The organism is Gordonia sp. SMJS1, assembly GCF_029866425.1.
Lineage (GTDB): Bacteria > Actinomycetota > Actinomycetes > Mycobacteriales > Mycobacteriaceae > Gordonia > Gordonia hongkongensis.
Map to the genome: position 1 here is coordinate 3,624,659 of NZ_CP123381.1, position 57,023 is coordinate 3,681,681.

General features: G+C 69.1%; 53 protein-coding genes and 3 pseudogenes (2 of these 56 running past the window's edge). 23 read left to right on the forward strand and 33 right to left on the reverse strand.

Annotated features, from left to right (window positions below; translation table 11 throughout):
• Window positions 1–319, reverse strand: the start of a protein-coding gene (gene glgC, locus QAD21_RS16570; RefSeq protein WP_165629808.1) for a glucose-1-phosphate adenylyltransferase. Its footprint begins 896 nt before the window's first position; the window shows 319 of its 1,215 coding nt (coding positions 1–319); it begins with the start codon at window positions 317–319; its stop codon lies off the left edge, out of view.
• 129 nt (window positions 320–448) lie between these two features.
• On the opposite strand from glgC, the gene glgA reads away from it, so the two are divergent.
• Entirely contained in the window at window positions 449–1,615 is a 1,167-nt protein-coding gene (gene glgA / locus QAD21_RS16575) for a glycogen synthase (RefSeq protein WP_197282777.1), read from the forward strand.
• On the opposite strand, the gene QAD21_RS16580 is transcribed toward glgA, so the two are convergent.
• The 10 genes and pseudogenes from QAD21_RS16580 to QAD21_RS16625 all read right to left on the reverse strand — a co-directional run bounded on the left by QAD21_RS16580 (window position 1,594) and on the right by QAD21_RS16625 (window position 10,203).
• Window positions 1,594–2,565 carry a putative RNA methyltransferase gene (locus tag QAD21_RS16580; RefSeq protein ID WP_083229464.1) on the reverse strand — a complete coding sequence of 324 codons (972 nt, stop codon included), beginning with the start codon at window positions 2,563–2,565 and terminating at the stop codon, window positions 1,594–1,596. The genes glgA and QAD21_RS16580 overlap by 22 nt on opposite strands.
• Before the next feature lie 2 nt (window positions 2,566–2,567).
• Window positions 2,568–2,734 (reverse strand): annotated as a pseudogene (locus QAD21_RS16585) (DUF3117 domain-containing protein).
• Between the two features lie 105 nt (window positions 2,735–2,839).
• Window positions 2,840–3,238, reverse strand: coding sequence for a DivIVA domain-containing protein (locus tag QAD21_RS16590; RefSeq protein ID WP_055475940.1), 399 nt, complete (start codon window positions 3,236–3,238; stop codon window positions 2,840–2,842).
• A 138-nt stretch (window positions 3,239–3,376) separates the two neighbouring features.
• Complete coding sequence (locus QAD21_RS16595) at window positions 3,377–4,405, reverse strand: glucosyl-3-phosphoglycerate synthase (protein ID WP_055475896.1); 1,029 nt, start codon at window positions 4,403–4,405, stop codon at window positions 3,377–3,379.
• Window positions 4,402–5,226, reverse strand: coding sequence for a dihydropteroate synthase (gene folP / locus QAD21_RS16600; protein WP_091344402.1), 825 nt, complete (start codon window positions 5,224–5,226; stop codon window positions 4,402–4,404). Before folP ends, QAD21_RS16595 begins: the two co-directional genes overlap by 4 nt.
• Before the next feature lie 71 nt (window positions 5,227–5,297).
• Entirely contained in the window at window positions 5,298–7,103 is a 1,806-nt protein-coding gene (locus QAD21_RS16605) for a long-chain-acyl-CoA synthetase (protein WP_055475894.1), read from the reverse strand.
• A 55-nt stretch (window positions 7,104–7,158) separates the two neighbouring features.
• Window positions 7,159–7,716, reverse strand: coding sequence for a TIGR00730 family Rossman fold protein (locus tag QAD21_RS16610; RefSeq protein ID WP_055475893.1), 558 nt, complete (start codon window positions 7,714–7,716; stop codon window positions 7,159–7,161).
• 43 nt (window positions 7,717–7,759) lie between these two features.
• Entirely contained in the window at window positions 7,760–8,539 is a 780-nt protein-coding gene (locus QAD21_RS16615) for a TIGR00730 family Rossman fold protein (protein WP_058252572.1), read from the reverse strand.
• 46 nt (window positions 8,540–8,585) lie between these two features.
• A complete protein-coding gene (gene dapE, locus QAD21_RS16620; protein ID WP_068972061.1) occupies window positions 8,586–9,683 on the reverse strand; it encodes a succinyl-diaminopimelate desuccinylase in 1,098 nt (365 codons plus the stop codon).
• 4 nt (window positions 9,684–9,687) lie between these two features.
• Window positions 9,688–10,203 carry a DM13 domain-containing protein gene (locus QAD21_RS16625; RefSeq protein WP_068972060.1) on the reverse strand — a complete coding sequence of 172 codons (516 nt, stop codon included), beginning with the start codon at window positions 10,201–10,203 and terminating at the stop codon, window positions 9,688–9,690.
• 178 nt (window positions 10,204–10,381) lie between these two features.
• On the opposite strand from QAD21_RS16625, the gene dapD reads away from it, so the two are divergent.
• Window positions 10,382–11,347, forward strand: a complete 966-nt coding sequence (gene dapD, locus QAD21_RS16630; protein ID WP_083229463.1) for a 2,3,4,5-tetrahydropyridine-2,6-dicarboxylate N-succinyltransferase — start codon at window positions 10,382–10,384, stop codon at window positions 11,345–11,347.
• 48 nt (window positions 11,348–11,395) lie between these two features.
• Window positions 11,396–11,638 (forward strand): DUF3072 domain-containing protein, encoded by a 243-nt coding sequence (locus QAD21_RS16635; RefSeq protein ID WP_058252529.1) that lies wholly within the window; start codon window positions 11,396–11,398, stop codon window positions 11,636–11,638.
• Between the two features lie 12 nt (window positions 11,639–11,650).
• Here the strand turns inward: QAD21_RS16635 and dapC are convergent, their stop codons facing one another.
• Both dapC and fdxA read right to left on the reverse strand, forming a co-directional pair.
• The gene (gene dapC / locus QAD21_RS16640; protein ID WP_068972058.1) at window positions 11,651–12,793 is read right to left on the reverse strand and encodes a succinyldiaminopimelate transaminase; all 1,143 of its coding nucleotides are present in this window, start codon (window positions 12,791–12,793) and stop codon (window positions 11,651–11,653) included.
• A gap of 10 nt (window positions 12,794–12,803) precedes the next feature.
• Window positions 12,804–13,133, reverse strand: a complete 330-nt coding sequence (gene fdxA / locus QAD21_RS16645) for a ferredoxin (protein ID WP_058252527.1) — start codon at window positions 13,131–13,133, stop codon at window positions 12,804–12,806.
• 441 nt (window positions 13,134–13,574) lie between these two features.
• Between fdxA and QAD21_RS16650 the strand changes: the two genes are divergently transcribed.
• Both QAD21_RS16650 and QAD21_RS16655 read left to right on the forward strand, forming a co-directional pair.
• Complete coding sequence (locus tag QAD21_RS16650) at window positions 13,575–14,228, forward strand: cysteine dioxygenase family protein (protein WP_068972065.1); 654 nt, start codon at window positions 13,575–13,577, stop codon at window positions 14,226–14,228.
• Window positions 14,225–14,599 carry a rhodanese-like domain-containing protein gene (locus tag QAD21_RS16655; protein ID WP_068972057.1) on the forward strand — a complete coding sequence of 125 codons (375 nt, stop codon included), beginning with the start codon at window positions 14,225–14,227 and terminating at the stop codon, window positions 14,597–14,599. The genes QAD21_RS16650 and QAD21_RS16655 overlap by 4 nt, the downstream gene beginning before the upstream one ends.
• Window positions 14,600–14,845: 246 nt before the next feature.
• Here the strand turns inward: QAD21_RS16655 and cofG are convergent.
• From cofG to typA, 7 genes and pseudogenes are all read right to left on the reverse strand, one after another.
• Window positions 14,846–16,092: pseudogene (gene cofG / locus QAD21_RS16660) on the reverse strand (7,8-didemethyl-8-hydroxy-5-deazariboflavin synthase CofG).
• Window positions 16,089–17,591: an NAD(P)/FAD-dependent oxidoreductase gene (locus QAD21_RS16665; protein WP_139115481.1), complete on the reverse strand. Its 1,503-nt coding sequence runs from the start codon at window positions 17,589–17,591 to the stop codon at window positions 16,089–16,091. The pseudogene cofG and the gene QAD21_RS16665 overlap by 4 nt, the downstream one beginning before the upstream one ends.
• A 53-nt stretch (window positions 17,592–17,644) precedes the next feature.
• Window positions 17,645–18,784, reverse strand: a complete 1,140-nt coding sequence (locus QAD21_RS16670; RefSeq protein ID WP_068970766.1) for an FO synthase — start codon at window positions 18,782–18,784, stop codon at window positions 17,645–17,647.
• Between the two features lie 60 nt (window positions 18,785–18,844).
• Window positions 18,845–19,243, reverse strand: coding sequence for a facilitated glucose transporter (locus tag QAD21_RS16675; RefSeq protein ID WP_068970767.1), 399 nt, complete (start codon window positions 19,241–19,243; stop codon window positions 18,845–18,847).
• Between the two features lie 4 nt (window positions 19,244–19,247).
• Window positions 19,248–20,138, reverse strand: a complete 891-nt coding sequence (gene mshB / locus QAD21_RS16680) for an N-acetyl-1-D-myo-inositol-2-amino-2-deoxy-alpha-D-glucopyranoside deacetylase (protein ID WP_068970768.1) — start codon at window positions 20,136–20,138, stop codon at window positions 19,248–19,250.
• A complete protein-coding gene (locus QAD21_RS16685) occupies window positions 20,135–22,108 on the reverse strand; it encodes an ABC transporter family substrate-binding protein (RefSeq protein ID WP_068970772.1) in 1,974 nt (657 codons plus the stop codon). Before QAD21_RS16685 ends, mshB begins: the two co-directional genes overlap by 4 nt.
• Window positions 22,109–22,177: 69 nt before the next feature.
• The gene (typA, locus tag QAD21_RS16690) at window positions 22,178–24,088 is read right to left on the reverse strand and encodes a translational GTPase TypA (protein ID WP_058252521.1); all 1,911 of its coding nucleotides are present in this window, start codon (window positions 24,086–24,088) and stop codon (window positions 22,178–22,180) included.
• 209 nt (window positions 24,089–24,297) lie between these two features.
• Here typA and QAD21_RS16695 point away from each other — a divergent pair, with 209 nt between their 5' ends.
• On the forward strand, window positions 24,298–24,474 hold the full coding sequence (locus QAD21_RS16695) for a hypothetical protein (RefSeq protein ID WP_091344396.1): 177 nt from the start codon (window positions 24,298–24,300) through the stop codon (window positions 24,472–24,474).
• A 7-nt stretch (window positions 24,475–24,481) separates the two neighbouring features.
• On the opposite strand, the gene QAD21_RS16700 is transcribed toward QAD21_RS16695, so the two are convergent.
• The 4 genes from QAD21_RS16700 to QAD21_RS16715 all read right to left on the reverse strand — a co-directional run bounded on the left by QAD21_RS16700 (window position 24,482) and on the right by QAD21_RS16715 (window position 29,171).
• Window positions 24,482–25,330 carry an EamA family transporter gene (locus tag QAD21_RS16700; protein WP_068970773.1) on the reverse strand — a complete coding sequence of 283 codons (849 nt, stop codon included), beginning with the start codon at window positions 25,328–25,330 and terminating at the stop codon, window positions 24,482–24,484.
• A 70-nt stretch (window positions 25,331–25,400) separates the two neighbouring features.
• Window positions 25,401–26,444, reverse strand: a complete 1,044-nt coding sequence (locus QAD21_RS16705; RefSeq protein ID WP_068970769.1) for an ABC transporter ATP-binding protein — start codon at window positions 26,442–26,444, stop codon at window positions 25,401–25,403.
• Entirely contained in the window at window positions 26,441–28,096 is a 1,656-nt protein-coding gene (locus QAD21_RS16710) for an ABC transporter permease subunit (RefSeq protein ID WP_205334088.1), read from the reverse strand. Before QAD21_RS16710 ends, QAD21_RS16705 begins: the two co-directional genes overlap by 4 nt.
• A gap of 7 nt (window positions 28,097–28,103) precedes the next feature.
• Complete coding sequence (locus QAD21_RS16715) at window positions 28,104–29,171, reverse strand: thiamine ABC transporter substrate-binding protein (protein ID WP_280359871.1); 1,068 nt, start codon at window positions 29,169–29,171, stop codon at window positions 28,104–28,106.
• Window positions 29,172–29,470: 299 nt separating this feature from the next.
• Here QAD21_RS16715 and QAD21_RS16720 point away from each other — a divergent pair, with 299 nt between their 5' ends.
• The 5 genes from QAD21_RS16720 (at window position 29,471) to QAD21_RS16740 (ending at window position 34,330) form a co-directional block, all read left to right on the forward strand.
• A complete protein-coding gene (locus QAD21_RS16720; RefSeq protein WP_058252518.1) occupies window positions 29,471–30,301 on the forward strand; it encodes a hypothetical protein in 831 nt (276 codons plus the stop codon).
• A 240-nt stretch (window positions 30,302–30,541) separates the two neighbouring features.
• Window positions 30,542–31,198, forward strand: coding sequence for a GAP family protein (locus QAD21_RS16725; RefSeq protein ID WP_068971193.1), 657 nt, complete (start codon window positions 30,542–30,544; stop codon window positions 31,196–31,198).
• 234 nt (window positions 31,199–31,432) lie between these two features.
• A complete protein-coding gene (locus QAD21_RS16730) occupies window positions 31,433–32,335 on the forward strand; it encodes a hypothetical protein (RefSeq protein WP_068971190.1) in 903 nt (300 codons plus the stop codon).
• A gap of 52 nt (window positions 32,336–32,387) precedes the next feature.
• Window positions 32,388–33,671 (forward strand): lipase family protein, encoded by a 1,284-nt coding sequence (locus QAD21_RS16735; protein WP_159371192.1) that lies wholly within the window; start codon window positions 32,388–32,390, stop codon window positions 33,669–33,671.
• On the forward strand, window positions 33,668–34,330 hold the full coding sequence (locus tag QAD21_RS16740; RefSeq protein ID WP_280359872.1) for a lysoplasmalogenase family protein: 663 nt from the start codon (window positions 33,668–33,670) through the stop codon (window positions 34,328–34,330). Before QAD21_RS16735 ends, QAD21_RS16740 begins: the two co-directional genes overlap by 4 nt.
• Before the next feature lies 1 nt (window position 34,331).
• On the opposite strand, the gene QAD21_RS16745 is transcribed toward QAD21_RS16740, so the two are convergent.
• A complete protein-coding gene (locus QAD21_RS16745) occupies window positions 34,332–34,877 on the reverse strand; it encodes a hypothetical protein (protein WP_280359873.1) in 546 nt (181 codons plus the stop codon).
• A gap of 49 nt (window positions 34,878–34,926) precedes the next feature.
• Between QAD21_RS16745 and QAD21_RS16750 the strand changes: the two genes are divergently transcribed.
• Together QAD21_RS16750 and QAD21_RS16755 are read left to right on the forward strand one after the other, a co-directional pair.
• Window positions 34,927–35,514 (forward strand): HhH-GPD-type base excision DNA repair protein, encoded by a 588-nt coding sequence (locus QAD21_RS16750; RefSeq protein WP_280359874.1) that lies wholly within the window; start codon window positions 34,927–34,929, stop codon window positions 35,512–35,514.
• 162 nt (window positions 35,515–35,676) lie between these two features.
• A pseudogene (locus QAD21_RS16755) lies at window positions 35,677–36,536 on the forward strand (hypothetical protein).
• A 27-nt stretch (window positions 36,537–36,563) separates the two neighbouring features.
• On the opposite strand, the gene QAD21_RS16760 reads toward QAD21_RS16755, so the two are convergent.
• Entirely contained in the window at window positions 36,564–38,381 is a 1,818-nt protein-coding gene (locus QAD21_RS16760) for an HNH endonuclease signature motif containing protein (protein ID WP_280359875.1), read from the reverse strand.
• 218 nt (window positions 38,382–38,599) lie between these two features.
• On the opposite strand from QAD21_RS16760, the gene QAD21_RS16765 reads away from it, so the two are divergent.
• Window positions 38,600–39,859, forward strand: coding sequence for an IS256 family transposase (locus QAD21_RS16765; protein WP_096905832.1), 1,260 nt, complete (start codon window positions 38,600–38,602; stop codon window positions 39,857–39,859).
• A gap of 490 nt (window positions 39,860–40,349) precedes the next feature.
• On the opposite strand, the gene QAD21_RS16770 is transcribed toward QAD21_RS16765, so the two are convergent.
• Together QAD21_RS16770 and QAD21_RS16775 are read right to left on the reverse strand one after the other, a co-directional pair.
• A complete protein-coding gene (locus QAD21_RS16770; protein WP_280359876.1) occupies window positions 40,350–41,645 on the reverse strand; it encodes a WS/DGAT domain-containing protein in 1,296 nt (431 codons plus the stop codon).
• 26 nt (window positions 41,646–41,671) lie between these two features.
• Window positions 41,672–42,913, reverse strand: a complete 1,242-nt coding sequence (locus tag QAD21_RS16775) for an acyl-CoA dehydrogenase family protein (RefSeq protein ID WP_280359877.1) — start codon at window positions 42,911–42,913, stop codon at window positions 41,672–41,674.
• Between the two features lie 184 nt (window positions 42,914–43,097).
• Here QAD21_RS16775 and QAD21_RS16780 point away from each other — a divergent pair, with 184 nt between their 5' ends.
• The 4 genes from QAD21_RS16780 to QAD21_RS16795 all read left to right on the forward strand — a co-directional run bounded on the left by QAD21_RS16780 (window position 43,098) and on the right by QAD21_RS16795 (window position 49,374).
• Entirely contained in the window at window positions 43,098–45,494 is a 2,397-nt protein-coding gene (locus QAD21_RS16780) for an acetyl-CoA acetyltransferase (RefSeq protein WP_280359879.1), read from the forward strand.
• Window positions 45,495–45,637: 143 nt separating this feature from the next.
• Complete coding sequence (locus QAD21_RS16785) at window positions 45,638–46,879, forward strand: AI-2E family transporter (RefSeq protein WP_058252505.1); 1,242 nt, start codon at window positions 45,638–45,640, stop codon at window positions 46,877–46,879.
• 90 nt (window positions 46,880–46,969) lie between these two features.
• On the forward strand, window positions 46,970–48,202 hold the full coding sequence (locus QAD21_RS16790) for an acyl-CoA dehydrogenase family protein (protein WP_004022519.1): 1,233 nt from the start codon (window positions 46,970–46,972) through the stop codon (window positions 48,200–48,202).
• Between the two features lie 20 nt (window positions 48,203–48,222).
• Window positions 48,223–49,374 carry an acyl-CoA dehydrogenase family protein gene (locus QAD21_RS16795; protein WP_058252504.1) on the forward strand — a complete coding sequence of 384 codons (1,152 nt, stop codon included), beginning with the start codon at window positions 48,223–48,225 and terminating at the stop codon, window positions 49,372–49,374.
• A gap of 61 nt (window positions 49,375–49,435) precedes the next feature.
• Here the strand turns inward: QAD21_RS16795 and QAD21_RS16800 are convergent, their stop codons facing one another.
• Window positions 49,436–50,224, reverse strand: coding sequence for an enoyl-CoA hydratase (locus tag QAD21_RS16800; protein WP_058252503.1), 789 nt, complete (start codon window positions 50,222–50,224; stop codon window positions 49,436–49,438).
• Between the two features lie 59 nt (window positions 50,225–50,283).
• Between QAD21_RS16800 and QAD21_RS16805 the strand changes: the two genes are divergently transcribed.
• Window positions 50,284–51,369, forward strand: coding sequence for an NADH:flavin oxidoreductase/NADH oxidase (locus QAD21_RS16805; RefSeq protein WP_137809053.1), 1,086 nt, complete (start codon window positions 50,284–50,286; stop codon window positions 51,367–51,369).
• Window positions 51,370–51,431: 62 nt separating this feature from the next.
• Here the strand turns inward: QAD21_RS16805 and QAD21_RS16810 are convergent, their stop codons facing one another.
• Entirely contained in the window at window positions 51,432–51,971 is a 540-nt protein-coding gene (locus QAD21_RS16810; RefSeq protein ID WP_065631083.1) for a TetR/AcrR family transcriptional regulator, read from the reverse strand.
• Between the two features lie 223 nt (window positions 51,972–52,194).
• On the opposite strand from QAD21_RS16810, the gene QAD21_RS16815 reads away from it, so the two are divergent.
• Both QAD21_RS16815 and QAD21_RS16820 read left to right on the forward strand, forming a co-directional pair.
• Window positions 52,195–53,502: a cytochrome P450 gene (locus QAD21_RS16815; RefSeq protein ID WP_068970920.1), complete on the forward strand. Its 1,308-nt coding sequence runs from the start codon at window positions 52,195–52,197 to the stop codon at window positions 53,500–53,502.
• 276 nt (window positions 53,503–53,778) lie between these two features.
• Window positions 53,779–54,114 (forward strand): transglycosylase family protein, encoded by a 336-nt coding sequence (locus QAD21_RS16820; protein WP_058252500.1) that lies wholly within the window; start codon window positions 53,779–53,781, stop codon window positions 54,112–54,114.
• A gap of 105 nt (window positions 54,115–54,219) precedes the next feature.
• Here QAD21_RS16820 and QAD21_RS16825 read toward each other — a convergent pair whose 3' ends face one another.
• Both QAD21_RS16825 and QAD21_RS16830 read right to left on the reverse strand, forming a co-directional pair.
• Window positions 54,220–54,639 (reverse strand): hypothetical protein, encoded by a 420-nt coding sequence (locus QAD21_RS16825; protein ID WP_058252499.1) that lies wholly within the window; start codon window positions 54,637–54,639, stop codon window positions 54,220–54,222.
• Window positions 54,640–54,788: 149 nt separating this feature from the next.
• Window positions 54,789–54,968, reverse strand: coding sequence for a hypothetical protein (locus tag QAD21_RS16830; RefSeq protein ID WP_065631044.1), 180 nt, complete (start codon window positions 54,966–54,968; stop codon window positions 54,789–54,791).
• Between the two features lie 58 nt (window positions 54,969–55,026).
• Between QAD21_RS16830 and QAD21_RS16835 the strand changes: the two genes are divergently transcribed.
• Window positions 55,027–55,767, forward strand: coding sequence for a guanylate cyclase (locus QAD21_RS16835; RefSeq protein WP_068970918.1), 741 nt, complete (start codon window positions 55,027–55,029; stop codon window positions 55,765–55,767).
• Window positions 55,768–55,791: 24 nt separating this feature from the next.
• Here the strand turns inward: QAD21_RS16835 and QAD21_RS16840 are convergent, their stop codons facing one another.
• The gene (locus QAD21_RS16840; RefSeq protein WP_068970917.1) at window positions 55,792–56,394 is read right to left on the reverse strand and encodes a TetR/AcrR family transcriptional regulator; all 603 of its coding nucleotides are present in this window, start codon (window positions 56,392–56,394) and stop codon (window positions 55,792–55,794) included.
• A 106-nt stretch (window positions 56,395–56,500) separates the two neighbouring features.
• Here QAD21_RS16840 and QAD21_RS16845 point away from each other — a divergent pair, with 106 nt between their 5' ends.
• A protein-coding gene (locus QAD21_RS16845; protein WP_137809055.1) for an SDR family NAD(P)-dependent oxidoreductase crosses the window boundary here: on the forward strand, window positions 56,501–57,023 show its 5' portion. 299 nt of this gene lie beyond the right edge of the window; only the first 523 of its 822 coding nucleotides appear in the window; the start codon lies at window positions 56,501–56,503; the stop codon falls past the right edge of the window.

Genomic DNA, 57,023 nt, shown 5'->3' on the forward strand with positions numbered 1-57,023 from the left:
AGATCGCATCGGCACTGCCGGTGTACCAGCGTGGTCCGAGTCGCTGCTGGGCCGGCACCGGGGTGATGTACTCGCCGTGGAATCCCGACGTCCACCAGGTCTGCGAGATGTGCCGGTCCAGCGAATGCGACTTGTACTGTGTCAGCACGCAAATGCGCTCGTAACCGGCATTGACCAGGTTGGACAGCACGAAGTCGATGAGTCGGTAGGCACCGCCGAAGGGCACCGCAGGTTTGGCGCGGTCCATCGTCAGCGGGTACAGACGCTTGCCTTCGCCGCCTGCGAGGACGATGCCGAGGACGTGCGGCTCAGATCTCACTCCCCCAACTTAACCGCGATCGAAGCCGTCGGCCAGATGACCGGGCGGTCAGTATGCGTGGCGTCGGCCGCGACCGGGGTTTGGCAGCACCGATGGCGATCTGCGCGCGTTGGCACTAGCGTCGAGATCATGCGGGTGGCGATGATGACACGGGAATATCCACCTGAGGTCTACGGTGGCGCCGGGGTCCACGTCACCGAATTGGTCCGGTATCTGCGCGATCTCATCACCGTCGACGTGCACTGCATGGGCGCCGAGCGGGAGACTGCCTCGGTGTACACCCCCGACCCGGGGTTGGCCGGGGCGAATGCGGCGATCACGACGCTGTCGGCCGATCTGCGGATGGTGGTGGGTGCGTCCGGTGCCGATGTCGTGCACTCCCACACCTGGTACACCGGCCTTGCCGGGCACCTGGCGGGACAGCTCTACGACGTGCCGCACGTGCTGACCGCCCACTCGCTCGAACCGTCGCGCCCGTGGAAGGCCGAGCAACTCGGCGGCGGGTACCGGGTGTCGAGCTGGGTGGAACGCAACGCGGTGGAGTACGCCGACGCGGTGATCGCGGTGAGCTCGGGGATGCGCACCGAGATCTGTGACACCTACCCGCGTCTGGACCCTGAGCGTGTCCATGTGGTGCGCAACGGGATCGACACATCTCAATGGTTCCCGGTCGACGATCCGTTCGGACCCGACTCGACGCCGACCGCACTCGGGCTCGACCCGGATCGCCCGATCGCGGCGTTCGTCGGCCGGATCACCCGGCAGAAGGGCGTCGCACATCTGGTGGCCGCGGCGCACCGGTTCGATCCGGACATCCAGCTCGTCCTCTGTGCTGGTGCCCCCGACACGCCGGAGATCGGCGCCGAGATCGAGAGCGCGGTGGGCGAACTCTCCGCCTCGCGTCCCGGCGTCCACTGGGTGCGCGAGATGCTCCCACTCCCCCGCATCCGCGAGATCCTGACCGCGGCAACGGTCTTCGTGTGCCCATCGGTGTACGAACCGCTGGGCATCGTCAACCTCGAGGCGATGGCCTGCGGTACCGCGGTGGTGGCCTCGGCGGTCGGCGGCATTCCCGAGGTGGTGCGCGACAACGTCACCGGCCGCCTCGTGCGGTACGACCCCGTCGATCCGGCGACCTTCGAACACGATCTCGCCGACACGGTGAACGCGGTGGCCTCGGATGCGGCGGCGGCGTCGGCGATGGGGGTGGCCGGCCGCGAACGCGCCGAAGCCGAGTTCTCCTGGGCGTCGATCGCCGAACAGACGCTGGGTGTCTACGAGTCCGTACGGCGTTGAGCGGGTGAGCGTCCGCGGACGGGCCGACACGTGGTCACCACGACCGACACCGTGACCGGCACCCGACCGTCCCCGGCGAAGGCCGCGGCCCGCGAGCGGATGTCGGCCTCGTCGGAGTGAAATGCCGACGGGCCCATGGCGACCAGATCCCCCACGGTCTGCGCGTCGACGTCTGCGGAGTACCGGACAGGTGACTCGTCGACCAATTCGAAGCCCGCGTCGAGCGAGGCACGGAGGCGCTCGGATTTGGCCTCGTCGACACGCAGCATCGCCATCGGCTCGATGAGTTCGCCGAGGTGGTCGGGCCCCGGACTCACGATGATCAGTGCGCCATCAGGGGCCAGTACGCGGGCGAACTCGCTCGCGTTGCGCGGCGCGAACACCGAGAGCACCACCGCGACAGCGTCATCGACGACGGGCAGGCCGCGCCAGACGTCGGCGACGACGGCAGCGAGGGGTCGGGGTCCCCGCGCCATGGCCCGCGCGCAGTACTTCGAGAGGTCCAGGCCGATTCCGGCGGCCGAGGACCGTCCGTCACCGCCGGGCACCCCACTCGCCTCGACCGCGGTGCGAAGATAGTGTCCGCCACCGGCCCCCGCGTCGAGGATCACCGGCCGGTCGTGTCCACCCGTGACCTCGGCCGCGCGGCCGGCGACGAAATCGACCACGGGGAGCAGGAAACCGGAGTCGTGCACGCGGGCTCGGGCGGCCACCATGGCTGCGGTGTCGGCGCGCAGCGCGCCGGACCGGCCGTCGAGCAGTGAGACATAGCCCTGACGGGCGAGGTCGAAAGAATGCGCCTGCGGACAGCGCAGCGACGCGCCGTCGGCCGACAGGCGCCCGGTACACACCGGGCAGCGCAGGATCTCGAGTACCGAAGTGAGGCCATGCGCCCGGTGCGGGGTCGGTGGGTCCGCCCGGGCCTCATGGGAACTACCCTCGTGGGGCATGTTCAGCCGGTTACCCCGCGGAGTTCCTCGCCCAGCGCGGCTGCTTCGTCGGCGGTCAGCTCGACGACCAGTCGACCTCCACCTTCGATCGGAATCCGGACAACGATTCCACGCCCTTCTTTGGCCGCTTCGAGGGGCCGTCCCCAGTACGTGGCTTCATTGCCGCCATTCTCAAGCTCCCTTCAAGGTCCCTGCTCCGAACATGATACGTGCCCGGGTCGCACACGATTGTCAGTGCGCGACACGCGCGCCGCGCGGTCTCGACGTACAGCCCCTACTGGGGGGTGCTCGGCGGGCCGGACCGCCCGGCGTCCACGCCGCCGTTCCCGGTGATACCAGCGGCGGGATCGTCCGGAGCCGCGCCCGCTTCCGCCCCGGGCACCGACTCCCGTTCGCGCAGACGCGTGATCACCGACCGCAGGTCGTCGACCTCACGCGCGAGACGTGCCAGCGCCCAGTCGACTTCGGCCTGCTTGTAACCACGCGGGGTCTGGGCGAAGCGCAACGCACGCACGTCGTCACCGGTGATGCCCACCGACGGCAACCGGGTGAGCGTGGTGTCGGGCTCGACCGGCGGCAGATCTTCTCCGCGTCCGAACACGAACCAGACGACAGCGAACACGATCGCGACGACGAGTCCCATGATCAGCAGGTACAGCAGCAGCGTCTGCATGCGTTCCATCCTGGCAGAAGCGCCCGGACGACGGCCCGGCACAGCACCGACCCGGCGACGGCCACCCGCGTCAGGGCGGGCGGCGTCGCCGGGTCGGGGCCGGGTTCATCAGGTCCGGCCCATCAGGTCCGGAGCCGCCTAGGAGGCCATCTCCTCGGCCTTGGGGGTCAGGGCGCGCACGGTGTTCATCGGCGGACGATCCTCGAGATAGACCTCGGTGGTGTGCGGCGTGAAGGAGCCGTCGGGTTCGGCGGTGAACTGGGTGAGCCCGACGCCCGAGTCCTCGATGCCGCAGCGGCGCATCAGGGTTCCGACGATCTGGCGGCTCATGACCCCCAATTCCACCAGCGGGCGGTTGCGATGGGTTCGGACCCCGAGGTTGACCTGACCGATCCCGGCCAGGCCGTACCGGTCATAGGTGTCGATGAGAAGGCCGATCTCGACCCCGTAGCCCGGCGCGAACGGCACCGACGAGAGCAACTCGCGGGTGCCGGCGTACTCGCCGCCGAGTGGCTGGAGGACCGCGGTGAGATCCGGCTTCTGGGATGCCAGGAGGGGGCGTGCCACGAGCTCGGTCACGCGTCCGCCACCGTTCGCGTCGTGCGTACCGCCCGTGCGCAGCGGGCGCCGGTAGTAGCCCTTCACGAGCTGGATCTCGGGGTTCAGCAGGAGCGGACCGAGCATCTTGGGCACGAACATCGGGTCCGGGTCGATGAGGTCGGAATCGACGAATGCGATGATGTCGCCGGTCGCCACGGCGACCGAACGCCACAGCACCTCACCCTTGCCCTTGACCGGGTCCAGCTCGGGTACCGCCTCCTCGCGGGAGATCACCTGCGCGCCGGCGGCGAGCGCGCGCTCGGCGGTGGCATCGGTGGACCCGGAGTCCAGCACGATGATCTCGTCGACCAGGGTGCCGTACAGCGGCATGATCGTGGCGATGACGTCGGCGACGGTCTCTTCCTCGTTCAGCGCGGGCAGCACCACCGAGATGGTCCGGCCGTTCTTCGCGTCGACGAGGTCGTCGATCGTCCAGTCCGGCTGCTCCCAGGTGTGGGTTGCCGACCAGCGCTGCTCGGTCCCCGGGGTCTGGGCGACCGTCGGCCACATGGCGGCCTTGTCCCGGCTGACGGTGCTGGGCTTACGTCGCTTCTGCTGCTTGGTCATGCGAGTCCCCTGACTGTTCGGGCGGGTGGTTTCGCTCCCGCGATGGCAGCGACCATGTCGACCACGCGACGAGTGGCAGCGACTTCGTGGACGCGGAAGATCCGGGCGCCTTGGGCGGCGGCCAGACTTGTCGCGGCCAGAGTCCCTTCCAATCGGTGCGCTAGGTCTGTACCCAGAGTCTCCCCTACGAAATCCTTGTTGCTCAGCGCCATCAGGACCGGCCAGCCTGTGTTAACAAGATCTTTCACACCGCGTAACAGAGCCAGCCCGTGGTGAGTGTTCTTGCCGAAATCGTGCGTCGGATCGATAACGATCGAGTCTCGACGCACCCCGGCAGCGAGCGCCCGGTCGGCCGCGGAGGTCACCTCCCGGATCACGTCGGCCACCACCGCGTCGACCGAGTCCCCGTATGCGACGCGGTGCGGCCGGGTCCGCACCCGCGCGCCACCCGTGTGCGAGCAGACGATCCCGGCCCCGCGTTCGGCGGCGACGTCGACGACGTCGGGGTCGAATCCCGCCCAGGTGTCGTTGATGAGATCCGCGCCGGCGGCGCAGGCCTGGTCGGCGACCTCGCTGCGCCAGGTGTCGACGCTGATCAGCACGTCCGGATGCCGGTCACGGATCCAGGCGATCATGCCGACGACCCGGGCGGCCTCCGTCGCGGCGTCGACCTCGCGTCCGGGTCCGGCCTTGACCCCGCCGACGTCGATGATGTCGGCGCCCTCGGCGACGACCCGGTCGACGTGCGCCTGAGCGGCGGCGTCGTCGAAGCTCGCACCTCGGTCGTAGAACGAATCAGGGGTGCGGTTGACGATCGCCATCACCAACGCGCGGTCGGTCGGCACCCGCCGCCCGCACAGCGTGTCCGACGCCGACGTCTCCGGGCCGGAACTCACCCCTTGGGCACCTTGGCGGCGGCGACGTCGTCGGGGTAATCGTCGTAGAACTCGGTGTAGCCCTTCTCCTTGCCGAGCAACACGTAGAGCCGTTCGGCCTCGGCGTCGGTGTACCCCTCCTTGCGCAGCTCGACCTTGCGGTTCTTGAAGGTCGAGGTCTGCTCGAAATCGTCGACGATCCGCACGAACAGCGGCACCGCGTACGACGGCAGCGCGTCGTAGAGATGGCGGGCGAATGCGCCCGGGTCGAGGTCGGCGCCCTCGCGCAGCTTGATCGCGATCATCCCGGCGCGACCGTCGGTGCCGGGGACCTCGACGCCGTACGCCACCGACTGCGCGACGGCCTGATAGGAGTCGACCGCCCCCTCCACCTGGGTGGTGGCGACGTTCTCGCCCTTCCAGCGGAAGGTGTCGCCGAGCCGGTCGACGAAGGCGATGTGCGCGAAGCCCTGATCGCGGACGAGGTCACCGGAGTTGAAGTAGGAGTCACCGTCCTTGAAGGCGTCGCGGATGATCTTCTTCTCGGTCTCCTCGGAGTCGGTGTAGCCGTCGACGGGCACCCGGTCACTGATCTGGGCGAGCAGCAGGCCGGTACCGCCCCGGCCGACCTTCACGAGCCGACCGTCGTCGCCGCGTTTGGGGTTCCCCTCCTCGTCGTATTCCACGATCTTGTACGGGAGCGGGCAGAAGCCGGCGGTCTTGTCGACGCTGAACGCGTTGACGAATGCGAGGTTCAGTTCGCTGGCCCCGTAGAACTCGACGACGCGGTCGACCCCGAAACGCTCGCGGAACTCGTCCCAGATGTCCGGGCGCATACCGTTGCCGACCACGGTGTGCACGGAATGCTGGCGATCCGTGGGCTTCTCGGGCTGCGCGAGGAGGTAGCGACAGAGCTCGCCGATGTAGCAGAACGCCGTCGCACGGTTGAGGATCACGTCGTCCCAGAACTTCGACGCCGAGAACGAGCGTCCGATGGCGATGCACGCACCCGAGGCGAGGACCGAGGACAGTGACACCGACAACGCGTTGTTGTGGTAGAGCGGCAGCGGCACGTACATGGTGTCGCTGTGGCGTAACCGAACGGCGAGACCGCCGATGCCGGACAGGCTCGCCAGCCACCGGTTGTGGCTCATCACGCTGGCCTTCGGCATCCCCGTGGTGCCGGAGGTGAAGATGTAGAACGCCTTGGTCGACGCGGGCAGCTGCTCGGTGACCTCGGGATCGGCTTCCGAGAGTCCCTCGGCCGCGGCGTCGAACGCGGCGAAATCGTAGACGTGTTCGGGCAGGACCGATTCCGGGATCGACTCGAAGGCCTCCGCGCACTCGGGATCGTGGATGAGGACCTTGGCCTCGAGGAGGCCGACGCTGTGCTCGAGCACCTCGCCGCGCTGGTTGTAGTTCAGCATCCCGGCGATCGCGCCGAGTTTGACGGTGGCGAGCATCAGCAGCAGGTCGGTCGTGCAGTTCTTGGAGAGCAGCGCCACCACGTCGCCCTTGCCGACGCCGTCGGCGGAAAGTGCTGCGGCGTAACGATTCACGCGGCGGTTGGCCTCGCCGTAGGTGGTCGTGCGGCCCTCGAACCGGACGAACGGCCGGTCGGGGTGCTCGGCCGCGTGCTTCTGGAAGACCGAACCGATGGTCCGTTTGGCCTCCGGTGGGCGTCGGATGAGTCCCGGCGCGTGCTTGATCATCCCGGTCGCATGTGGCGCCATCTTCACCACGCCGCGAAGGATGTCGGGGATACCGACGGTCTTCTTCACACTCTGCTGCCGACCGTCCTGCTGCTCGACCCCTTGGGACATCTGCCCTCCGCTCTCCCGCTGGCGTTTCGAGTGCCCCGCGCACTCACGCGCTACCTTACCGGCCGGTAGCAAGACCTTTCCGTGCCGTCGCCAACTCCACCGCGTCGGCGACCGACCGCGTGATGAGCAGCCGGTCGAGCGATCGTCGGGCGACGAACCCGGTTGTCGACAACTCTCGCAGCCAGTCGAGCAACGGCGCGTAGAAATCGACAGGATCGAGCAGGACGACCGGTTTGTCGTGCATCCCGAGGTAGCCCCCGGTCCAGGTCTCGAAGAGCTCCTCGAGCGTCCCGATCCCGCCGGGGAGGGTGATGAACCCGTCGGCGCGCTCGTCCATGAGGCGTTTGCGTTCGCGCATGGTCTCGGTGACCACGAGTTCGCCCGACCCGAGGTCGGCGACCTCGTGCTTCATCAGTGCGCGCGGGATGATGCCGACCGTGTGGCCACCGGCCTCGCGAGCGGCGTTGACCAGCGCTCCCATCATGGAGATGTTCCCGCCACCGGAGACGACCACATGCCCCTGCTCGGCGAGCGTCCGACCCACTTCGGCGGCGAGATCGAGGTAGGGCTGGTCGACGGGACCGGAGGCGCAATAGACGCAGACAGCACTCACCGGGCAATCGTGCCATCGTCGGCCGGGAAGGTCATATCGACCCTCAGGGTGTCGCGGCCTCGATCGCGGCGACCACGTCGTCGGGGTCGTCGACGACGGTGAGCAGGTCCAGATCCTCGGGCGAGATCATCCCACGCGCGGCGAGGACGTCGCGCATCCAGTCCAGGAGGCCGCCCCAGAAGTCGCTGCCCACCAGCACGATCGGGAACCGGACCACCTTCTTGGTCTGCACGAGGGTCAGCGCCTCGAAGAGTTCGTCGAGGGTGCCCATCCCGCCGGGGAGACAGACGAACGCCTGCGCGTACTTCACGAACATCGTCTTGCGCACGAAGAAGTAGCGGAAGTTCATGCCGAGATCGACCCACGGGTTGAGGCCCTGTTCGAAGGGCAGCTCGATGTTGAGTCCGATGGACTGCGCCCCGGCCTGATGTGCGCCCTGGTTGGCGGCTTCCATCGCACCGGGTCCGCCACCGGTGATGACCGCGTACCCGGCCTCGCCCAGCGCTCGGCCCACGCGGACACCGAGCGCGTATTCCGGCGACTCCGGATGCAGTCGCGCCGAGCCGAAGACGGTCACGGCCTCGGCGACCTCGCTCATCGCATCGAACCCGGCGACGAATTCGGACTGGATGCGCAGGACCCGCCAGGAGTCGCGCATGGTTCGTTCGGAACGACGCGTGGCGTCGCGCGGGTCGACCCATTCCAGCAGGCGGCGGTCCGTGGTCTTGCCGCGCTGGTCCCGCCGAATCCGGATCGGGCCGACGTAGCAGGTGTCGGGGTTCGTTCCGTCTTCGACGGGTTCCGGCTCGGGCGTGGTCGACATGGCGGTCACGCTAGCAGCGCCGTCCGGCTCCGCCGGTCTCGCGAGGTCAGGACAGGTAGGTGCGCAGTAGGTCGGTCACCGCGCGGATCTGCTCCACCGGCACCCGTTCGTCGACGCGATGCGCGAGATTGGGATCGCCGGGGCCCAGGTTCACTGCGGGGATGCCCAGCGCCGAGAACCGCGACACGTCGGTCCAGCCGTACTTCGCGCGGAACCGTCCGCCCGCGGCCGCCACGAGCGCCGCGGCCGCCGGGTGCCCCAGCCCGGGCAGGGCGCCGGCCGCGGAATCGGTGACCTCCAGCCCGATCCTGCCGTCGGCCAGGTCGGCGGCGAACACCTCGCGGACGTGGTCCAGCGCCTGGTCGATCGAACGGTCCGGCGCGAAGCGGAAATTGACGTCGACATGCGCGGCGTCGGGGATCACGTTGCCGGCCACCCCGCCGCCGACCGCGACCGCCGACAGGCCCTCGCGGTACTCGCAGCCGTCGATGTCGACCCGACGGGCCTCGTACCCCGCCAGCGTGGTCAGGACACCGCCGAGCTTGTGAATGGCGTTGTCGCCCATCCAGGATCGGGCCGAGTGCGCTCGGGTTCCCGTCGTCGACAACCGAACCCGCAGCGTCCCCTGGCATCCGGCTTCGATGAGCCCCGCGGTCGGCTCGCCGAGGATCGCCACGTCACCGGCGAGCCACTCGGGGAGTTCGCGTTCGATGTCGTTGAGGCCGTTGAACTCTGCCGCGATCTCCTCGCAGTCGTAGAAGATCAGCGTGAGATCCGAGGCGGGTTCCGGCAGGGTCGCCGCGAGGTGGAGGAACACCGCGTCACCGGATTTCATGTCGACGGTGCCGCATCCATGCAGGACGTCGCCCTCCTCCGGATCCGTCTCGCGGCGGTGTGGGAGGTTGCCGGCGACCGGCACGGTGTCGAGGTGCCCGGCGAGGATGACGCGCTGGGCGTGCCCCCGGTCGGTCCGTGCGAGGACACGGTTGCCATGGCGGAGGATCTCGAATCCGCTCGTCTGCGCGCGCAGGGCGGCCTCGACCGCGTCGGCGATGGCCGACTCGTTGCGCGACTCGCTCTCGATGTCGACGAGCGCGGCGGTCAGTTCGACGGGGTCGGCGGTCAGGTCGAGGTCGGTGCTCACTCCCTCACCGTAGTGAGCCCATCTCCGCGGCGCCGAAGGAGACGCTGAACTTCACGCACCAGAGGAACACCGACGGATAGTCGGCCAGCTCGACGTCGGCGGGGATCTCGTAGACCTGGTTGCCCTTGTTCCCCTTGATCATGCCGAGGTCGACGTGCGGGACGCCCGCGGCCGTACGCCACCCGGCGAACCCCTCGACCACGTCCCCTTGCGACAGCCACACGTGGACGTCGGGCCCGGTCGTCGTGTCCAGGTCCTCGATCGCCAGCACGCGTGAGCCGTCGGGCTGTTCGATGATCGAGACCGTTCCGGATGTCGAGTGCTCGTGGCTGATCAGGCTGCCGCGCGAGATGACCACCGGCCCGGCGGGCGGCGGCTGCCCCGGCGCCGACGTCGCGGGGGTGACCGCGACCGGGATCGCGTCGTCGACCTCGGTGTCGACGAAGATCAGCCACGGCTGGAAGACGACGGCACCGACCGCCAGCGCCGCTGCGAGCACGACGCCGAGCCCGCCCACCACCCACGGCCAGCGGCGTCGGCGGCGCCGGGGCGGTACAGGTGGCTGGGGATGACCGGTCATGCTGGCGACCCTACGAGCGGCGCACAGCACGTGACCAGGTCTTTGGGCCGAATGGATGACGCCGGGGCGCCGGTGGCGGGGCGGGGGCGCCGGTGGCGATCACCTAGACTCACCTGACGTGACATCTACTGGCGCACACGCAACTGGCATCGCGACCGTGATCGACGGGGGTTCGACTCCCGGCGTCGTCCTCGACGTCTGGTTCCCCGAACCCGAACTCGACGGGGTCGAGACCGCGGAGACCGTGATCCTCGACGCCGAGTCGACACCGGCCCACCTCCGTGATCTGGTGGGCGTCGACGAGGCCCGCGGGGTCAAGACCGTCGCGGTCCGCACCGGGATCGCCGACATCACCGCCGCCCCCATCGACGCCTACGACGTCTACCTCCGACTCCATCTGCTGTCGCATCGCCTCATCACCCCGCACGGCGCCAACCTCGAGGGCATCTTCGGGATGCTCACCAACGTGGTCTGGACCAATCACGGCCCGTGTGCGGTCGACAACTTCGAGTCGGTACGGGCGAAGCTGCGCGCCCGCGGACCGGTCACCGTCTACTCGATCGACAAGTTCCCGCGCATGGTCGACTACGTGGTGCCGGGCGGCGTACGGATCGGCGACGCCGACCGCATCCGCCTCGGTGCACACCTCGCGGCCGGCACCACCGTGATGCACGAGGGCTTCGTCAACTTCAACGCCGGCACCCTCGGGTCGTCGATGGTGGAGGGTCGCATCTCCGCGGGCGTCGTCGTCGGCGACGGCTCCGACATCGGCGGCGGCGCCTCGACGATGGGCACCCTGTCGGGCGGCGGCAAGGAGATCATCGCGCTGGGCAAGCGCTGCCTCCTCGGCGCGAACTCCGGCTGCGGCATCCCGCTGGGTGACGACTGCGTCATCGAGGCCGGCCTCTATGTCACCGCCGGCACCAAGGTCACCGGACCCGACGGCACGCAGATCAAGGCGCGCGACCTGTCCGGCCAGTCCAACCTGCTGTTCCGTCGCAACAGCCTGACCGGCGCGGTCGAGGTCGTGCCGTGGAAGGGCGACGGCATCGCCCTCAACGAGGCGCTGCACAAGAACGACTGACACCGGGGCTCACTGGCCGGATTCGTGATCCCGACGTATGGTGGGCCCATGAGCACATCGAACAATCGTTCGACGAACGATATCGACGACGTCCTCGGCGCGGGCGCCGGAAACTCCACCGAGAAGGACCCGGACGACTGGGTGACCGGCGACGAGCCGATGACCGGCGCGCAGCGGAGCTATCTCGACACCCTCGCACGGGAGGCCGGCGAGACCCTCTCGGCCGACCTCACGAAAGCCGAGGCGTCCGAGGAGATCGACCGCCTGCAACAGAAGAGCGGTCGCGGCTGAGCAGGGCCGGTGTCAGGCCGTCAGACGAGCGACGGCCGCACCGATCCGCTCATCGGTGGCGGTGAGCGCCATCCGAACGTGGCGCTCACCCGCCGGACCGTAGAAATCGCCTGGAGCACAGAGGATTCCGCGGTCGGCGAGCCAGGCGACGGTCTCCCGGCACGGTTCGTCCCGGGTGGCCCAGAGATACAGGCCCGCCTCGGAGTGGTCGACCCGGAAGCCCGCACCCTCGACAGCCGCTTTCAGCAGCCGACGACGCGCGGCATAACGCTCGCGCTGCTCATGGACGTGTGCATCGTCTGCCAGTGCGGCGGTCATCGCTCCCTGGACGGGGAACGGCACGATGAGTCCGGCGTGCTTGCGGACCGCGAGCAATTCGGCGATCAGTTCGGTGTCGCCGGCGAAGAATCCGGCGCGATACGACGCCAGGTTCGAGATCTTGGACAGTGAGTGGACCGCGAGCAGTCCGGTGTGGTCGCCGTCGCAGACCCTCGGGTCGAGGATCGACAGCGGCTCGCCCTCCCAACTCAGACCGAGATAACACTCGTCGGACACGACGACGGTCCCCCGCTCGCGTGCCCATCCGACGACCTTGCGGAGATGATCGAGGCCGAGGACCTTGCCGGTCGGATTCGACGGCGAGTTGATGAACATCAGCGCCGGGTTCATCGGTCCCAGCGCGACGGTCGAATCAGCCCGCACCGCCCGCGCACCGGCGAGCAGGGCGCTCACCTCATAGGTCGGGTAGGCGACCTCGGGGATGACCACGTCGTCGCCGGGTCCGAGCCCGAAGGTCGAGGCCAAGCCGGCGATCGCCTCCTTGGTACCGATGACCGGCAGGATTCCCGTCTCGTCGAGCGACGTGACCCCGTGGCGTCGGATCAGCGACTCCGCGGCCGCCTCCCGCAACTCGCGGGTCCCGATCGTCGTCGGGTAGCCCGGGAACGCCGAGTTCTCGGCGAGTGCGTCGCGGATGAGTGCGGGCACCGGGTCGACGGGCGTCCCGACCGACAGGTCGACGATGCCGTCGGCGTGGGCCTGAGCCGTCGCCTTCGCATCGGCGATCGTGTCCCACGGGAAGTCGGGCAGACGCCCGCTGACGCGGGTCGAGGAGACGCGCAGGGGCGCAGCCGTACGGGAGACAGGACTGCTCATGCGGAGGCGGTCAGTCCTCTTCGTTCATCGGCGGGAGGCCCTTGATGAACGCCGGATCGGCCTCGGTCTTGCCGACCTTGCTGGCGCCGCCCGGGGAGCCGAGGTCGTCGAAGAAGTCGGCGTTCGCGCTGACGTAGGGCTCCCATTCGTCGGGAACATCATCCTCGTAGAAGATCGCCTCGACCGGGCACACCGGCTCACACGCACCACAGTCGACGCACTCATCCGGCTGGATGTAGAGCATGCGTCCACCCTCGTAGATGCAGTCGACGGGGCACTCCTCCACGCAAGCCTTGTCCAACACGTCGACGCAAGGCTCCGCGATGATGTAGGTCACCACTCACTCCTTCGCTAGGGAAGATCCGGGTCGGCGCGACGAGAAACGCAGTTCGGCGTCGAACGGCACTCCGGCGTCGGCGCCGGTGCGGCCCGAGGGCTGGTCGAACCGCACCCCACAGTATCCGCCCCGGGAGACGCTGCGACGAAATCGACCCCCGTCCAGAGGCGCCCGAATCCGGGTTTGAGTAACGAGGATCACATCGCCGACCGCGAGACGCCGCTCCGGGTTTCGTTCAGCGTGCCGCCAAACCTCGACGCCGCGACGATCCGCGTGCAGAGTCGGGCGCATGATCGTCGTCGACGAATCCGTCCTCACCGGACACCGACCCACGGGCGCGTGTGCCCGGGTGCCGCACCGACCCACCGCGCGGTCGATGTCGATGTGCTGTTGCTGAACCGATCGGCCTCACCACATCCTCTTCGACTCTCGCAAGGATTCGCCATGACCTCCACCCTCGCCCGCACCGAACGGGCGCCTCAGTCCGCCATATCGTCTCTTTCCTCCGCTCGGAATCGTGCTCGGACGTCTTCGCCGCTGCGCGAGCGTCCGGGTACCGCCGCCCCGCGCGCCCTTGGTCACCTGCCGACGCGGCTCCGGCCCGCCGACCTGCTCCGCATCACCGACCAGGGCGTCGCAGACGTCCTCGACGGTCGCCACGACGACCTGCTCCCGGAGGTCTGGGACGAACGGCATCGCTGGTCGACGCGCCTGCACGCCGACGACGACGTCGACGTGTGGCTGATCAGCTGGACGCCGGGCGAGGCCACCGAACTGCACGACCACGCCGGTTCGCTCGGAGCCCTGACGGTGTTGTCGGGCAGCTTGCGCGAGTACCACTGGACGGGAGACGATCTGGCGGTGCGCATCCTCGACGCCGGCGACCAGGCCGCCTTCCCTCTCGGGTGGGTGCACGACGTCGTGCGGAACCCGGTCGTCGCCGCACCGGAGATCGGTGCGGAGACCAGCCCGCTGGTGACCCCGACGCTCAGCGTGCACGCCTACTCACCGCCGCTGACCGCGATGTCCTACTACGACATCTCCGAGGGCGGCCACCTGCGCCGCAACCGGACCGTCCTCACCGACCAGCCCGAATGAGCACTCCCCGCACCATCGACGACGTACTCGCCGACGCAAGGTCGCGGATCGCGCGGGTCGAGGCTGCGGACGTCCCCGCCGAGCTGGCCGACGGGGCGGTTCTGGTCGACATCCGTCCCGCGGCGCAGCGCGCGGAGGAGGGCGAGGCCCCCGGAGCCCTCGTCATCGAACGGAATGTCCTCGAATGGCGATGCGACCCGGCGAGCGACGCCCGCATCGACCAGGCCGTCGACCATGACGTCCGCTGGATCATCCTGTGCTCCCAGGGTTATACGTCGAGCCTCGCCGCCGCGGCGCTGCAGGATCTCGGATTACATCGCGCCACCGACGTCGTCGGCGGATACGAAGCGCTCGCACCCGTTCTCGGCTGACCCTTCGATCGCACGTCGGTGTCTGCGGCCTGGCGGCCGTCGTGGACTACGAAAGAACTCGCCGTGCTCGGCGCGAGCCCAATCACTGCTCCTTGAGGAGGCCGGAGCTTGCGGAGGCCGTCACGAAGGGTCCTGGTGAGTCGGGTTGCGAAGACCCTTCGTGACGCGCCCTCCGCAAGCTCCGGGCGCTCCTCAGGGAGCAGGGGGCGGGACTCCGCACGCAACCTCGAGGGCGCAGAGTGATTCTCAAGCGACGGCGGGCCACGGACGCGGGGCCGGGCGGGTGTCGACGGCGAGGCCGGTCACCGGGTCGGCGAGCGCGGCGACGTGCTGGGTCAGTGCCGGGTCGATCCAGTCGGCACCGTTCAGCACATACGGCGGCTGCGCGGTGATGCGTTCGGTGAGAACGAAATCCGACTCCGCGGTGCGGGCGGCCAGGGCGTCGAGGTGAGGCCACGGGCGTTCCGGGTTGACGTGATCGGGAGTCAGCGGCGACACCCCACCCCAGTCGTCGACGCCGGAGGCGATCAGCGCGGCACATTCGGCGGGCGACACCAGGTTCGGGGGCGCCTGGATCCGCATGTGTGGGCCGAGGACGACCCGGGCGACCGCGACGGCGGCGAGGAACTCGGTCATCTCCGCGTCGGGGGTGGAGCGCATCGCGGTGTCCGGCTTCGCCCGGAAGTTCTGCACGATCACCTCCTGGATGTGCCCGCCTCGGGCGTGCACATCCGCGAGAGCCAGCAGCGATTCGGCCCGCTCGGTGAGTGATTCGCCGATCCCGACCAGAATCCCGGTGGTGAACGGGACACGAGCGGTGCCCGCGTCACGCAGCACCTGCATGCGGACCAGCGGGTCCTTGTCGGGACTTCCGTAGTGTGCCTGGCCTTTCTCGGTGAACAGGCGACGCGACGTCGTCTCCAGCATCATGCCCATCGACGGTGCGACCGGGCGCAGACGGAGCAGTTCCTCGAGGCTCATCACCCCGGGGTTGAGGTGCGGCAGCAGACCTGTCTCCGACAACACGGCGACCGCGGCGGCACGAACGTAGTCCAGCGTCGAGGAGTAACCCCGTTCGGCCAGCCATTCGCCGGCCTGCGGCCACCTGTCCTCGGGGCGGTCACCCAGCGTGAAAAGCGCCTCCTTGCAGCCGAGTTCGGCACCGCGGCGCGCGAGGTCGACGACCTCGTCGAGTTCCAGATAGAGCCCCTCCCCGCGCGGGCGAGTTTTCCGGGGACCGTGACGAAGGTGCAGTAGTGGCACCGGTCGCGGCACAGGCGCGTCAGCGGGATGAACACCTTGCGGGAGTAGGTGATCTGCCGGGACCGGCCGACCGCGGCCAGCCCCTCGTCTCGGAGCGCCCCGGCGATCGATTGCAGTTCGACCAGGTCGTCTCCTGCGCAGGACAGGAGCGTCACGGCCTCGTCGAGACCGATCGGCGCCCGGTCGCGCGCGGCGTCCAGGGCCGCGCGGACGGTCAACTTCTCGGTCATTCCTCACCCTCCTCAGGTGTTCCGGTGCCGGCGTCGGGACGGGGTTCGTACGGTTCGGGGTCGAAGGTGCCGTTGCGTTCGCGGAACGACGCCGCGGTGCCCGGCCACAACAGGGTCAGGCGACCGCTGTCGGGGTCGACATACCAACTCTCACAACCGGTCAGCCACACCGTCGACTCGCTGCGAGCGTCGATCTCCCGCGTGTATTCGTCTTCGGCGGCAGGCGAGACCGCCAGCGTCGTGATCCCGTTGCCGGCCATGTACTCCAGCGCGCCCAGGACGTAGTCGAGTTGCGTCTCGATCATGTAGATCGCCGAGTTGTGGCCGAGCGCCGCGTTGGGCCCGTCGAGGACGAACATGTTCGGGAATCCGCTGACCACGGTCGAGGCATAGGACGTCATGCCCGCCGACCAGTGGTCGGACAGCCGCCGACCGGCACGACCGGTGATGCGCGATGCGGCGGGCGGGCGTGCGGATTCGAAACCGGTTGCCATCACCAGGACGTCGAGATCGTAGGTGTGACCACTGTGCGCGGTGGCCTTGGTCTCGGCGACCGACGTCAGAGCACTCGACTCGAACACCACGTTGGAGCGTTGTAGCGCCGGATAGAAGTCGTCGCTGAGCAGGATTCTCTTGCAACCGATCTCGTAGTCGGGGGTCAGCTGTTCACGGAGGTCGGCATCGGCCACCTGCCCGTGGAGGTGATCCCGTGCACGGGAACGGATCTCGTCGATGTCCGGATGCAACCCGAGCCGCTGCCGAAACGCCCCGTCGGCTTCGGTGAGCAGTCGGTCGCGCACCTCCGCCGCGACGACGGGGTCGAGCATGGCGGCCCGCTCGTCGTCGGTGTAGAGCCGGTCCGCGCGCGGCACGACATACGGTGGCGTGCGGCAGAACACGACGAGATCGTCCGCGGCGTCGGCGAGATGCGGGATGAGCTGCACCGCCGACGCACCGGTTCCGACGATCCCGACCCGCGCAGCCGCAACGTTGACGTCGTCGTGCCAGGCGGCCGTGTGGACGACCTGTCCCGGGAAGGTGTCGAGTCCGTCGATGTCGGGGATGCGCGCCTCCGACAACCGTCCGACCGCAAGCACCAGCGAGCGAGCGCGGAAGGTGACGGCCCGGCCGTCCGGCGCCGCCGCCGTGATCACCCAGTGCGCCCCCTGCTCGTCCCAGACCGCTTCGCGGAGTTCGCGATTGAGCTCGATGCGGTCGGCGAGTCGTTCGTCGACGACGATCTGTTCGAGATAGCTGCGGATCTCGGCGCCACGAGGGAACCGCGCCGACCAGTCGGCCGGCGGCCGGAACGAGAACGAGTACAGATGGGCGGGGATGTCGCAGGCGATGCCGGGATAGGTGTTGTCGCGCCACGTGCCCCCCACGCCGTCGGCGCGTTCGAGCACGACGAAGGACTCCCGCCCGCGGCGCGCGAGCTGCGTCGCCATCCCGAGCCCGGCGAAGCCCGCGCCGATGATGGCGACATCCACGTCGTCCATCGTCAGCGCGCGCTGCTGCGCTCCGGCCGCCCGCCCGGAAGACATGCTCCGGCTCACGCGGACACCTGTGGCAGCGGGAGTTGCCGGTCGGGCTCCGGCACCCCGTAGCGGGTGGTGCGCTGGCGCGGCCTCCGTCCGGCTCGCGCCGCGATGTCGACGACAGCCGCGGCGTCGAGGACACGACCTGACTCCGGTCCCGCGCCCGGCATCAGGGTGCCGTCGAGCAACAGCCCACCCAGATCATCTGCCCCGCCGCGCAACACCAGATCGACGGTGGCCGCGGGCAGTTTGGTCCACGCCACCTGCAGATGGTCGAGGAGGCCTGCGGTCATGAGGCGGGCGACGGCGTGCAACGCGCGGGTCTCCCGCTCCGACGCGGTCCGCGAGGCGGTGTCCGCCAGGTGGGGCGGCACGTTCTCGGGAAGCAGCGGCATCAGGATCAGTTCGCTGAAACCGCCCGTGCGACGCTGGATCTCGAGTAGCAGTCGAAGATGGGCGATCTGGTGTGCGGGCGTCTCGACGTGCCCGTAGAGCATCGTCGCGGTGGAGAAGAGACCCACGCGGTGGGCGGTCTCGATGACGTCGACCCAGCTGCCGACCGGCGGCGCCGTGCCGGTGGGTGAGAGTGTCGCGCGAACGGTGTCGTCGAGGATCTGGGCGGCGGTCCCCGGCACCGACCCCAGGCCCGCCGACCGCAGCCGCTCGAGGTGTTCGACGATCGTGATCCCGGCACGCTCGGCGCCGTCGACGATCTCCGGGGCCCGATAGGCGTGCAGGTGGAGCCCGTCGGCGGCACCCGTGATGTCCTCCACGAGCCGGACGTATCCGTCGGCCGGCAGTTCGGCGGGCAGGGGTCCCTGCATGCAGATCTCGGTCGCGCCGAGTGCGACCGCCTCGGCGACCAGTTCGTCGAGACCCGGGTCGTCGGGTCCGAGCCGGCTGACGACCCCGGTGTCGAAGTTGCGGTTGACCACGAAGGTCAACACCTCCGGGTCGGTCACCTGCCGACGGACGGTGTCGGCCAGATCGCACAATTCGTCGAGCTGCGCACCCGAGGCACCCAGGAGTGCGACCCAGCCGTCATCGTCGAGGGCGTCGGCCCCGAGAGTCGGGTCGTCACGGACACGGCTCAGTGCGGCCGTGACGCGCTCGATCGGGGCCATGATGTCTTCGGCCCACGCGCGCAGAAGCATGTCTCTCACTCTAACGCCGCCCGTCGCGGCACAACGCGGAGCGCCCCTGCGGAGCGGTGGTCAGTCGGGTTCGGGCAGCCGCCCCGTCCAGCCCAGCGCGGCGCACGGCCCGACACCGAGGACGACGAGCAACAAGGTCTGTACGAGGTAACCACTGCTGATCGAGAGCACGACGTCCCCGCCCGGGCCGGGGAGCCCACCGGCGATCACGACGACGAGCCCCCACGCGGCGAGGGGCCCGTACCGCCACGGGGTCGCGGTGAGGCCGGCCGCGAGCCAGAGCAGGACCGCATTGACCACGCCGGCGACGAGTGCCGCGACGGGCAGGGCGACGCCGCCGAAGCGCTGATAGGTGAACGCAACACTCAGGAGCCCGATCGCGAACCCGTCGACGACGAGGAACCCCAGGAGCAGTCGGTCGAGGACGGAACCCGATACGGGCCGAACAAAGCGGGCCATCGAGTCAGTCGATCCCGGCGAACAGGTCCGACTCGCGCGTGTCCGTGGCACCGAGGGACTCGTGACGCTCTGGTTCGGTGAGGATGAAATGCTCGGCGCGGGCGATCGGCTGCAGGATGTTGTTCGACAGCGCGTATTCGGTTCCGGACGCCGCAACGGTCACCTGTGTGGCGTGGGCGGCCAGGGCGGCCACCTTTTGTGGGAGGTACGCGCTGATGTCGATCTCGGTGGTGATGTCGGCGTCGGGATAGCTCGGCAGCTCACCGTCGCGGGGCATCCGCCAGCCGTCGGGTACCGCGGCCACGCCGGCGAGCCCGGAGTCCAGTGCGCTGCGTTCGGTCACCGATTCGTAGATCTTGGTCGGGCCCGGACCGGCTTCCCGGGCGCGGGCGACCGCGGCCGTCGTGACCTCGTGCACCAGTTTGTGGTCGGGATGGCCGTACGTACCAGAGGCGTCGTAGCTGACGACCACCTGGGGTGCGAAGTCGGTGAGCACGTCGACCAACGCTCCGACGGGCTCGTCGAACGGTGCCCGCACGAGTGCGCGCGGGTGGTTCGCGGACGGCGCGCCGGCCATCCCGGAGTCCCGCCATCGGCCCGCACCGCCGAGGAATCGCGGCCGCAACGCGGGTCGGCCGGCGGGACTGAGCTCGGCCAGTGCCCGCGTGAGTTCGAGGACCCGGAAACCGCCGAGCTGGTCGGCGCCGCCGTCGGCGACCAGCTGCGCCCACTCGTCGCCGATCACCTCGCCCTCCTCCCCGAGCGTGAAGGTCAGCACCCGCACGTCGACGCCCTCGGCGAGATACCGGGCGATGGTGCCGCCGGTCATGATCGTCTCGTCGTCGGGATGAGCGTGGACGAGCAGCAGCCGGCGATCCGCCGGAACACCGGTCACGTCAGCTCCCAATCGACCGCGGTCCCGAAGATCGAGACCTGGATGGGTCCGGTGAGCGGGACGTCGCGCACCGCGGACGTAGTTCCCACGACCATCGAGTCCTGGTACAGCGGCCGGTAGATCGCCTGCGCGGCGAGGAGCGGCTCGGCCTCGTTCAGCGTCGGGATCGGGTCGTCCTCGGAGAGTGCGGTGCGCGCGAGCTCGATGAGCCGCGGGTCACACAACCCGGACACGTTGCTGGCATAGCTGTCCCCGGGATCGCCACCGCTCGGCGCGATGCTGGTGGGCGTCGGCGGCGTCGCGGGCGACGGTTCGGTACCGGGCTTGGGCTGGTTGCAGTCGACCTGAGACGCGAGCGACGACGCCGGCGGCACGCCGAGCCCCGACCACCCGACGACCAGGTCGACGCGCTGGTTGGTGAGCGCCGACCCGTACAGCTCGCTGTTGGGCAGCGTCACGACCTGAGCGCGCACCCCTGCACCTCGGAGCTGGTCGACGATGCTCGACGCGGCCGACGTGGTCCGCGGATCGCCGGCGACCGCACCGACACGGACGATGAGGTCCTGCCCGTCGCGCTGGAACGGCAGGATTCCCTCGGGCAGTTCCGGTACCTCGACCAGACCCTCGATCGGGGTCTCGCTCATCCCGGGCGTCGCCGAGCCGCCGGCGGACGGCGCCTCGGACGCGGGCGTGGACCCGGACGGGGACGACGGCGACACCGAGGAGGGCTCCGACGACGACGCCGACGGCACCGGGGATGCCGAGCCGACGGGCTCGGGCGCGGCGCGGCGGTAACCGGCGGCGCCGAGCAGGGCGTCGACCTCGGCCGGTCCGAGGCGCGGGCGGTCGACCGGCGAATAGCCCGGATCCGACGGCGCGAAGACGGTGTTCGCGAACGGTTCGACGACCCAGTCGCCGGCACCGGCGAAGGTGGTCAGTCGCGGATCGACCAACCCGAGGATCGCGCGCCGGACCTCCACCGAGCTCATCGCGTCGGTGCGGGCGTTCACGCTGACACCGAGTGACCGCGACGTCAGGCTGCGGGCGGTCTCGAGACCGGGCAGCGCGGTCAGTTCCGCGTCGGTGGCCGGCGAGGCGCCGAGGGCCACGATGGCCGAGTCGCCGGATCGTACGGAGTCGAGCATCTGGGCCGACGTGCCGGCGCGGCGGAGGACGATCTGATCCAACCGGGGCGGGGTGACCCAGTACCGGTCGTTGCGGGCGAGGCGGACCTCGTCGCGGGTCTTGTCGATCCCCACGATCGCGTAGGGCCCGGCCGAGACCGGCTTGCCGGTGTCCATCCCGGTCTGGAAGCCCGCCGGCGCACCCTTGAGCACGTGACTGGGCAGCAATCCGGTGAACAGCTCTCGCCACGCGGGGTACGGCGACTCGAACCGCACCTCGACGACCTTGCCGCCCTCCCGGGACTGCACCGAGTCGATGAGCCGGTAGCCGGCCGGTGCCACGACGTTGGGCTGCCGGGACATCTGTTGCCACAGGAAGTTGAAGTCGTCGCCCGTCACCGGCAGGCCGTCGGACCACTGGGCGTCGGTGTGGATGCGGTAGGTCACGGTGAACGGCGCCCGCGACGTCACCTCCGCGGAGGTGACGAACGAGCGCTGCAGTTCCCACACCGTCCCGCCCGGGGTCTGGACCGGCGCGAACGCGCTGGGCAGCGTCATCGCCGCGACCGCCGTCGTCACCGGGTTCTGATCGGCGGCGATGTGCGGGTTGAAGCCCGATCCGACCGAGTCGGTGGCGATGTAGATCGTCTTCTCCACCGGGTACTCGGTCGGGGTCGGCGGTGGCCCGGTGTCGCGGACCGGGGGCGGCGGATCCGACATGCAGGCGGTGAGCACCACGAGCAGGGCGACGCTGCACGAGAGGATGCCGAGCAACCGCCCACGGACCCGGTTCGCGGCCTCGCGGCCCGGTCGTGGTCTCGCGCGATTCACCTCGGATACCCCCATGACGAAGAAGCTTCTCGGTCCGTCGGACGCGCCCGCCACCGTGATGCGGCGCCGGAGCGCCATCGACACTCAGCTGACGGCGGCATCCCGGGACTTGGCCCGCGAGCGCTCACGGGCGCGCGTCGTCGAGTCGAGGTGCACCTTACGCACTCGCACGACCTCCGGGGTGACCTCGACACACTCGTCCGCGGCGCAGAATTCCATGGCGCCCTCGAGGTCGAGTTGCATCGGCTTGGCGAGCGTCTCCATCACGTCGGCCGAGGACTGACGCATGTTGGTCAGCTTCTTCTCGCGGGTGACGTTGATGTCGAGATCCTCCTGGCGCGGGTTGATCCCCACGACGTGGCCCTCGTACGAGTCGTCGCCCGGGTTGACGAAGAACGTGCCGCGGTCGGCGAGCTGGATCATCGCGAACGGGGTGACCGTTCCCGACCGGTCGCTGACGAGCGAACCCGTGTGGCGGGCCCGGATCTCGCCCGCCCAGGCGTCGTAACCCTGGAACACCGCGTTGGCGATGCCGGTGCCGCGGGTCTCGGTGAGGAAGTCGGTACGGAACCCGATGAGGCCGCGCGAGGGCACGATGAACTCCATCCGGACCCAGCCGGTGCCGTGGTTGTTCATCTGCTCCATGCGGCCCTTGCGGGCGGCGAGCAACTGGGTGACCGCGCCGAGGTACTCCTCGGGCACGTCGACGGTCAGATGCTCGAACGGCTCCTGGACCTTGCCGTCCACCTTGCGGGTGACGACCTGCGGCTTGCCGACGGTCAGCTCGAAGCCCTCACGACGCATCTGCTCGACGAGGATGGCCAGGGCGAGCTCGCCGCGTCCCTGCACCTCCCAGGCGTCGGGCCGGCCGATGTCGAGCACGCGCAGCGACACGTTGCCGATCAGCTCGGTGTCCAGACGCTGCTTGACCATGCGGGCGGTCAGTTTGTGGCCCGAGACCCGGCCCGCCAGCGGCGACGAGTTGGTGCCGATGGTGACCGAGATCGCCGGCTCGTCGACGGTGATGCGCGGCAGCGGCTGCGGGTTCTCCAGGTCGGCGAGGGTGTCGCCGATCATGATCTCCGGCATACCGGCGACGGCCACGATGTCACCGGCCGATGCGGACTCGGCGGGCGCCCGGTCGACGCCGACGGTGGCGAGGAGCTCGGTGATCTTGGCGCGCTCGACGACGGCCTCACCGTCGACCTCGCGGCACCAGGACACCTGCTGACCCTTGCGGAGGGTCCCGTTGTGGATGCGGACGAGCGCCAGACGGCCGAGGAAGGCCGAGGCGTCGAGGTTGGTGACGTGTGCCTGCAGCGGGGCGTCCGGGTCACCCTTGGGCGCCGGGACGTGTTCGAGCAGGACGTCGAAGAAGGAGTCGAGGTTCTCCCCCGCCGGGATCTCGCCGTCGGCCGGCTGCTCGGTGCTGCAGACACCGGCGCGGCCCGAGGCGTAGAGCACCGGGAGCTCGAGGACGAGCTCGGCGGCCTTCGCGGCCTCCTCGTCCAGGTCGGAGGCGAGGTCGAGGAGCAGATCCTGCGTCTCGTCCACGACCTCCTGGATGCGGGCATCCGGACGATCGGTCTTGTTGACCACGACGATCACCGGCAGCTCGGCGGCCAGCGCCTTGCGGAGCACGAAGCGCGTCTGCGGCAGCGGGCCCTCGGAGGCGTCGACGAGCAGGACCACACCGTCGACCATCGACAGGCCGCGCTCGACCTCACCGCCGAAGTCGGCGTGGCCGGGGGTGTCGATGACGTTGATGACGACCTCGGTGCCGTCCGGCTGGCGCCGGTGGACCGCGGTGTTCTTGGCGAGGATGGTGATGCCCTTCTCACGTTCGAGGTCACCGGAGTCCATCACCCGGTCGACGACCTCGGCGCGCTCGCCGAAGACGCCGGACTGGCGCAGCATGGCGTCGACGAGTGTGGTCTTTCCGTGGTCGACGTGCGCGACGATCGCGACGTTGCGGAAGGTGGGGACAGCGCTCACTGGCTCTCTTTCGTGTGGTTGGGGACCGGCAGCGGCGGCCGGCGTCCGGGTCACTGCCGAACGTGGGGAACGTTCGCAGCCGAACGGCTCTGACCGGCGCGGGGAGCAGATCACCTAGGGATTCAACGTCACAGACTATCGGCTCGGGCGGTGAGACCGCGATCACAGCACCCACAAGAGTCGTAGTTAGGGTCTGCTAACCTCGCCGTATGGGCAAGGTCGACCCGACCAAGGTGGGCTCTCTGAAGCCCAAGAAGAAGTGTTGCAAGAGTTCGACGCGCTGTGTTCGCTGCCCGGTGGTCATCCACCGTATGCGCAAGCTCGACACCTCCGACATGTCGAAGAAAGAGCTGCACAAAGCACTGAAGAAGGCGCGCGCCGCCTGATTCCCGGTCACCCCGGCGGCATCTCCGCCGCACGATCGTCGGACCGGTTGTCGTCGTCGACCGATCGCACGGCGACGGCCACCGCGACGAGCGCGATCCCGACCGCTTCCAGGGGCCGCGGCACCTGCGCCAGCGCGAGCAACCCGATCGCCGACGCCGTCACCGGCAACAGCGCGAGCAGGATCGCGAACTTCGCCTGGCCGACCCGCCGCAGCACGATCTGGTCGAGTGCGTACGGCACCGCGGTCGAGGCGATGCCGAGTAGCAACCCCTGGGCCAGGACCACCGGCAACGCGGCCCCCGCGCGTACCGCGTCGGCCACCCACCACGCGAGCGGCGCGGTGAGCAACGCGGCCACCGCGAAACCGGTCGCCAGGTCCTCGACGCCCGTGCCTCGCGCCGCGACCCGTTTGCCCAGGACGATGTACCCCGCCCAGCAGGCGGCCGCGGTCAGCGCCAGGACGACGCCGATCGCCGTTCCCGACCATCGGACGTCCGCGATCAGGACCACGCCGACCGCCGCCAGGACGAGTGCGGCGACGTCGCGACGCGTCGCAGAACCCAACGCGGCCACCACGATCGGGCCCAGGAACTCCAGGGCGACGGTCGTGCCCAGGGGCAGGTGCGCGAGCGCCTCGTAGAAGGCGATGTTCATCCCGGCGGTGATCAGCCCGAAGCATCCGGCGAGGCGCAATCGCTCCCAGCGCCAGGCGCCGCGGGGTGGACGCACCCACAGGAGCAACACCAGCGCGGCCCCGGCGATCCGCAACCACGCGACGGCGGCCGGGGAGATGACGTCGAACAGGCCGACGGCGACGGCCGCGCCGAGATACATCGATGTCGCTCCGACGACCATCAGTCCCGGCGGGACCAGCACGTCTCGTCGTGTCACCGGCACGACGACCTCCTCGCCGGCCCACGCGGCGTCACGACCCGATCACCGCGACCCGTTCCGGCACCAGACGCATCCGCACCCGGTCGCCGATCGCGACGAAGGCATCGGTGACCGCATCGATCTCGCCGACCGGGGTGTCGATGCGCACGCGCGGGCCGGCCGGGAGTTCGGCGACGAGCACGACGGTCGCCGTCGTTCCCGGCCTCTCCGGCGCATCGGACGGCGTGGGTCCGATCGCCACCGACTCGGGCCGCAGGCCGAGCCGGCACGGACCGTCGGGACGATCCAGCGGCATCTCACCGAGGACGGTCTGCGCGACGCCCGACCGGACCTGGGCATCGACGACGGTCGTGGCGCCGAGGAAACGCGCGGTCCACTCGTCGACCGGGTGTCGCCACAGCGCCGCCGGAACGTCGGTCTGGATCATCACCCCGTCCCGCATGACCGCGATCTCGTCGGCCATGGTGGCCGCCTCGGCGTGGTCGTGGGTCACCACCATCGTCGGCACGCCGGCCGCTCGGACGATCTCCGAGATCTCCACGGCCAATTCGTCTCTCAACCGCCGGTCGAGCGCGGCGAGCGGCTCGTCGAGCAACAGCAGACGCGGACGCGGGGCCATGGCACGCGCGAGCGCGACCCGTTGGGCCTGGCCGCCCGACAGGGTCTCGACGAGACGCTTGTCGTAACCGGTGAGTCCGACGACGTCGAGCATCTCGGCGACGCGATCGGCGATGGCGCGGCGCGACCAGCGCCGCACCTTCAGCCCGTACGCGACGTTCGACGCGACACTGCGCCCGCCGAACAATTGCCCGTCCTGGAAGACGACCCCGAAGTCCCGCCGATGGACCTCGACGCCGGCGAGGTCGCCTCCGCCGAACCGCACCGTTCCACCGACCGGCGACTCGAGTCCGGCGATCGTCCGGATCAGGGTCGACTTGCCGCACCCCGACGGGCCCAGGATCGCGGTCACCAGCGACCCCTCTCCCCCGAGCCGCCACGACAGACCGTCGATGACGGTCTCGCCGCCGTACGCGACCGTGAGGTCGGAGATCTCCAATGAACTCTGCGTGGTCACAGCAGCGGCACCTCCGAGCGGGGCCGGAACGCCTCGACCACGACGACTGCGACGACCGTCGCGATGACGAGGACCACCGAGGCGGCCATGGCGGTGGCCAGGTTCTCGGCCCCCGGGCGGTTCAGAGCGGACCCGATGAGTACCGGAAGAGTGGTCGTGTCCGCGCGGGCGAGGAAGCTCGTCGCGCCGAACTCGCCCAGGGCCATGACGAAGGCGAACCCACCGGCAGCCCCCATCGACCTTCCGACGATCGGCAGGTCGACGGTCGCGAACACGCGAAACGGCGTGGCTCCCAACGTCGCCGCGGCATGCCGCAACCGGACCGGCACCGACTCGAGTGCGGGCATCATGATGCGGATGACCACCGGAATCGCGATGAGGGCCTGGACCAGTGGGATGACCGCGGGCGATGCGGCGATCTCGTACGGCAACGACGCCAGCACGATGAGGTAGCCGAATCCGAGTGTGACAGCACTGATCCCGAGTGGGATGAGCGAGACGGCCGAGCCGATCGCCCCGACGACTCCGTGCGCGCGATGCAGCGCGACGGCGGCGAGCGTACCGACCACCAGGGCGATGGCGGTCGCCGCAGTGGCGGTCACCAGCGAATAGCGCAGGCTCTCCAGGGGTGTCACCCCATTGACGGGTTCGGCCAGTGCGCGGTAGCCGGCGAGGGTCCAGTCGCCGTGGGCGACCGGTCGGACCGACCGCACCATCAGCACCAGGACCGGTCCGACGAGGAGGACTGCTGTCCACGCCCCCACCACCCAGACCGCCGGCCGCGTCCAGCGGCCGCCGGCGACCCTGCGGTTCCGTTCGGCCCGCCGGGCGCCGCCACCCGATCCGCGGCTCGCCGGATCGGCGAACACCCGCGTCAGCAGCAGCGCCGCCATGACCACCACGATCTGCAGCATCGACAGCGCGACCGCCTCGGGAATCCGGAAGTATCCGATGGCCTGCGTGTAGATCTCGGTCTCCAGGGTCCGCAGCTCCCCGGCGCCGAGAATGATCACGACGCCGAAACTGGTGGAACAAAACAGGAAGATCAGCGCGGCCGCCGACGCCGTGGCGGGCACCAGGCGCGGCACGACCACGGTCATGGTCGCCCGAATCCGGCCCGCCCCGAGCGACCGTGCCGCCTCGAGCAGCCGCGGGTCGAGGTTGCGCCAGGCCGCCCCGACGACGCGGACGACGACGGCGATGTTGATGAACATGTGTGCCGCGAGCACGGCCGGCAGCCCGGATTCGATGTGCAGGAACGCCAATGGGCCGGACAGCAGAGAACGGAAGGCGACACCGACGACGACCGTCGGCAGCACGAATGGCACGGTCACCACGACGGCGAGCACGACCGCGGTGGTCCCGCGGACCCGGGCGAACAACCACGCGATGGGTGCGGCGGCGACGAGCGCCAGGACCGTCGAGGCGGCCGCCTGGCCCAGGGTGACGCCCAGAAGCCCCAGGGCGTCGGTGCGGTCGAGCAGTTCGAACAGGCCCACCCCGGAGTCACGGGCGATCGTGACGGCGCGCCGGACGAGCGCGATCACCGGCCAGGCGAACAGCACCACGACGAACAGCGCCGGGACCACCCACAGCGCAACCGGTCCGGCGGCCCGGGCCACCCGGGTCACCACTGTCCCGGCCGGGGTCACCGAGTCGTCACCGGCCGACCGCGGCACGCCACTGATCGAGCCACATCTCGCGGTTCTCCGCGATCGTGGCGGGCGGCAACGACGACATCCAGGCGGGCACCTCCGCGCGCGCCGGCCATCCCGCGGGCAGCGGGGTGTCGCGCTGCACCGGGTAGACATACATCGAGTTCGGGAGTTCTTTCTGCACAGTGGGACTCAGCATGAAATCGACGAGCCTGCGGGCGCCGGTCGAGTTCCGGGTGCCCTTCAGGATGCCGATGTACTCCACCTGCGGGAAGCAGCTGTCGAGCAGCGCGCTCGTCCCGGGCGTCGCCGCCGGCGACGAGGCGTAGGACAGCACGATGGGTTTGTCGCCACGGCCCTCTCCGGCGGTGAAGAGCTGGTTGTAGGCGACCTCCCAGCCCGAGACGATGGTCGCGCCGCCGCCGACGACCTGCTTCCAGTAGTCCTGCCAGCCGTTTCCGAGCGCACCGACGGTGGTGAGCAGGAACGCCGTGCCCGGCGAGGAGGTCGCCGGGTCGGTCACCGCGGTGAGCGAGGCGAATTCCGGGCGGGTCAGGTCGCGGAAGCTCGCCGGTGGGGTCAGAGACCTGGATTCGAACCAACCGTCGTCGATGTTGAGGCACACATCCCCGCGGTCGACGGCCGTGAGCTGCCCCTCCGCGCCGGGCACCGCGAAATCGGCGGCACCGTCGGCCGCGGCGGGTGACTCATAGGACTCCAGGGCGCCGGCGTCGATCGGACGCGAGGCGAAGGTGTTGTCGATGCCGAAGACCGCGTCTCCCTTGGGCGCACCCGGGGTCAGTGACACCGTCGACGCCAATTGCCCGGCGTCCCCGGACTTCACGATCTTCAGGGTCAGTCCGGTCTCCTGGCGGAACTCGTCGATCACCGACTCCGGCAGTTCGAAGGAATCGTGGGTGAGCAGCGTGACCTCGGCGCCCGACGACGAGTCGTCGGCGCACGCACTCGCCGACGTCGCGGCGAGAATGACGGCGGCCGCACCGACCACCAGTCGCGTCAGTCGCGACCTCCCGCGTGGGCGACCCGACGCGTCAGCGCGCAGCTCTGTCACTTCAGACTCCTGTTCGACCGTCCCCGATCCCCGATTCTCCTCATCCAACCAGGTTGCCGCCTGTCCGTTCGATTCAACCGCCCCGACGTCACTTCGATAACAATTGCATCAATTACCACAACAACCCCACCCGTAACAGACCGGCGGTCTGGACAGTGGAACCCGCGGGGGGCTTAGAATGACCCGCGACGACCCGGGTGAGAGGATGGACTGTCCGCTACCCGACACCCGGGCGGATGACACGACCCGCGAGGCGCTGATCGACTGATCGTCGGCGCCACGACCGTTAGGACACACCAGTGCGTTTCTCCCGGCCACTGAGGTTGCGATCCGGCCATGCCCCGCGTCGACTCCGGACCCGTCGACTCCTCGTCGCCGTGTCGGCGCTCGCGGCGGCGACCTCACTCGCGATGCCGATGGCCGCGCAGGCCGCCCCGGCCCCGAAGGTCGACCAGCGCGTGCTGGACTCGCTCGGCGCGTTCGCTCCCGCGATCATCGGCTCCGTGGCGACGCCCGGACCCGACGGCAAGGTCTCGGTCGACCTGCTCCGCCAGGCCCAGTCGTTCGCCGACACCCCCGGTATGCCGGCTGAGGTCAGCAAGATCTGGCGCTCGATCGCCGACTTCCTCGGCGAACCCGGCCGCAAGCAGGCCGCGCGTCAGCTCGCCGCCGAGCCCAAGCCCGGCGATCCCGAGATCCCGCAGGGCCCGAATGCCCCGAAGATCCAGGAATTCCTCTACCCGACCTTCGGCCTCGGCTGCATCCCCGGCGGCGGTTCGCTCGGTCGCGCCCTGGTCACCGCCGGACCGCAGGAGGCACCTGCCCCCGGCCCCAAGCGCGGCGAGAGCGGTTACGTCTACACCTCGCTCGGCACGGGTCCGGCGATCGACAACAAGGCCGCGCCGCTCACGGTCAGCTGGTTCAACGTCGACACCGGTCGCACGGGTACCACGACGCTCAAGCGCAACCCGAAGATCAACGTGAAGGAAGGCCCCGGCACTTTCACCGGTATCTCGCGAACCGGCAAGGGCCGCGTCATCTCGGCGATCCACGGCAACGTCACCACGAAGACGAAGGGCAAGGTCGTCTCCTGCACCATCGTCCCGGTGATCGGGCTCGCGATCATCTGATCTCTTTCTCCTCTCACGACGAGCACCCGGCTCGCAGACGGGGTGCCTTCGTCGTGAGAGGACCTGCGCTCAGGGCGCCACTATCGGAAGGCGCGGCAGATCACGTGAACATCGGCCGAACAGAACGCGAAATGGCATGCAAGACATATCAAGACCGTCCGTCACGCAAACAGTCCGACATTCGCCACTCTCATGGCGTACAAACGTCATCTGTCGGCACCATGTCGTGAGGAGTTCTCGATGGGACCCGTGCTCGGTGAGTTACTACCCCTTGCGGTGGGTGTCGCGGTGTCGCCGATCCCGATCATCGCGGCGATCCTCATGCTCCTGGGACGCCATGCGCGCACGACGAGTATCGGTTTCGCGATCGGCTGGCTTGTCGGCATCGTCGTCGCGGTGGCCGTCTTCGTGGCCCTCGGAAGCGCCGTCGACCTCGACGGATCGTCGTCGAGCACCGGTTGGATGAAGATCGCGCTCGGTGTCGTTCTGCTCGTCGTCGGGTTGCGTCAGTGGCGTTCCCGGCACGCGGAGTCCGCGACGCCGAAGTGGATGTCGGCCATCGACGAGATGCGTCCGGTGACCGCCACGGGTATCGCGTTCGCGCTGGCGGCGATCAATCCGAAGAATCTCGTTCTCTGCGCGGCGGCGGGTGTCTCGATCGCCTCGGGCGCGCTGTCGATGCCGCAGGACGTGATCGCGGTGGCGATCTTCGCACTCCTGGCCTCGACCTCGGTCGTGGTCCCGGTCGTGGGCTACCAGCTCGCCGCGGCCCGCCTGCGCGAACCACTCGACCGCCTCAAGTCGTGGCTGCAGGCGAACAACGCGACGGTGATGGCGGTGCTGATCCTGGTCATCGGAGTCGTGTTGATCGGCAAGGGAATCGGCGGCGCGAGCTGAGCGTGCCGGCGGTGGTCGGCCTCTGTGCGGCGGTCCGAGGCCGTGCTCAAGGGCACTGAACCCGCAGTTCGCCGCGGTTTCGGTCTCTCGCGGATCGCGCCCATGTCACAGGTCGGACTCGCGACTTGCCGGGTTCCGAGTCTTCGTGGTCTCTTGTAACTCGAGTCCCATCTGTCACACCCGCCACACGTGGCGGGTGCTCGGCCGTCACAGCCGGTTGCCCCAAGGAGAGCCATGTCCCTCACGTCTCGGTTCACGCGTTCCGACGCTCCGCGTCGCGTCACTCGCAGCCGCGCGATCCAGCGCTGCGGCGCCTGTCTCATGGGTGTGGCGATCGCGGCGGCCACCCTCACCGCCACCTCGGCACCGGCGGCGGCCGAGCCACTCATCCCCGCCAACCTGCTCGGCGCGCTGTCGATCCCGTTCGACGCCGAGCTGGCCGGGGCGGTCCGGCTGCTCAAGGCCGCGGGTGTCGACCAGATCGCCGTGCAGGCCGCCCAGACGATCATGGGGAGCGCCGGACAACTCTCGGTCGAGGACATCGCCGGGCGTGCGGGAGCTCTCCCGCTCCCCGCGGCCGCCGAAGGCGCACCCGCGTCGGCCGCCACTCCGGTCGCGGCCCCGACCGACCCCATCGCCCTGTTGCGCACGCTCGGCATCCAGACGCTCACCCCGTCGGTGTCGCCGTTCTGTACCGCCCCCACCGCCGACAACCCGCTCGGACTCGTCACCGCCGGGGCGGGGGCCGTGGCGGGTCCTTGGCCCATGAAGACCGACCCGCTGACCCAGCTCAAGCCGCTGCTCGACATGATCCCCGGCGTGAAGCTGCCCGAGAAGCTCAACCTCGTCGAGAAGGGCGAGACCGCATACGCTTTCGTGCCCGCCTCGCCGACGGCCGGTAGCGGCGGCACAATGCAGGTCGCCTGGTTCAACACCAGCACGCTCCAGGGCGGCTTCGCCGATCTCGACCCGATCACCGACCGCACCGCGCTGACGGCGCTGCCCCTGCTGTCCGGGGTCCGGCTGGCACCGGTGAAGACCGGCAGCGGCACCATCCTGTCGGCAGTCTTCGGCAACGCCAGCAACGGTACCCAGAACTGCTGGTTCCTACCTGCCGTCGGCATCGTCAATGCTTGACGCACAACGCTTTTCGCATCCGGTCACGCCTCACAGAACGAACTGACGACACATGAACCCCCACGGCAACACTTCGAAACCACGGAGTGCCCACCTCGCACGCGCCCTCGCGGCCGCAGCCGCCCTCACGATCGTCGTGGCCCCGGCCGCCGTCGGCATGACGGCGACGGCCGCGGCCGAACCGACTCCGGGAACATCGACGCCAGGCGTGGCCGAGCCGTCGGCGGAACCGTCGTCGACGGACAACAGCGCGCCCGCCGACGACAATGCGGGCACCGTCGACACGCGAGGTCCGGGACAGACGCCGGGCGCCGTCTACGCCAATCGCGAACTCCCCCGGGCACGTACGGTCGCGGGCGCCGGGTCCGGAAACGACTTCACGTACTGGAGCACCGGCGCCGACGGCAAGGCCCATCTGTCCTCGGGCGTGTTGATGGTGCCGGGCGGGCGGGCGCCGGCCGGCGGTTGGCCGATCGTCGCCTGGGCCCACGGTTCGCGCGGCATCGCCGACCGGTGCGCACCGTCGTCGCGGCCCACCGCCGAGGACACCGATGAGCTCAAGCGATGGCTCGGTCGTGGATATGCCGTCGTCAGTACCGATTACGCGGGTGTCGGGACCCCCGGCACGCCGCAGTACTACGATCTCGAGGCCACTGCCCGCAACATCGTCGACGCGGTGCGCGCCTCTCGGGACATCGCCGACAACCTGTCGCGCTCGTGGGCAGTGGTCGGCGAGGGCCAGGGAGCCGCGGCCGCGATCACGCTGGCCCGACTGGCCCCGACCATCCAGGGCGGCAAGCTCGACTTCAAGGGTGCCGCGGCGAGTTCGATTCCCGCCCAGTTCGGTTCGCTCGTGGCCAATCTCGGGCCGTCGTCCGCGGCGATGCCGTCCGGGCTGGCCGCCGACGCGCTGTACACGCTGAGCGCGATCCGCAACGCGCAGTCCGACCTCGATCTCGACGCCTACCTCACCGACACCGGCAAGAAGTGGCTGACCAAGGCCGCCGCGTCGTGTGTCACCGAGTTCGCGCGTGAGGTGGACGGTCTCGCCATCGGCTCGCTGTTCACCAAACCGCTGTCGGGGAACACCGAACTCACCGCCCTGCTGACCAAGGCGACCGAGCTGCCCACTCGCGGCTTCGAGCGTCCGGTCCTGATGACGCAGACCCTGCAGGACACCTCCGTCGTCGTACCGCTCACCCTCAAGTACCTCAACGACGCCCGGGTCGGCGACAGCAAGGTGTCGGCGCGTACCTATCTGACGCTCGACGGTGCCCAGTCGAAGCGGTTCTCCGACACCGACATCCGCGCGTTCGTCGCCCGCGTCCTGCGGTGAACCGAACGTTCCGGATCGCCTATGCGGCCACTGCCGCGGCAGCGACGATCGCCGGGTCGGCCGGTGATCGACGCAGCGCCGCGATCACCAAACCGCTGCCGATCGCGCTTCTCGCGGCGCGGGTGGCCGCCGGAGCACGACGCCGCCCGGTCGCCGACACCGTCGCCCTGGCGTCCGTCGTCGGGTTCTCCGCGCTCGGCGACCGGTTCATGTTGCAGGAGGAATTCGAACACGACGACCCGGCCACGAAGGATCGTTTTCTCCGCAGGGGTGCAACGTCTTTCGCGGGCGCACAGTTGAGCTACGCGGTCGCGATGTGGCGTGCCGGCGCACGACCGACGGTTCGGTCCGTCACGCCGCGGGTGGGCGTTCTCGCCGAGTCGGCGACGGTGCTGAGCCGACACCGCCCTGCCCTGCTGCCGGTTCTGGGGACGTACGGCAACACGCTCGCGACGATGTCGGCGCTGGCAACGGACGTGCCGGCGCCGCAGCCGCGCTTGCGGGCCGGCGGGTGGTTCTTCCTGCTCTCCGACCTCGCGATCATCAATCGACGACACCTGGTCACCGACACTCGACTCCGGGTGGCCGGCGAGGCCTGGGTGCTCGCGAGCTATTTCACCGCGCAGTACCTGCTGATCGGCGGACTCGCCGAACGGTGAGTCAGGCGACCGCGCGGCCCGAGCAGGTCGAGTACTTCGGATTGGTCATCGGAAAGAAGGCAAGCGCACCGATCTTCTGACGGATCGTGAAGGCGACGGGACCGCTGCCCGGATGGATGTCGACCTGCCATTTGACCGTGTACCCGCGGCCGGGAACCGTGGTGACGCCGGTACGTCCGGTCCGCAGGTTCCGCCACGACACCGACACCTCGTAGGTGTATTCGAGGGCCACGGCTCGGGCACGGTCGGTGCCGATGAGCGCGATGACGGGTCCGGGTAGTCCGTCCGCGGGGTGCCGGATCTGGTTGAACACGTCCACACGGACCTTGACCGTGCCTGCCGGCCACGGGTTGACGCTGTCGCACCGCAGGGTGGTGACGTAGTTCGCCCCGTCGTCGGCCGGTGCGGCCCCGGCGGCGCCGGTACCGAACAGCGACACGGCCAGCGCCAGCACGGCGCCGGCCACCGTCGCGACCGTTCCCACTCCGACGCGCCCCCGCCGACGTCTGCCGTTCTCGAAGCCGACCGTGTTCTCCCCGCTCACCATGGGGGCAGTCTAGAGCCGCACGCGGGTGCCGTCTGCCAGAATCGACCCCATGCCGAAGATCCAGATCGCGCAGGAACCCGCGGCCGACGAACTCCTGTCGAACGATTCGTTCGCCCTCCTCACGGGAATGCTCCTCGACCAGCAGTTCCCGATGGAACGGGCCTTCGCCGGGCCGGCCAAGATCCGTGACCGGTTCGGCACGATGGATCCGGTCGAGATCGCCGACGCCGACCCCGAGGCGTTCGCCGACCTGTGTGCCACTCCCCCGGCAATCCACCGCTACGGTCGGTCGATGGCCGGCCGGGTCCAGGCGCTCGCGAAAGTCGTCGCCGAGGAGTACGGCGGCGACGCCGCGCGCATCTGGACCGAGGCCGCCGACGGCGCGGACCTGATGAAGCGATTGCGCGCCCTGCCCGGGTTCGGCGACCAGAAGGCGAAGATCTTTGTCGCGCTCGTCGCCAAGCAACTCGACGTCAAGCCGTCGGGCTGGACCAAGGTCGCCGGCGATTACAGCAAGAAGGGGTTCCGGTCGGTGGCCGACGTGACCGGCCCGGATTCGCTGCAGAAGGTCCGCGACTTCAAGAAGGCGGCGAAGGCCGCCAAGGCGGCAGAGGCACCGGCGACCGGGGCGCAGTAGCGACACCGCCCCGCGGAATCACCGAACCCTCGCCCCGAACGCCGGTCGGCTGGCCTAGGGTCGGAAAGCATGGAGTCCCTTCCGGATCGGCCGCCACCCGACCGTCGCCGCGTCGACCGTAGACCGGTGGCCACGGCGGACGCGGGCCGTGCGCTCGTCGAGATGCCGTTCCGACTCGGTTTCGCGGTCACCGGGGTGGTGCTCAGTGCAGCCGAGTCCGCAGTCGCCATCGCCCGTATCACGGCTGGGAGCGTGCAGAACGAGATCGCACTGGCAGTGGGCGTCGACGCCGACGAGCTCGGATCACTCCGGACGCCGCTCGCTCTCCTCAACCAGCTGTCCGAACTACTCGGCCCCGAGCGGCCGTTCGGCAGGATCCTGGCCAACGGCGGTCCGCTGGAGCGACTGCTCGATCCCGGGGGTGTCGTCGACCGGCTCACCGCCCCGAACGGTCCGCTCGACAAGCTCACCGCCGAGGGCGGACTCCTCGACCAGGTCGCCGAGGAACGAGGCATCCTGGTGCGCCTCACCGCGAAGGGTGGACCGCTGGACCGGTTGACCGGCCGGGTGGCGTGGTCGACCAGTTCACCGAGAACGAGGGCATCCTCGAGCGCCTCACCTCCGAGGGCGGCATCGTCGACAAGTTGACCGCGCCCGACGGCGTGCTGGAGAAGGTGACCGCCGCGGGAGGCATCCTGGACCGGCTCGCCGAGGACGACGGCCTGCTCGATCAGCTCCTGGGCGAGAACGGTGCGGTCGAACGTGCGATCGCACCGGGCGGGCCGCTGGACCGGATCTCCGAGCTCACCGAGGTCATCGGGCAGCTGGGACCCAACCTGCTCGCCATGCAGGAAACGGTCCACGAGCTCGCCGAGACCGTCGACCTGCTGAACCAGACGGTCGCACCGCTCGGCGGTCTCGCCGAGCGGCTTCCCAAACGCCTCACCCGTCCGCCGAAGGGGTCGGGCGGCAATGGACACGGAGACGCTCCGGCGGACACGAACGGGTACCCGCGGGGTTAGCCGCCACAGGCCACGCCGAGCGCCGGGTCAGAATGGCGGGGGCTCGTCGTCGTGGGTTGTCGCTTGATGGTGGGTTGCTTCGCTCCGGGCGCGTAGGTTCGCTTCGCGTTGTTTCTTGTTGCGGGCACGTTCTTCTCGCCGCTTCGCGTGTTTCGCGGCGGTGCGTTCGGTGATCGTGCGCGGTGGTCGGCCTTGCTGTTGTCTGCCTTGCCGCTCGGGCACGATGATCCGCGGTGTCGGTGGTGCTTTCGCGGCTTGTTCGAACCGGATGCGCCGCAGGTTGGGGAAGAGGTCTTCGAGGGTTTCGGCCTCGCCGGGGATCACAAAGCCCTCGGGCGTGACGTATTCGGTGACCAGGCGGCCCTCGTCGTCGCGGTACTGCACATCGGTCCAGTCACCGTGGGTCTTGTGGAGATGACCGGGACGGCATTTGGCGTTGAGGTTCTCACTCGAGGTCGCACCCCCGCGTGCCGGCCGGGCGTGGTCGTACTCGGCGACGTGATCGACATCGGCGGTGAATGCCGAACGCGTGCAACCCGGCTCGGTGCAGTAGCCGTCGCGCACCCGCACGAACTCCGCACACGCACTCGTCGGACGATACGGGTCACCAGGCAGGGCAGCCGGGTAGACCACCACCATCTCCGACGACGGCGGCTCCGCCGACGATGAGGCCGAAGTCGGGGGCGTCGACGCGTCACCCGCGCCGCCGGCATCGGCGTTGGTGTTGGTGTCGGCGTCATCTGTAGCCTGCTGTGGCGCGGCGATGTTCGCCGTACGCGTGGTGTCGTCGTCGTATCCGCCCTCGCCGGTCACGACTGGACCGCCGGCGACGACCTGCGACGGTGGTGTGCGGACCGGGGTGACCGGCCTGATCGTCGCGTCGGGCCGGGCGGCGAGGTCACGCACATGCTCGTCGGAGATCACTCCGTGCCCGTCGACCCAGCCGGGTCCGGACCCCCCGGCCAGGGTGTCGGCGTCGGTCACCACGTGAATCACGATCTCGGTACCCGCCGCCGAACCTCCAGGATCGACAGGTGGTGCGGTGCAGTCGGACTGACCGCACGCACACGTGAACGCTGTTCGGGTGAGCAACGCGCACATGGCGTCGGACTTCCGTTCCCCGAGGGTGCGGCCATCCCGGTCGCACACTGATGCGGCCAACTCCCGTACCGAGGCGTCGCAAGCCCGGATGTTCTCGGCAGCCATGACCGCGGTGATCTCACCGGTGCCGTCACCGTGGTTCTCGGTCCACACCCCTCGTTTGTCGAGCGCTTCGCGGCGCCGTTCCCGGACGGCGTCGGCGTCGTGGCCGAAGACCAGGCGGTCGATCATGTCGCGCAAACCTGACGTCGACCACGACCCGGACCGGGAGCGCAGCAGGTCGGCGATCGACTCGTCGAGCACCTCGATGATCCGGCGGCTGGCGGGGTCGTCGGGGTCGAGAAGGTGATCATCGGACACCAAATGCGTGCGGCCGATGATCTCCCGGATCTGGTGCGGCCCGATGATGCCGTCGCGCAACGTCTCCAACACCCGCGGCAACCGGTCACGCAGACACAACGCCTCGTCAACCAGCATCCCCGCCCGGTAGCGGGTGATCCCGGCCTCGCGCGAGACCCGGGCGACGATGTCACCGAAACCGTCGGACACGTAACTGTTGCCGACAGTGGTCAACAGCCGATCACACAACACCAGGATCGTCTGGTAGCGGCACCACGCCAGATACGACTCGCCCGCGCGGATCGACCCCAGACGCTGCATATGGGTGGCGGTGTCGGCATCGGCCGGACAGGCAGGATCGACCCCGGCGAGGAACTCGCCCGGCAGATCCGTCCATGCCCCCACAGTGACTCCCCCCGAAGTCGTTGCCATCCCGCCTGGTTGACCGGTCCAACTGATACATCCAAGATAGACCCGACCACCGACAAGAGTAGTGCCCCATAGAGTGGTGTAACTCGGTGGCCGAGATCGTCTGCGATTCCGTGTTGTGTACGGATGTAGAGCGGCCACCGTGTGATCCTTCGAGTCAACCTTCTACCGAATCCTCGAACGGAGTCATCACGATGACCGCACCCCATATTGTCGACCCTGCAGGCCTGCTTAGCCAAGCCCTGACCGACGCGTCACCGGATCTGATGCGCGAGCTGCTGCAGACCATGATCAACGCCCTGCTGTCCGCGGACGCCGACGCCGTGTGCGGCGCCGAGTGGAACGCCCGCTCGTCAGAGCGCACCAACTACCGCAACGGTTATCGCCACCGGCCCCTGGATACCCGGGTCGGCACCGTCGACGTCGCCATCCCCAAGCTCCGCTCGGGCTCCTACTTTCCCGAGTGGCTGCTCGAGCGTCGCAAGCGGGCCGAATCCGCGCTGATCACCGTCGTGGCGGACTGCTACCTGGCCGGGGTCTCCACCCGCCGGATGGACAAGCTGGTCAAAACTCTCGGCATCGACTCGCTGTCCAAGTCCCAGGTCTCCCGCATGGCCGAAGACCTCGATGAGCAGGTCGCGGCGTTCCGGCACCGGCGCCTGGACGAGGCCGGACCGTTCACGTTCGTCACCGCCGATGCGCTGACGATCAAGGTCCGGGAGAACAAGCAGGTCGTCAAAGCCTCGGTGCTGCTGGCCACCGGGGTCAACGGTGACGGCCACCGCGAGGTCCTGGGCATGCAAGTCGCCACCAGCGAGACGAAGGCCTCGTGGAACACCTTCTTCGCCGACCTGGTGGCCCGTGGCCTGGGCGGAGTCCGGCTGGTGACCTCCGATGCCCACGCCGGGCTGATCGAGGCGATCGCGGCGAACCTGCCCGGGGCCGCCTGGCAGCGCTGTCGCACCCACTACGCCGCAAACCTCATGGCCGCGTGCCCCAAGTCGATGTGGCCGGCCGTGAAGGCGATGCTGCATAGCGTCTACGACCAGCCCACCGCCGAGGCTGTCAATGCCCAGTTCGACCGGCTCTTGGACTACACCGAAGGCAGACTGCCCGAGGTTGCTGACCACCTCGGCGATGCCCGCGAGGACCTGCTGGCGTTTATCGCGTTCCCCGACGATGTGTGGCGGCAGATCTGGTCCAACAACCCCACCGAGCGGCTCAACCGGGAGATCCGACGCCGCACCGACGTGGTCGGGATCTTCCCGAACCGGGATGCCATCGTTCGCCTCATCGGCGCCGTCCTGGCCGAGCAGACCGACGAATGGGCCGAAGGCCGCCGCTACCTCGGTCTCGAAGTCCTCAGCCGCTGCCGACTCACCCTGACCACCGACCCCGCCACCAGCTCGCCGACGGAGGTGAGCACCGATGACCTGATGCAACTACCCGCCTGACCACCCACGAAGGATCACCATTCAGTTACACCACTTCCAGGGGCTTGACCGACAAGAATGCTCGGTCGACGAGCAGTCCTCGACATCTGGCTATGGTCGGCGGCGCAGATCACGTCGAATTCGCTGGGAGCGGGGACATTTGGTCGCCAGGCCCTTCGTGACGCGGCCCGGCCGCCGTCGTGGATCACGAAAGAAAGGTTGTGCGCGGCGCGAGCCCTTCTACTGCTCCCTGAGGAGCGAGCTTGCGGAGGCCGTCACGAAGGGTCTTGGTGAGATGACGTCGCCACCCTTCGAGGCTCGTCGACCTCGACGCGCTCCTTCGTCGCTTGCTCGGCCCGGCGGCTAACGCTCCTCGCACCTCAGGGAGCAAAGGGAGGGCATCGCAGACCAGCGGTTTCGTGGTTCTTTGGGATGAGGGAGCAGAGGGGGCGGCTGCGCTTCTCGCAACTCAGCTCAGGGAGTGGAGCGGAGGGGCCGCGGCGGCGTGCACTCAGACACCCAGCGCTCGCGCGAGCAGTTCCACGTACCGATCCACATCGTTCATGACATCCGGGCTCGTGGTCACCGAGATCGCGATCCGGTCGCCGATCCCGTGTACGCCGTGAGTCAATCCCTGAGCCGGCGACTGCGCGGGCAATCCTGTGGTGAAAAGGATCTCACCGCCGTCGAGGTCGAGATCGGCGGCTCCGCGGTTCACCGACGAGACCACGGTGACGCCGGTGACCGTCGCCGGCGGGGTGTCGAGATCGAACGATCGGATCCCCCATCGGGTCAGGATCGCCGGTGTCGACTCCGACGCCCGACGCTGCGCGACCCGCAGCGGTTCCGCCTCGGCGGCGCGTGCGGCGGCGATCTCGGCGCCGATGAGTCGTGCGCGCTCGCCCAGATCGTCGATGTCGATGTGCAAGTCAATCCCCGCATTGCGAAAGTGATTGCGCGCTCGACGTTCTCCGCCGCGCCCGACCGTCAGCTCCGCGCCGTACCGTCGATCCCGGTCCCCCAGATACTCCGGGAACGCCACCGAGATCGCGGTGAGTACGGCGACCGTGACCGGCACTCCGGGTCCGCTGAGTTGATCACGCGCGACGACCAACACACGCAGGGTGCGCCGCGGTCCGGGTGGGACGTTCAACCGAGTCGGCGCATATCCCGCCGTTCCCGGCACGGATGCCGAGGCGAGACGCGCCGCGCGAACCCCTCGCCACGCTGTCGTGACGAACTCGCCGGGGAATCGAAGCACTCCGCCGAGCGCCGTACCGGCGTCGACCATCAGCTCGCGGAAGGGTGAACGCACCTCGGACAGCGGTCGTCGTGGGGTGGCGGGAGCCGTGAACCAGTCGCGCGCGATCCGCGACATCCGACGCCCGTCACCCAGGGCGTGACAGACCTGGAGCACGACGACGACCACCGGACCCGTCGCTGCCGGGACGTCGGCGACCGGACCGAAGAGGTGCGCCCGCCACGCCTCCCTCGTGGGATCGAGCGGCTGGGCGATGAGCCCGGCGATCTCCGTCAGACACGACGACCACGTGCGGCTCGACGCGTCCACGCGGACCTGGTCGTCGGCGGGCCGCACGGATTCCCAGTACGGGCGGTCGGCCGTACCCGGGACATCTCGTATCCGGAGGCACAGATCGTCGACGTGCGGCGCCCGCAGCCGGAGTCGCGCCGCGCAGTCCTCGATCGAACTGCGCGGCGCGGCAGAGCAATACACCAGGAACTCGTCGTTCGGGATGCACTGCGACATCCAGTACGACACCGCGTCCGCCGCGGCCATCCGGTGCATGGTCGCCAGCGTAGCGGCACGGCGTGCTACTTCTGTCCGGCGCTCCAGGCGTACGGCAGGTCGGTGCCGTTGAGCACGTGGTCGCCGACCGCCTGCAGCTTGAAGATCAGCGGGTTGTGCACCGAGATCACCCGGGCGTTGCGCCAGTGGCGATCCAGGCGCAGACGCTCGGAGGTGATCGACGCGCCGCCGACCTCGAACAGTTGAGTGGTCGCGTCCAGTACTGCGGGGATGACGGCGGCCTGGGCACGGGCGACGTCGAACTCGACGCGGTCGAGGAGTTCGGCGTCCTCCCAGCCGGCGAGCGCGAGCTCGTCGAGCTCGTCGGCGATGTCGAGGACCAGCGTGCGCGCGGTGTAGGCCGCCGCCGACAACCGGCCGATCACCTGCTGCACCAACGGATCATGGCGCGGCAGGCCGGCGGTCGAATGCGTGAAGGTGCGCGTGCGGTTGCGCACCCACTCCACGACGTCGTCGGTGGCGCGTGCCGCGATACCCGCGAGCACCGAGAGCTGCACGAGTTGCAGATACGACGTCGCGTACGTGCGCCCCTCCCCGCCGTACCCCGGGCCGAGGACACGCTCGGCCGGCACCTCGACATTCGCGAACTCGGTGGTGCCGCTGGCGGTCAGGCGCTGACCGAAGCCGTCCCAGTCGTCGTGCTGGGTGACGCCGTCGGCGTCGGCGTCGACGAGTACCGAGACCCGCTCACCGTCTTGGTCGGCGGCGACGAGGATGTGGTCGGAGTAGAGGCTGCCGGTGCTGTAGTACTTGGTGCCGTCGAGCCGGAACCCGCTGCCGTCGGTACTCGCCGGATCCGGGGTGAGGCGCGTCTGGTACCGGTCGATGGCGCCGACGCCGGGTTCGGTGATCGCGTTGCCGACCAGCGTCCCCTCGCCGACCTTGCGCAACCACTGCTGCGCAGCCTCGTCCGGGAGGGCGGCGAGCTGGTCCTCGACGAACGACCAGTGCACCCGCAGGGCCTGCGGGAGATTGGACTCCGCGGCGGCCAGCTCGATGAGCAACCGGAACAGCTGACGGATCGACGCGCCATAACCGCCGAATTCCACCGGCACGCGCAACGCGCCGAACTTCGCCTCCCGTAGCCACGCGACCTCGTCGTATGCAAGCCTGCGGTCGTCCTCGCGCTGCACGGCGCCTTCGGCGATCCGGGCGAAGATCGGTGCGAACACCTCGTCGAGACGCTCGTCCGTCGTTCCGGTGGCGGGCCGGTTGATTTGCTCGGTGGACGGCACAGTGGACGTCATCGGGGGTCCTTTCGATCGCAGACTGGTCGGCGACAGTCTGGTCGGCTCGGCACCGGCCGACCACGGTTGCAACCGCGCTGACCGCAACGCTGACGTTCTGGGCGCGTGCACCGCACACTGGCGCTGCGACGCTCGTCGGCCACCTCCGATGAGACCCCGGTCACGCCATGTGTCAATGTTTGGTATGCCAACAACGCTCGTTGATATCGATCCGACCACCCCCGTCGTCGTCGGCGTGGGCCAGGCATCGGAACGCCTGACCGATCCCGGATACGAGGCGCTCGGCGAGGCCGACCTCGCCGCCCGGGCGGTGACCGCCGCATTCGCCGACTCCGGAGGCGACGTCGCCGGGTCGATCGACACGATCGCCGCGATCCGCTCGTTCGAGATCTCGAGCCCGTTGTCGTCGTCACCGCTGGGCCGACCGGACAACATGCCGCGCGCGGTCGGCAACCGGATCGGGGTGGACCCACGCCGCGCCGTGCAGGCCGTGACCGGCGGCCAGACCCCGCAGACGATGCTCACCGAACTCGCGGCGGCCATCGCCGCCGGCGACTCCGAGGGGGCCGTGGTGTTCGGCGCCGAGGTGATGTCGACGGTCCGCCACCTCATGTCACAGCCGGAGGATCAGCGCCCGAACTTCGCCGAGGAGGTCGGCGGGCAATTCGAGGACCGCGGTTTCGGGCTCAAGGGCATCATCTCGGTCGCCGAGATGCGGCACGGCCTCGCGTCGGTGTTGCCGCAGTACGCCCTGCTGGAGAACGCCCGCCGGCACGCCTCCGGCCTGGGCCGCGATGCCTACATCGCCACGATGGGTGAGTTGTTCGCACCGTTCACCGAGGTCGCCGCCGCCAACCCGCACTCGGCCGCCCCGACGGCGCGCACCGCCGACGAACTCGTCACCGTCACCCCCGAGAACCGGATCGTGTCCGATCCGTTCACCCGGTACATCGTGGCGCGCGATCAGGTCAACCAGGCCGCAGCCGTGGTCGTGATGTCGGTGCGGGCCGCGCAGGCCGCCGGCGTCGACCCTGCGAAATGGGTGTTCCTGCACGGTCATTCGTCGACGGTGGAACGCCCGGTCCTGGCTCGCCCCGAATTGTCCTCCGCTCCTGCGGCTCCCGCGGCGGTGCGGCATGCGCTGCAGGTCGCCGGGATCGGGCTCGACGACATCTCCGTGGTCGACATCTACAGCTGCTTCCCGATCGCGGTGTTCAACGTCCTCGACGGGATCGGCATGTCGCCCGACGATCCGCGCGGGCTGACCGTGACGGGTGGCCTGCCGTTCTTCGGCGGGCCGGGCAACAACTACTCGCTCCACGCGATCGCCGAAGTCGTCACCCGCGTCCGGCGATCGCCGGGTGACTACGGTCTCGTCGTCGCCAACGGCGGTGTGCTGAGCAAGCATGCCGCGGGTGTCTATTCGACGACGCCGGCACCGTGGCGTCCGGACACCAGCGGTCCGGTCCAGGCCGAGCTCGACGCGGTACCGACCGTTCCCACGATCGCCGACGCCGACGGCGCCGCGGTCGTCGAGACCTACACGGTCATCCCGCAGAAGAACGGCCGCCGCACCGGTGTGGTGATCGGCCGGCTGGTCGATCCGACCGTTCCGGAGGGACTCGGCGCCCGCTTCGTGGCCAATCTCGATTCCGACGACGACGAACTCTTCGACCTCCTCCTCACCGCCGAGGACCCCGTCGGCACGCCGATCGTCGTGCGGTCTTTCGACAAAGGCAATCGGGTGGCCCTGACCTCCGCGGCCATGAACTCCCGGCATCCGGTCGTCGCGCCGGCGTTCCGCGACTCCTACGAGCACGTCGAGATCCGTCGCGACGGTCGGCTGCTCGAGGTGACCATCAACCGGCCCGACGCGCGCAACGCGTTGAACCCCGCCGCGAACGCCGAACTCGACTCGATCTTCGAGGCCTATTTCGCCGATCCCGACCTGTGGGTGGCGATCTTGACGGGCAAGGGCGACAAGGCCTTCTCGGCGGGCAACGATCTCGCGGCGACCGCGGGGCCCGCCGCCCTGTCGGTGCCGAAGAACGGGTTCGCCGGACTCACCTCGCGGCGCAGCCTGCCCAAACCGGTGATCGCGGCGGTCAACGGCTTCGCGCTCGGCGGCGGCTGCGAGATCGCGATGGCCTGTCACATCGTCGTGGCCGACGAGGACTCATCGTTCGGACTGCCCGAGGTGAAGGTGGGTTTGGCGGCCGCCGCGGGCGGTCTGGTCCGCCTGCCGCGGATGATCCCGCCCGCGCTCGCACGCGACATGATCCTGACCGGGCGTCGGATCTCGGCCGCCGAAGCCGCGGCCGCCGGACTGGTGAGCCGGATCGCCCCCGCCGGAAAGGTTCTCGAGACCGCACGCGGCGTGGCCGAGGAGATCCTGGCCGCCTCTCCGACGTCGGTACGGGCGTCGATCGCCACCATGGAACAGTCCGACGCCATCACCGACACGGTCGACGCCGTCCACGCCAGCACCTCGGTGCTCGACTCGCTCGTGATCAGCGGCGACACCCTCGAAGGGATCATGGCGTTCGTGATGAAGCGGACGCCGAACTGGAAAGGCCACTAGAGACTCATCGAAGACGAAAGCGCACGGAAAACGCGCGGATGGTCGTCGGATGCTGAACACTTGACGGCGGCCACTCCGCGCGCTCCCGCGCGTGGGTGGCCGCTGTTTCGACGTAACAGTCGTGTCCAGAAAGGCGGCACACCATGTCCGGTAGCAGTGAGGCACGCGGAACCAAGTCCTCCAAACGCACACCCCCACCACCGTCGTACCGGGTCGATCCCCCCGACTGGACACTGCCGCGGGGCACCATCGTGCTCCTCACGATCGCCGGCCTCGTCGTCGCCATCGGCGGCATCAAATCGGTGGCGTCGCTGGTCGGTCCGGTCTTTCTCGCGCTGATGCTCACCGTCGCCGTCCAGCCGGTCCCGAACTGGTTGCGCAAGAAGGGCTTCCCGCGGTGGGCCGCCTTCGTGACGACGGTGCTCCTCGTCTACGGAATCCTCATCGGGCTGTTCGCGGCGCTGGTGTTCTCCGTCGCGCGCCTGGCATCGATCCTGCCGCAGTACGACGACAAGTTCGACGACCTCGTCACCGGCTTCCAGAACTTCCTCACCAGCCACGGCGTCAGCCACGACAAGGTGCAGGACATGATCTCCCATGTCGACACCAGCAAGGTCGTAGGTGCCGTGACCGACGTGCTGAGCAGCACGTTCAGCGTGGCCTCGGCGCTCGTGCTCGTCCTCGCCCTGCTACTGTTCATGGCCGCGGACTCGGTCGGCTTCGACGACCGGATGAACATCCTGGACCGGATGCGCCCCGACATCGCATCGGCCTTCCGTTCGTTCTCGCAGGGGACGCGCAGCTATCTGTGGGTGTCGACGGTCTTCGGCCTGATCGTCGCCGTGCTCGACAGCGTGGCCCTCGCGTTGCTGTCCATCCCGCTCCCCATCCTCTGGGGCCTGCTGTCGTTCATCACCAACTACATCCCGAACGTCGGCTTCATCATCGGTCTGGTCCCACCCGCGCTGCTCGGACTGCTCGTCGGGGGGCCCACGAAGATGATCGTCGTCATCGTCGTCTACAGCGCGATCAACGTCATCATCCAGTCGGTCATCCAACCGAAATTCGTCGGCGACGCGGTCGGATTGTCGACCACCCTGACCTTCCTGTCCCTGCTCTTCTGGGCCTGGGCGATCGGGCCGCTGGGCGCGATCCTCGCGGTGCCGCTGACCCTGCTCGCCAAGGCCTTGCTCATCGACATCGACCCCGCCACCCGCTGGGCAGACGTGCTGCTGTCGTCGGGCGGGCAGCCGAAGAGCCCGGACCCGACCGAGGCGGGGACATCCGACGACGACACGAGAGAACCCGCGAAGACCACGGGCACGAAGGGTGAGGATCCGCCACCCGGATCGGCCCCGGGCGTCACACTGGAACCGGAAACGTGAGGCGGGCTACGCACCGCGCCGATCATTGGGTAGATTCCCTTTCGACCCCAATCTGACCACAACCGTTTACAGATAGGTTGCGCACCGCTCATGGACATGAACTGGTCTCCGGACGACGCTGCGTTTCGCGACGAGGTCCGCGCGTTCCTCGACGAGAAACTGACCCCCGACCTACGCGCGGCGGGCACGCTGCGCACCAGCGTCTACTCCGACCACGAGGCCTCGATGGAGTGGCAGGCGATCCTGCACGAGCGTGGCTGGGCCGCTCCCGCGTGGCCGGTGCAGTACGGCGGATGCGACTGGTCGCAATCCCAGCACTACATCTTCAGCCGTGAGTCGATCCTCGCCGGCGCGCCGTCGCTGTCGCCGATGGGCATCCGCATGGTGTCGCACGCGATCATGGCGTTCGGCACCGACGAGCAGAAGAACTTCTTCCTGCCGGGCATCCTCGACGGCAGCGTCTTCTTCTGCCAGGGCTACTCCGAGCCGGAGTCCGGCTCCGACCTCGCGTCGCTGTCGATGGCCGCGGTCGACGACGGCGACGACCTCGTCGTCACCGGTTCCAAGATCTGGACCACCCACGCCTCCGAGGCGAACTGGATCTTCTGCCTCGTGCGGACCTCGCGCCAGGAACGCAAGCAGCAGGGCATCACGTTCGTGCTCATCGACATGAACTCGCCGGGCATCGAGGTGCAGAACCTCGTGTTCGCGTCCGGCGAGCAGGTGCAGGCGCAGGTCTTCTTCGACGGCGTGCGCGTGCCCAAGAAGAACGTCCTCGGCAAGATCGACGACGGGTGGACCGTCGCGAAGTACCTGCTCGTCTTCGAGCGTGGCGGCGGCGCGGCCGCCCCGGCGCTGCAGGTCATGGCCGAGCAGCTCGGCCGGGACGCGGCGTCGGTGACGGCGCCGAACGGCGGCCCGCTGTCGGAGGATCCGGCCTTCGCGGCCAAGCTCACCGACCTGCAGGTGCGCGCGAAGATCCTCGAGGTCCTCGAGTACCGCGCGCTCGCCGCGATGAGTTCGGGCAAGGACCCCGGTTCCATCGCGTCGATGCTGAAGATCCTCGGTACCGAACTGAGCCAGGAGATCACGACCCTCAGCCTGGAGGCCGCGGGCCCGCACGGACGCGTCTTCCAGCCGCACGCCACCAAGCCGGGCGGACCCATCTTCCAGTACACCCCGCCCACCGACGGCTACGTCAGCGGCGAACCGTGGCAGGCCGTCGCGCCGCTGCACTACTTCAACGACCGCGCGGGCTCGATCTACGCCGGCAGCAACGAAATTCAACGAAACATCCTCGCCAAAGCGGCTCTGGGTCTCTGACGGGTCACAGGAGATAACCAATGGACTTCACACTCACACCCGAACAGCAACTGCTGTCCGACGGTCTCGACAAGTTCCTCGACGCGCGGTACGACCTGCAGGTCAGCCGCGACGCCGCGAAGGTCGGCGAGGGCTGGCAGCCGAAGATCTGGAAGGCCTTCGTCGAGGACCTCGGGGTCGTCGGCGCCTGTCTGCCGGAGGACATCGGCGGATTCGGCGGCGGCCCCGAAGAGCTGATGGTCGTCACCGAAGCACTCGGGCACGCCCTCGTGGTCGAGCCGTTCGTCGACACGGTCGTGCTCGGTGCGGGCCTGCTGCACGCGACCGGCAACCCGGTCGCCCTCGAGGCCGCCGGTCGCATCGCCGAGGGCGAGGCGCTCAGCGCACTCGCCGCGCTCGAGGACGGCTCGGGCGGGGTCCTCTCCCGCATCGAGACCTCCGCCGACCGGGACGGCGACGAGTGGGTGCTCAACGGCACCAAAGCCGTCGTCACCACGGCGCCGCTCGCCGACTACCTGATCGTCAGCGCCCGCACCGCAGGCGAACCCCACGATCCCGCCGGCGTCTCCCTGTTCCTGATCGATCTCGCCGACGGCGGGCCGACGGGGCTCGAGCTGCACAAGCTGCGCACCATCGACGACCGCCAGGCCGCCGACATCACTTTCACCGACGTGCGCCTGCCCGGCGACGCGCTCATCGCCGACGAAAACGCCATCGAGATCCTCGAGAAGGCGTGGGACACCGCGACCGCCGCGGTCGTCTCCGAGGCGGTCGGCCTGATGCGCAAGGTGTTCACCGACACCGTCGAGTACTCCAAGCAGCGCGAGCAGTTCGGGGTTCCGATCGGCAGCTTCCAGGTGCTGCAGCACCGCATGGTCGACATGCATCTCGAGCTCGAACAGTCGGTCGCCGCACAGTATTTCGCGATCCTGTCCCTCGAGGGCTCCCCGGCGGAACGGGCGGCGGCGGTCTCGGCTGCCAAGGCCACCGTCAGTCGCGCCGCCCGGTTCATCGGCCAGAACGCGGTGCAGTTGCACGGCGGGATGGGGATGACCGAGGAGCTGGCCATCGGCCACTACTTCAAGCGTCTCACCGCCATCGAGTACGAATTCGGCACCGCGGACGCCCATCTCGCCCGTTTCGCGACCGCCACCGCGCAGATCGACGCCTGACCGCATCGTCGAATCGCCACCTCCCGGTTCCGGAGGTGGCGATTCGGCGTTCGGGCCTGACTCAGCTGTCGGTCCAGACCGGCTTCCGCTTCTGCAGGAATGCCGACATGCCCTCCTGCGCATCGCAGGTCATCGCATTGGTCGCCATCGTCTCACCCATCTCGTCATACGCCGCCGACTCGTCGAGCTCGACCTGCCGGTAGAACGCCTGCTTGCCGATCGAGACGGTCCGCGCGCTCGACCCGGCGATGTGCAGAGCCAGTTCCCGCACCGAGTTCGCGAGCTCGTCGTCGTCGACGACACCGCTGAGCAGCCCCCAGTCCGCGGCGGTCCCGGCGTCGATGGGTTCGCCGGTGAGCAGCATGTGCATGGCGCGCTTGCGTCCGATCGCGCGGGACAGCGCGACCATCGGAGTCGAGCAGAACAACCCGATGCGGACGCCCGGCGTGCTGAACCGCGCGCTGCGACCCGCCACCGCCAGATCACATGTCGCGACCAATTGGCACCCCGCCGCGAACGCCATGCCGGCGACTTCGGCGATGACGGGCTGGCGCACCTCGTGGACCGTCCGCATCAGTTCCGTGCACGTCGCGAAGACGGCCCGCTCGTCGTCGAGGGTCCGGTCGACGAGTTCACCGAGGTCGTGCCCGGCGGAGAACGCGGGTCCGAGCGCCCGGATCACGATGACCCGCACGCGCGGATCGTCGTCGAAGTCCCGAAGCGCGACGGTGATGGCGCGCATCGTGCTCGTGGACAACGGGTTACGACGCCGCGCGTCCCCCAGCGTGATCACCCCGAGTGGTTCGGCGATCTCCGTCGACACCGCCTCGTGCAGGATTTGTTCGGTCATGCCCCGACACTATGCAGTGCCGCGGGAATACGACGTCGGATCGATCGTTGTGTCTCGTCGTGACCAGTACCGCGCTCTTCGAACCGATCACCCTCCGCGATGTCGCGATCCCCAACCGGATCTGGCTCGCCCCGATGTGCCAGTACAGCTGCTTCGCCGGCGACGGGGTGCCCACCGACTGGCACCTGACGCATCTCGGTTCCCGAGCTGCCGGCGGCTTCGGACTGATCCTCACCGAGGCGGCGGCCGTGGTGCCCGAAGGCCGGATCAGCGCACACGACGCCGGTCTGTGGAACGACGACCAGGCCGCGGCCTGGGGACGCATCGTCGACTTCGTCCACTCGCAGGGCTCGGTCATCGGCACCCAGCTCGCCCACGCCGGCCGCAAGGCCTCCACCTACGCACCGTTCGACGACCGCTCCGGCGCCATTCCGCTCGACGACGGCGGCTGGACGACATTCGGCCCGTCCGACGTCGCCTTCGAGGGACTGCCCGCCCCCACCGCCATGACGACCGAGCAGATCGCCGAGGTCGTGGACGCGTTCGCACAGGCCGCCCGTCGCGCCGACGACGCCGGGTTCGACGTCGTCGAGATCCACGCGGCGCACGGCTACCTGCTGCATCAGTTCCTCTCCCCGTTCTCGAACCGGCGCACCGACGCCTACGGTGGCGACTTCGAGGGACGTACGAGGCTGACCCTCGAGGTCGTGGACGCGGTCCGCGCGGTGTGGCCGTCGTCGAAGCCGCTGTTCGTCCGGGTGTCCGGCACCGAATGGACCGAGGGTGGGTGGGACGTGGACGACTCCGCCCGTCTCGCCGCCCTCCTCGCCGGCCGCGGTGTCGACCTCGTGGACGTCTCCTCGGGTGGCAACGTCCTCGCCGACATCCCCGTCGGACCCGGCTACCAGGTCGACCTCGCCCGGTCGATCCACCGCCAGTCGGGTGTGCCCACCGCCGCCGTCGGCCTCATCACCGAACCCGATCAGGCCGAGAAGGTCGCCGGCGACGACGACATCACCGCCGTCTTCTTCGGACGCGTCGCGCTGCGGGAGCCGTCGTGGCCGCTGCGCGCCGCACACGAGCTGGGCATCGACAAGCGCGAGGCGCCGTATCCGCCGCAGTACCAACGCGGTTCGTGGCACTGAGCCCGGTCCCCGCTCCCTGAGGAGGCCCGGAGCTTGCGGAGGGCCGTCACGAAGGGTCTGCCTCACACCGGCCGCGGCGTCACCAGCGCGAGGGACGCCGCGGTCGCCGGCTCGATGATCGATGCGAGCGGGGCGCCGGATTCGACGGCACCGGCGGTCAGCTCCCGGAAGCCACCCCACAGGAAGATCGCGCGCTGACGGTCCATCGGCACCACCCCCGCCGCGGCCATCGTCGGGGTCGAGGTGAGGCCGACGAAGAGTTCGATCCACGCTTCCAGGGCCTCGTCCTTGACCGCCTGGGCGGCGCTGCCGAGCGCGGGCAACTCGCGGATCCAGCTCAGCGTGAGACCCGGATACCGCTCACTCGCTGCAACATATGACGACACCGCTTGTCGCACCTGCTCTTCGATGGAGGCTTCCGCATCCACGCGCCGCGCGATCTCGGCGATCATGAACTCGTTGGTCACCGTCAGCAGCGCGAAAAAGCATGACTGCTTGTCGGCGAACTCTTGGTAGAACGACCGCCTCGAGGTCCGCGCGACCCGCACGATGTCGGCGACCGTGGTGTCGCGGTAACCCGCCTCGACGATGCACTCGAGCATCGCCGCGAGCAGCCGGTCCCGGCTCGATGCGCCCGCCGGCGAGGTCAACCAGGGCGCCGGGAGCGAAGCGCGCGGGCCCGATCCAGCAGGCGCCGGGAGCGAAGCAAGCGGGCCCGATCCAGTCACGCCTTCGAGCATAGGCCCTTGTCTCGACCGGTACGTGAGCGTACCGTCGGGTGGTACGTAGACGTACCACCCGCTGCGGCGAGAGGACCCCACACCCGTGAACACTCCGACCCTGAGCGGTGAGGCGGTGCTGCCGCCCACCACGTCGATCCCGTCCACCATCCAGGGGCTCGGCGCGGTCGTGTCGCGGCGACACTTCTTTCGATATCTCCACGACCGGCACGGCTCGGCCTTCACCGTGAACCTGCCCGTCTTCGGCCCTTCCGTCGTCATCTCCGATGCCGCGATGGCGCGCGAGCTGTTCACCGCCGGCGACCAGGTCGAGAACGTCCAGCCCAACCTCGGCCGCATACTCGGCACCGGATCGATGTTCGCGCTGGAGGGCGCCCGACACCGCGCCCGGCGCAAACTGCTCACCCCGCCGTTGCACGGCAAGCCGATTCGGTCGTACGAACAGATGGTGGTCGACGAGGTTCGCGCCGAATCAGCGTCCTGGCCCACCGGGATCGAATTCGCCTCCATCGAACCGATGATGCGCATCACCCTGAACGTCATCCTCCGCGCGGTTTTCGGCGCCGAGGGCAGCGAGCTGGACCGACTCCGCGACATGATCCCACCGATGGTGACCGTCGGTTCGCGCGCCGCGACGGTACCGCCACTCCCACGCCTCCTCCGCCCGATCGACCCCAATCACCGGTACGCGCGACGCAATGCCGAATACCGAGCTTATGTCGGCGGGCTGATCACCAAGGCGCGCAACGACTCTCACCTGGATGAGCGCACCGACATCCTTGCCATCATGCTGCGCAGCACCTACGACGACGGCAGTCCGATGACCGACGACGAGATCGCCGAGGAACTGGCCACGATGCTCGCCGCCGGACACGAGACCACGGCGACGACCCTCGCGTGGGCGCTCGAGCGCTTGCGCCGGCACCCCGAGGTGGTGCGCGAACTGGTGGCCGAGGTGGACGCCGGCGGCTCCGACTACCGCCACGCCACCATCCTGGAGGTCCAGCGCAGCCGACCCGTCATCGACTTCGCCGGCCGGCACGTCGTCGCCGACCATCTCGACCTCGGCGAGTGGCGGATCCCGAAGGGATACAACGTCCTCGTGTCGATCGCCCTGCTCCACGACGACAGCAGCGAATTCGCCCGGCCCGAGGTCTTCGACCCGACCCGTTTCCTGGGCACCAAGCCTCCGTCGGCCTGGCTGCCGTTCGGCGGCGGCACAAGGCGGTGCATCGGGGCGGCATTCGCGACCATGGAGATGGACGTGACCCTGCGGACACTGCTGGCGGACTTCGAACTGATGCCGACCAGCGCCAGGTCCGAACGCTGGTTCTCGCGCGGGGTGGCGTATGCCCCGTCCCGCGGTGGTCGTATCGCTGTCGTTCCGCGCTGACCCCAGCTCGACGCCCGGGGCCGACGTGACGGGCCACACATTCACGCTGTGACCTTCGTCATCGAACGCGGCCGAACATCGGCGACGGCGAGCCCCCGCCGAATTGCGGTATGCGCTGCGAATTCGCCGTAAAGCTAACAGCGTTATCCCGGCGTTATTCGAATCGCCCAGGTCACGGGCTTGACGTGACCAAGCCGTTACCCAACCCGTATGGTCGCCCACGGTCCGAGATCAACCGCCCTGCCAACCCCGGGGTGGTGAGGAGGAACGAAGACCATGCGAATGACCAAGACCCACATGACCAAGCTCGTCGCCCGCGCCGCCATCGTCGGCGCACTGACTGCCGCCCCCTTCGGGATGCTGGCGTCCACCGCGCACGCAGCAGGCGGCAACTGGGACGCGGTCGCTCAATGCGAGAGCGGCGGCAACTGGGCCATCAACACCGGCAACGGCTACTACGGTGGCCTCCAGTTCTCGATGAGCACCTGGCAGGCCAACGGCGGAACCGGTAACCCGGCCGACGCCTCCCGCGAGGAGCAGATCCGCGTCGCGGAGAACGTGCTCGCCACCCAGGGCCCCGGCGCCTGGCCGGTGTGCGGCGCCAACCTCTGACGCAGGCACCGGCGCAGCACGTGCCGTGAGGCCGTGCAGTCGTCGACACGACGAGGCCGGCGGGTCCTTTCCAGGACTCGCCGGCCTTGTTGCGTCTGCCGCTGTCTACGGCGTGGGCGCGGCGTCGTCGCCGCTGTCCCCGATCGTCGTGTCCAACGCACTCACCGCGATGCCGTACGGCAGGAACCGCACGTTGCGTCGCGGATCGGTGTTGGTCTTGTTGGCGCGTAGGGCCTCGAGTTCGGTGGCGTAGACCTGCTCGACGCGGGCACCGCCGTCGTCGTCGACGACGAACACCGCCCAGACACCCGAGCCGGCCTCACCGGTGGTCTCCTCACGGGGCTTGGTGCGAGTGCGGCCGCGGGCGGCCTCGTCGAAGAACATCGAGAAGGCTGCCGGTCCGGCCTGCCCCTCGAAGAGCTTGCCGAACACGTCACGCAGTCCGTCACCGGCCTCGCGCGCAAATCGGTCGAAGTCCTCGGGGCCGAAATTGAACGGTCCGCCGGAGCCGCTGTTGTCGGTCATGATGTTCCTTCCTCCGGCCACCCTGACGAGCCGCCGGTCAACGCTGTCCAGTGTCCTCAGGAATCAGTGGCTCCGCCACTCCGGTCCTCAGGAATCAGTGGCTCCGCCACTCCGGTCCTCAGGAATCAGTGGCTCCGCCACTCCGGTCCTCAGGAATCAGCGGTTCCGCCACCCGCAGTCTCCGTCTCGTCGAGCCGCTGATGGAGGCGTGCCCGGACATCGTCGGCCGAATAGGACTTCCGCTGCCGCTGGTCACGCGCGACCATCACCCCGCCGGTGGCCACCCCGACCGCGCCCGCCAATCCCAGCCATTTCCACAGGTTCCTCATGCGGGCAGGATAGGTCGCGCGGGCGTCGTGCGTGCTCCGGACGCATTAGCCTGCTCTCGTGCCCACCAGCAGAATTCTCCTCGGCCGAGACCGCGCCGACGCCGGCATCTCGTTGACCGACGCACTCGACGCCACCCGCACCGGCGACATCTGGCTCTTCCGCGGCCATTCCGGACCGGACCGGGCCATCCGCACCCTGACCAACGCTCCCGTGAACCATGTCGCGATGGCGGTCTGCATCGACGATCTGCCACCGCTGCTGTGGCACGCAGAGCTCGGCGATCGGCTGACCGACGTGTGGACCGGATCGAATCATCGCGGCGTGCAGCTACACGACGCTCGAGAAGCCGCGGAGCAGTGGATGATCCGCTACAAGCAGGCGTGCTGGTTCCGACAGCTCACGCCGGAGGTCTCCCCGGATCAGGAGAACGCTCTCCTCAAGGTGATCGCCGAACTCGACGGGACGCCGTTCCCGACCACCGCGCGCCTGGCCGGCCGGTGGTTTCGCGGCCGGGTGCCCAACTCGACCGAACTCGTCCGGGGCATCCCCTACCTCGACCGCAAGGTCCGTCAACGACGCGACGAACGGCAGCAGCGGAAAAGCCAGAACACCGAGGGCGTCGGATTAGAAGCCGCCTACTGCGCCGAGGTGGTGGCCATCACCTATCGGGAGATGGGCATCCTCGACGCGTCCAAGGACTCCAACTGGTTCGACCCCGGGCGATTCTGGAGCGGCGACGATCTCCCCCTCCACGCGCCGCACGAACTCACCCCCGAGATCGGAGTCCGGCTGGACTGACGACGGCGCGGACCGGGCCGACCGTCATCTCCCTCCGAAGGCCCGGAGCGTCGCCTCGACGAGTGCGTCGGCGTAGATGTCGGTCAGCGGGCCGCTGCGGTGCAACCACCGCTGGAACAACGGGGCGTAGAGCATCTCCAGAAACAGGTCGAGGTCGGTGTCGGGGGGCAGCTGGCCCGCCCGCTCGGCCGTGCGAAGCCGAGCCTTCTTGGCGTCGTCCAGCGGTCGCGACAGCTTCTCCCGGTACTCCGCCGCAAGGTCGGCGTCATTCGCGATCTCCGTGTTCACCGCCCGGATCAGGCGATCGAAGGACGGATCGGCGAACTCTGCCACCGTCTCCCGCATGACCTGTTTCAGGTCCGCCTCGAGATCTCCGGTGTCCGGCAGTTCGACCGACTGCCCGTCGGCCCCCTCGCTCAGCGCGAGCACCGCTGCGAAGACGACCGCGCTCTTCGACGGCCACCGTCGATAGATCGTCTGTTTGCCGACACCGGCCCGGGCCGCGATCGCCTCCACCGTGACCTTGTCGTACGACTGCTCCACGACCAGGGCTCGGGTCGCTTCGAGGATCACCTGGCGAGACCGCTCTCTGCGGCGTGAGTGATCGGGACCTGCAGCTGTCGTCATGGGTCGAGCCTAGTTCACGAAACGAGACGTTGCGTTTGACAAGCGAGGCGGACATGGCCATAGCCATTCTGAGACGGACCGTTCCGTTAACTTAGGAGGAAATTCGATGATCGACGCACGGGTCTGGTTCATCACCGGCGCATCCCGCGGACTCGGACGCGCGTTCACCGAAGCGGCACTTGCCGCCGGCGACGAGGTCGTGGCCGTCGCCCGCAACATCGAACCGCTGGCGTCGCTGGCCACGCGACATCCCGATCAACTCCATCCCCTGTCGCTCGACGTCACGGACCGGCAGGCCGTGTTCGACGGCGTCGAGACAGCGGTCGCGGCGTTCGGCCGACTCGACATCGTCGTCAACAACGCCGGCGGAATGCTCTACGGGATGGTCGAGGAGGCCACCGAGGCCCAGATCAGGGCGCACCTCGACCTGAACTTCTTCGGTGCCGTCTGGGTCGCGCAAGCCGTGCTGCCCCACCTGCGCGCCGGCGGCGGCGGACGCCTGCTGCAGGTGACGTCGATGGGCAGCGGCGGAGGAATGGCCACCGTCGGCTTCTACGGAGCGGGCAAGGCCGCGCTCGACTCGGTCAGTGAGGCGCTGGCGATGGAGGCCGAGCAATTCGGCGTCAAGG

Excerpts from the sequence above, each read along its gene's own strand:
- glgA (WP_197282777.1), top strand. The coding sequence starts at position 449 with ATGCGGGTGGCGATGATGACACGGGAATATCCACCTGAGGTCTACGGT.
- QAD21_RS16580 (WP_083229464.1), bottom strand. The coding sequence starts at position 2,565 with ATGCCCCACGAGGGTAGTTCCCATGAGGCCCGGGCGGACCCACCGACC.
- QAD21_RS16590 (WP_055475940.1), bottom strand. The coding sequence starts at position 3,238 with ATGCAGACGCTGCTGCTGTACCTGCTGATCATGGGACTCGTCGTCGCG.
- QAD21_RS16595 (WP_055475896.1), bottom strand. The coding sequence starts at position 4,405 with ATGACCAAGCAGCAGAAGCGACGTAAGCCCAGCACCGTCAGCCGGGAC.
- folP (WP_091344402.1), bottom strand. The coding sequence starts at position 5,226 with ATGGCGATCGTCAACCGCACCCCTGATTCGTTCTACGACCGAGGTGCG.
- QAD21_RS16605 (WP_055475894.1), bottom strand. The coding sequence starts at position 7,103 with ATGTCCCAAGGGGTCGAGCAGCAGGACGGTCGGCAGCAGAGTGTGAAG.
- QAD21_RS16615 (WP_058252572.1), bottom strand. The coding sequence starts at position 8,539 with ATGTCGACCACGCCCGAGCCGGAACCCGTCGAAGACGGAACGAACCCC.
- QAD21_RS16635 (WP_058252529.1), top strand. The coding sequence starts at position 11,396 with ATGAGCACATCGAACAATCGTTCGACGAACGATATCGACGACGTCCTC.
- dapC (WP_068972058.1), bottom strand. The coding sequence starts at position 12,793 with ATGAGCAGTCCTGTCTCCCGTACGGCTGCGCCCCTGCGCGTCTCCTCG.
- QAD21_RS16650 (WP_068972065.1), top strand. The coding sequence starts at position 13,575 with ATGACCTCCACCCTCGCCCGCACCGAACGGGCGCCTCAGTCCGCCATA.
- QAD21_RS16655 (WP_068972057.1), top strand. The coding sequence starts at position 14,225 with ATGAGCACTCCCCGCACCATCGACGACGTACTCGCCGACGCAAGGTCG.
- QAD21_RS16665 (WP_139115481.1), bottom strand. The coding sequence starts at position 17,591 with ATGGACGACGTGGATGTCGCCATCATCGGCGCGGGCTTCGCCGGGCTC.
- QAD21_RS16670 (WP_068970766.1), bottom strand. The coding sequence starts at position 18,784 with ATGCTTCTGCGCGCGTGGGCCGAAGACATCATGGCCCCGATCGAGCGC.
- QAD21_RS16675 (WP_068970767.1), bottom strand. The coding sequence starts at position 19,243 with ATGGCCCGCTTTGTTCGGCCCGTATCGGGTTCCGTCCTCGACCGACTG.
- QAD21_RS16685 (WP_068970772.1), bottom strand. The coding sequence starts at position 22,108 with ATGGGGGTATCCGAGGTGAATCGCGCGAGACCACGACCGGGCCGCGAG.
- QAD21_RS16695 (WP_091344396.1), top strand. The coding sequence starts at position 24,298 with ATGGGCAAGGTCGACCCGACCAAGGTGGGCTCTCTGAAGCCCAAGAAG.
- QAD21_RS16700 (WP_068970773.1), bottom strand. The coding sequence starts at position 25,330 with ATGGTCGTCGGAGCGACATCGATGTATCTCGGCGCGGCCGTCGCCGTC.
- QAD21_RS16725 (WP_068971193.1), top strand. The coding sequence starts at position 30,542 with ATGGGACCCGTGCTCGGTGAGTTACTACCCCTTGCGGTGGGTGTCGCG.
- QAD21_RS16730 (WP_068971190.1), top strand. The coding sequence starts at position 31,433 with ATGTCCCTCACGTCTCGGTTCACGCGTTCCGACGCTCCGCGTCGCGTC.
- QAD21_RS16735 (WP_159371192.1), top strand. The coding sequence starts at position 32,388 with ATGAACCCCCACGGCAACACTTCGAAACCACGGAGTGCCCACCTCGCA.
- QAD21_RS16745 (WP_280359873.1), bottom strand. The coding sequence starts at position 34,877 with ATGGTGAGCGGGGAGAACACGGTCGGCTTCGAGAACGGCAGACGTCGG.
- QAD21_RS16750 (WP_280359874.1), top strand. The coding sequence starts at position 34,927 with ATGCCGAAGATCCAGATCGCGCAGGAACCCGCGGCCGACGAACTCCTG.
- QAD21_RS16765 (WP_096905832.1), top strand. The coding sequence starts at position 38,600 with ATGACCGCACCCCATATTGTCGACCCTGCAGGCCTGCTTAGCCAAGCC.
- QAD21_RS16770 (WP_280359876.1), bottom strand. The coding sequence starts at position 41,645 with ATGCACCGGATGGCCGCGGCGGACGCGGTGTCGTACTGGATGTCGCAG.
- QAD21_RS16775 (WP_280359877.1), bottom strand. The coding sequence starts at position 42,913 with ATGACGTCCACTGTGCCGTCCACCGAGCAAATCAACCGGCCCGCCACC.
- QAD21_RS16780 (WP_280359879.1), top strand. The coding sequence starts at position 43,098 with ATGCCAACAACGCTCGTTGATATCGATCCGACCACCCCCGTCGTCGTC.
- QAD21_RS16785 (WP_058252505.1), top strand. The coding sequence starts at position 45,638 with ATGTCCGGTAGCAGTGAGGCACGCGGAACCAAGTCCTCCAAACGCACA.
- QAD21_RS16790 (WP_004022519.1), top strand. The coding sequence starts at position 46,970 with ATGGACATGAACTGGTCTCCGGACGACGCTGCGTTTCGCGACGAGGTC.
- QAD21_RS16795 (WP_058252504.1), top strand. The coding sequence starts at position 48,223 with ATGGACTTCACACTCACACCCGAACAGCAACTGCTGTCCGACGGTCTC.
- QAD21_RS16800 (WP_058252503.1), bottom strand. The coding sequence starts at position 50,224 with ATGACCGAACAAATCCTGCACGAGGCGGTGTCGACGGAGATCGCCGAA.
- QAD21_RS16810 (WP_065631083.1), bottom strand. The coding sequence starts at position 51,971 with ATGCTCGAGTGCATCGTCGAGGCGGGTTACCGCGACACCACGGTCGCC.
- QAD21_RS16820 (WP_058252500.1), top strand. The coding sequence starts at position 53,779 with ATGCGAATGACCAAGACCCACATGACCAAGCTCGTCGCCCGCGCCGCC.
- QAD21_RS16825 (WP_058252499.1), bottom strand. The coding sequence starts at position 54,639 with ATGACCGACAACAGCGGCTCCGGCGGACCGTTCAATTTCGGCCCCGAG.
- QAD21_RS16830 (WP_065631044.1), bottom strand. The coding sequence starts at position 54,968 with ATGAGGAACCTGTGGAAATGGCTGGGATTGGCGGGCGCGGTCGGGGTG.
- QAD21_RS16840 (WP_068970917.1), bottom strand. The coding sequence starts at position 56,394 with ATGACGACAGCTGCAGGTCCCGATCACTCACGCCGCAGAGAGCGGTCT.